The organism is Pseudomonas parakoreensis, assembly GCF_021602155.1.
GTDB lineage: Bacteria > Pseudomonadota > Gammaproteobacteria > Pseudomonadales > Pseudomonadaceae > Aquipseudomonas > Aquipseudomonas parakoreensis.
In genome coordinates this window covers 1-57,671 of the sequence record NZ_BQHY01000004.1, presented here as the reverse complement: position 1 = coordinate 57,671, position 57,671 = coordinate 1, and the positions used below count along the sequence as shown (strand labels likewise).

Below are 57,671 nucleotides of genomic sequence, written 5' to 3'. Positions count from 1 at the left end.
TTCGGTCACGGCGAAGCCCTGATACCCGCCGTGCCGTATCGCAATTACGTGGCGCAGACCCGGTTGGGCGTCAGCGAGCAGGAGCATGAAGCGTTCTTCCGCACGATGCTCGGCGAGATCGATGAGCCGACGCTGCCGTTCGGTCTGCTGGATGTGCACGGTGACGGCCATGACATCGAAGAAGTCCGTCAGCGCGTGCCCGAAGCCTTGGCGCGGCGCCTGCGCAGCCAGGCGCGGCAGCTGGGCGTGAGCGTCGCGAGCCTGTTCCATCTGGCGTATGCCCAGGTCTTGGCGGCAACCTCCGGACATGAGCGCGTGGTGTTCGGCACCGTGCTGCTGGGGCGGATGCAGGGCGGTACCGGCGCTGATCGCGGTCTGGGAATGTTCATCAACACGCTGCCGCTGCGGGTGGATCTGGGCGATGTTTCGGTGCGTGCCGGCGTGCGTGCGACCCATGCGCAACTGACGGCATTGCTCGGCCATGAACATGCGTCACTGGCATTGGCCCAGCGTTGCAGCGGCGTGGCAGCGCCGTCGCCGCTGTTCAGCGCGATGCTCAATTACCGACACAGCGTCAGCGAGGAACAGCAGCAGGCCACGCGTCTGAGCTGGCAGGGCATCGAAAATCTTTCCAGCGAAGAGCGCACCAACTATCCGCTGAGTCTCAATGTCGATGACCTGGGCGAAGGTTTTATCCTCACCGCCATGACCCCTTCGCGCATAGGCGCGGCACGGGTGTGTGGCTTTATGCAGCAGGCGCTGGCGGGACTGCTCGAGGCACTTGAACAGACACCGCAGCAGACCTTGAACCGCCTGCCGGTGCTGGCGGATGCCGAGCGCCAACAGTTGCTGTTCGGCTTGAATGCCACAACGGTCGATTACGATTTGCAGCAGACGATTCATGAGCTGTTCGAAGCGCAAGTGGCGCGTTCGCCACAGGCTCCCGCCGTGGTTGCAGGTGAGCAGCAACTGAGCTACGCCGAACTCAACGCCCGGGCCAATCAACTGGCGCGGCATCTGCGCGGATTGGGCGTAGGGCCGGATGCGCGGGTGGCGATCTGCGTCGAACGCGGTCTGGACATGGTGGTCGGGCTGTTGGCGATTCTCAAGGCCGGCGGCGGGTATGTGCCGCTGGATCCGGCGTATCCGCTGGAGCGTCTGGCCTACATGCTGGAAGACAGCGCGCCGCTGGCGGTGCTGGTACAGGGAACCACGCGGTCGTTGCTTGGCGAAGTCGCTGTGCCGCTGATCGATCTGGATCAACCGCACTGGCAATCGCTGCCAACGGAAAACCTTTCTCTTGCAGAGTTGACCCCGCAGCACACCGCGTACGTGATCTACACCTCCGGCTCCACCGGCCAGCCGAAAGGCGTGATCAACGAGCATCGCGGGGTGGTCAACCGCTTGCTGTGGATGCAGGACGCCTATCAACTGACCGCCAGCGACACGGTGTTGCAGAAAACCCCGTTCAGCTTCGACGTCTCGGTCTGGGAATTCTTCTGGCCGTTGATGACTGGCGCTCGATTGGTCATGGCCCGGCCCGAGGGGCACAAGGATCCGCAGTACCTCAGTGAAGTGATCGAACGCGAACACATCACCACGCTGCACTTCGTGCCGTCGATGCTCGACGTGTTTCTCGCTCACGCTGACACCGCACGTTGCAGCAGTCTGCGTCAGGTGATGTGCAGCGGCGAAGCGTTGCCGGGCAGCGTGGTGCGGCGCTTCAAACAGCAACTGCCGGGCAGCGAACTGCATAACCTTTACGGTCCGACCGAAGCAGCTGTCGACGTGACCGCGTGGAGTTGCGCCGGGCCGCTGGAGCAAACCCCGGACAACACGCCGATCGGCAAACCGATCGCCAACACCCGCATGTACATCCTCGATGCCCAGCAGCAACCGGTGCCGCACGGCGTGGTGGGTGAGCTGTACATCGGCGGCGTGCAAGTGGCGCGCGGTTATCTGAATCGCCCGGAACTGAACGCCGAGCGCTTCCTCAACGATCCGTTCCAAACCAATGGGCGGATGTACCGCACCGGCGACATCGCGCGTTACCTGCCGGACGGCAATATCGAGTACCTCGGTCGCAACGACGATCAGGTGAAGATCCGTGGTTTGCGCATCGAACTCGGCGAGATTCAGGCACGCCTGACCCAGATCGATGGCGTGCAGGAAGCCGCCGTACTGGCTCGCGAAGACGTGCCGGGGGACAAGCGTCTGGTGGCGTATTACACCGGCGCACGGCTGGAAACCGACGTGCTGCGCAGCCATCTGCTGGAAAACCTGCCGGACTACATGGTGCCCGCGCTGTTCGTGCATCTCGATGCACTGCCGCTGAGCCCCAACGGCAAACTCGACCGCAAGGCGCTGCCGGCCCCCGATCAGGCGGCGCTGACCGCTCGTGCATACGAAGCCCCGGTCGGCGAAGTTGAAATCACCCTCGCACGGCTCTGGGCCGAGTTGCTCAACGTCGAGCGGGTGGGGCGCCACGATCATTTCTTTGAACTGGGTGGGCACTCGCTGCTGGCGGTCAGTCTGATCGGCCGGCTGCGTCAGGAAGGCATGGAAGCCGATGTCAGGTCGCTGTTCGAACATCCGACCCTGGCCGGCTACGCCGCAATTACCGAACGAATGGAGATCGTCCTGTGAACGTGATCGAACTGTTGGCCACATTGAAGGCCAAGGATATTCAGCTGGCGGTCGCGGACGACCAATTGCGGGTCAATGGCAACAAGCAGGCCTTGAACGACCCGGCGTTGCTGGCGCTGTTGCGCGAGCACAAACCGGCGCTGATCGAGCTGATCAAGACCGGGCAGTACTCGGCCAGCAAGCACGGGCAGGTCGAGGTGCCGGTCAACGGCATCGTTGCCGGCACCTCGCGCATCACCCCGGCGATGCTGACGCTGGTAGAGCTTGACCAGGCGACCATCGACCACCTCGTCGCACAAGTCCCCGGCGGCGCAGCCAACGTGCAGGACATCTACCCGCTGGCGCCGCTGCAGGAAGGCATCCTGTATCACCACGTCAGTGGCGGTGACGGTGATCCGTATGTCATGCAGTCGCATTTCGCCTTTGCCAGCCGCGAACGTTTTCAGGCGTTCGCGCAAGCGCTGCAAGCGGTGATCGATCGCCATGACATTCTGCGCACCGCTGTGCATTGGGCAGGACTGGACGCGCCGGTGCAGGTGGTCTGGCGTCGGGCCGAACTGCCGGTGGAAGAGGTGACGTTGCCTGATGCAAATGGCGACGTGCTGGCGTATCTGCATGAGCGTTTCGACGCCCGGCACTTCCGCCTCGACGTGACCCAGGCGCCGCTGATGCGTCTGGCCCATGCCTGGGATGAAGCCGGGCAACGGGTGATCGCTACGCTGTTGTTCCATCACATGGCGCTCGACCACTCGGCCCTCGACGTGGTGCGCCACGAAATGCGCGCCTGCCTCACCGGGCAAAGTGAGCTGCTCGGGCGCCCGGTGCCGTTTCGCAACTACGTGGCGCAGGCGCGTCTGGGCGTCAGCGAGGCCGAGCACGAGGCGTTCTTCCGCGAGATGCTCAGCGACATCGACGAACCGACGCTGCCTTACGGCCTGCAGGACGTGCAGGGTGACGGCAGCGAAATCGTCGAACTCAGCGTGCCGGTGCCAACGTTATTGGGCCAGCGTCTGCGGGCGCAGGCGCGGACCCTTGGCGTGAGTGTCGCGAGCCTGTTCCACCTCGGCTGGGCGCAGGTGCTGGCCGCGCTGACCGGCAAGCAGCAGGTGGTGTTCGGCACCGTGCTGATGGGCCGCATGCAGGGCGCCGAGGCGATTGACCGGGCGCTGGGGATTTTCATCAACACCTTGCCGTTGCGGGTAAATGTCGACGGGCAGGATGTGCGCGCGGCCGTCAACGCCACCCACGCACGGCTGACCACGCTGATGCGTCACGAACACGCACCACTGGCCCTGGCTCAGCGCTGCAGTCACGTGGTGGCGCCGACGCCGCTGTTCAGCACACTGCTCAATTATCGCCACAGCCACAACGTCGCCACCGCCAGCGCCGAAACCCTCGCGGCGTGGGACGGCATCTCCACGTTGCACTCCGAAGAGCGCAGCAACTATCCGCTGACGATGAGCGTCGATGACCTCGGTGACGCCTTCAGCCTGACGCTGCTGGCCAGCACCGAGACCGATCCGCAGCGCATCTGCGACTACCTGCTCTGCGCACTGCAGAACCTGCTGCTCGCCCTGGAGCAGGCGCCGCAGACACCGGTCAATCAATTGCCGATCCTGCCGGCGGCAGAGCTTGAACAGGTGTTGCGCGGCTTCAATGCCACTCAAGTGGATTTCCCTGCGCCACAGACCCTCCAGCAACGTTTCGAGGCGCAGGTGGCCGAGCGGCCGGACGCGTTGGCGGCAGTGTTTGCCAACGCGCAACTGACCTACGCCGAACTCAATCAGCAAGCCAACGCCTTGGCGCAGCATCTGATCGGCTTGGGCGTGAAGCCTGACGACCGCGTCGCCATCGTCGCTCGCCGTGGGTTGGACACCCTGGCCGGACTGGTGGCGATCCTCAAGGCCGGCGCCGGTTACGTGCCGATTGACCCGGCGCATCCAGCGGAGCGTTTGAACTACCTGCTCGACGACAGCGCGCCAGTCGCCGTACTGACCCAAAGCCATCTGCGCGAGCGACTGCCGGCGCTGACCGTGCCGGTGCTTGAACTCGACCGCTGCACTTGGCCGCTGACGGTCACGCAAAACCCGCAGGTTCCCGGTCTGAGCACCGCGCACCTGGCCTACGTGATCTATACCTCCGGCTCCACTGGCCTGCCCAAGGGGGTGATGGTCGAGCATCACACCTTGAGCAATCTGGTTGACTGGCACTGCGCGGCGTTCGACCTGTGTGCCGGGCGTCACACCTCAAGCCTCGCCGGGTTCGGCTTCGATGCGATGGCCTGGGAAGTCTGGCCGGCGCTGTGCGCGGGCGCGACCCTGCATCTGGCGCCGACTCACGAGGGCGGCGAAGACATCGATGCCTTGCTCGCGTGGTGGTGCGCGCAGCCGCTGGACGTAAGCTTCCTACCGACCCCGGTGGCCGAATACGCCTTCAGCCAGAACCTCGAACACCCGACCCTGCGCACGCTGCTGATCGGCGGCGACCGCTTGCGTCAGTTCAATCGCCACCAGCATTTCGACGTGGTCAACAACTACGGCCCGACCGAGGCCACGGTGGTCGCCACTTCGGGTCTGGTGCAAAGCGGCGATGCGCTGCACATCGGCAAACCGCTGAGCAATGCCACGGTGTACCTGCTTGACCAACAACAGCGCCCGGTGCCGCTTGGTGTGGCTGGCGAGTTGTACGTTGGCGGTGCCGGGGTCGCCCGCGGCTACCTGAATCGCCCGCAAATGACTGCCGAGCGCTTTCTGCGTGACCCGTTCAGCAGCGCACCCAACGCGCGGATGTACCGCACCGGTGACCTTGCGCGCTGGCGCGAGGACGGCAACCTCGAGTACCTGGGGCGCAACGACGATCAGGTGAAAATTCGCGGCGTACGCATCGAACTGGGCGAGATCGAAACCTGCCTCAACCAGTTGCCGGGGATTCAGGAGGCGGTGCTGCTGGCCCGCGAAGATCAACCCGGCCAGCCGCGACTGGTGGCCTACTTCACCGAACAGGCGCAGGTCGAAGCGCTGCCGGTGGGCGAGTTGCGCGCGCAATTGCTCAGCCGTTTGCCGGAGTACATGGTGCCGACCGCGTTCGTCAAACTCGCCGCGCTGCCGCTGACCGCCAACGGCAAGGTCGACCGCAAGGCCTTGCCGGCGCCGGATCTGGCGGCGCTGTTCACCCGCGAGTACGCAGCGCCCGAAGGTGAGGTGGAAACCGCGCTGGCGCAGATCTGGGCCGACGTGCTGCAGGTCGAGCGGGTCGGGCGTCAGGATCACTTTTTCGAACTCGGCGGGCATTCGTTGCTGGCGATGCGCATGGTTTCGCAAGTGCGCCAGCGCCTGGGTGTCGAGCTGGCGCTGAGCGACCTGTTTGCCAACGCCGAACTGGCGGCGGTCGCCTCAGTGCTGAGCGAGGCCGGACGCTGTGCGCAACCACAGATCGTGCCGGTACCGCGTGACGGCGCGTTGCCGCTGTCGTTCGCCCAGCAACGCCTGTGGTTCCTCGCGCAAATGGAAGGCGCCAACACCGCCTACAACATTCCCGTGGCCTTGCGTCTGCGTGGCCGTCTCGACGACGCGGCGCTGCAACGCGCACTGGCGCGGATCGTCGCCCGCCACGAAACCCTGCGCAGCCGCTTCGCGCAATTCAACGACGAAGCGCAGGTGCTGATCGCCCCGGTGGACACCGGTCTGCTGCTGCGAATCGAAGACCTGCGCCAGCACCCGCAACCCGAGGAAACCCTGCAGGCACTGATTCAGGGCGAAGCCTCCGGGCCGTTCGACTTGCAGGACGATCCGCTGATTCGCGGGCGACTGGTGCGGTTGGCCGACGATCACCATGTACTGTTGCTGACCCTGCACCACATCATCTCTGACGGTTGGTCGATGGGGGTTTTGACCCGGGAGCTGATGGCGCTGTATCAGGCGTTCAGTCATGGCCAGCCGGATCCGTTGCCGCCGCTGGCGCTGCAATACACCGACTACGCGGTGTGGCAGCGGCGCTGGCTCAGCGGCGAGGTGCTGCAACGCCAGAGCGAGTACTGGCAACAGACCCTGGCCGGCGCCCCGGCGCTGTTGATGCTGCCGACCGATCGGCCGCGCCCGGCGCAGCAGGACTATGCCGGCAGCAGCGTTGCGGTGGTGCTCGACGAGCGTCTGAGCGCGGGGCTCAAGGCTTTGGGCCAGCGCCATGGCGTGACCCTGTACATGACGCTGATGAGTGCCTGGGCGATGCTGCTCAGCCGCTTGTCCGGGCAGGCTGAAGTGGTGATCGGTTCACCAGTGGCCAACCGCACCCGCGCCGAGATCGAAGGCCTGATCGGCATGTTCGTCAACACCCTGGCGCTGCGCATCGACACCTCGGGCGAGCTGAGCGTCGAAGCACTGCTGGCGCGGGTCAAGGCGCAAACCCTGCAAGCGCAGGCGCATCAGGATCTGCCGTTCGAGCAAGTGGTGGAAATCACCCGGCCCGTGCGCAGTCTGGCGCACAGCCCGTTGTTCCAGACCTTGCTCAGTTGGGATGGCCTCGAAAGCCCGGCGCTGGCCCTCGGCGAACTGACGCTGGAAGGCGTGGCCGAGCCGAGCCACTTCGCCAAGTTCGACCTGTCACTGAGCCTCAGTGAGTCCAACGGCATCATTCGCGGATCGCTGGAATACGCCACGGCATTGTTTGACCAGAGCACGGTCGAGCGCTTCGTCGGTTATTTCCAGCGCCTGTTGCAGGCGATGGTCGGCAACGATCAGGCGCTGCTGGAAAGGGCGCCGCTGCTGGCGGAGGAGGAACAGCAGCGTTTGTTGGTCGAGTTCAATGCCACGGCGGTCGATTACGACCTTGAGCAGACCATTCACGGCTTGTTCGAGGCGCAAGTGGCGCGCTCGCCGCAGGCAACGGCGATGGTTGCTGATGAACAACCACTGACGTATGCCGCACTCAATGCCCGGGCCAATCAACTGGCGCGGCACCTGCGTGAATTGGGCGTAGGCCCGGATGCGCGGGTGGCGATCTGCGTCGAACGCGGTCTGGACATGGTGGTCGGGCTGTTGGCGATCCTCAAGGCCGGCGGCGGTTACGTGCCGCTGGACCCGGCGTATCCGCTGGAGCGTCTGGCCTACATGCTGGAAGACAGTGCGCCGCTGGCGGTGCTTGTGCAGGGAACCACGCGTTCGTTGCTTGGCGAAGTCGCTGTGCCGGTGATCGATCTGGATCAGCCGCACTGGCATTCGCTGCCGACGGACAATCTTTTGGTAACCGAACTGACCCCGCAGCACACCGCGTACGTGATCTACACCTCCGGCTCTACTGGCCAGCCGAAAGGCGTGATCAACGAGCATCGCGGGGTGGTCAACCGCTTGCTGTGGATGCAGGACGCCTATCAAGTGACCGCCAGCGACACGGTGTTGCAAAAGACCCCGTTCAGCTTCGACGTCTCGGTGTGGGAGTTCTTCTGGCCGCTGATGACCGGCGCCCGATTGGTCATGGCCCGACCTGAAGGGCACAAGGATCCGCTGTATCTCAGCGACATCATCGAGCGCGAACACATCACCACGCTGCACTTCGTGCCGTCGATGCTCGATGTATTCCTCGCTCATGCTGATACCGCACGTTGCAGCAGTCTGCGTCAGGTGATGTGCAGCGGCGAAGCGTTGCCGGGCAGCGTGGTACGGCGTTTCAAACAGCAACTGCCGGGCAGCCAATTGCACAACCTCTACGGCCCGACCGAAGCGGCAGTGGACGTGACCGCGTGGAACTGCGCCGGGCCGCTGGAACAAACGCCAGACAACACACCCATCGGCAAACCGATTGCCAATACCCGCATGTACATCCTCGATGCCCAGCAGCAACCGGTGCCGCACGGCGTGGTCGGTGAGCTGTACATCGGTGGCGTACAGGTGGCGCGCGGTTATCTGAATCGCCCGGAACTGAACGCCGAACGCTTCCTCAACGACCCGTTCCAGAGTAATGGGCGGATGTACCGCACCGGCGACATCGCCCGTTATCTGGCGGACGGCAATATCGAGTACCTCGGTCGCAACGACGATCAGGTGAAGATCCGTGGTTTGCGCATCGAGCTCGGCGAGATTCAGGCGCGTTTGACCCAGATCGACGGCATTCAGGAAGCCGCCGTATTGGCCCGTGAGGACGTGCCGGGCGAGAAACGTCTGGTCGCGTACTACACCGGGGCACCGCTGGAAATCGAAACACTGCGCAGCCATCTGCTGGAAAACCTGCCGGACTACATGGTGCCTGTCGTATTCGTGCATCTTGATACATTGCCGCTGAGCCCCAACGGCAAACTCGACCGCAAGGCAATGCCGGCGCCGGATCTGGCGGCGCTGACCACCCGTGAATATGAAGCGCCGGTCGGCGAAGTGGAAATCGCCCTCGCGCAGCTTTGGGCTGAACTGCTCAAGGTTGAGCGGGTAGGGCGCCACGACCATTTCTTCGAACTGGGTGGCCACTCTCTGTTGGCGGTAAATCTGGTGGCGCGCATGCGTCGCGCCGGTCTGACGGCCGACATCCGCGTGCTGTTCAACCAGCCGACCCTCGCCGCACTGGCCGCTGCGGTGGGCGGTGAACCGGAGGCCGAAGTCGCGGCCAACCTCATCACCACGGACTGCACTCGCATCACTCCCGAGCTGCTGCCACTGGTGGCGCTCGACCAGCCGAGCATTGACCGCATCGTCGCCAGCATCCCCGGCGGCGTGGCCAATGTGCAGGACATTTACCCGCTGGCGCCGTTGCAGACCGGCATCCTCTTTCATCACTTGTCCGCCGCCCAGGGCGATCCGTATGTGTTGCAGGCGCAGTTTGCCTTTGCCGACGAGCAGCGCCTGAACAGCTTCACCCAAGCCTTGCAGAAGGTGATCCAGCGTCACGACATCCTGCGCACCTCGCTGTTCTGGGACGGCCTGCAAGACCCGGTGCAAGTGGTCTGGCGTGAGGCGCCGCTGGCGTGCGAAGCGCTGGAACTGAATGGCGCGGACGGCGATGTACTCGAGCAATTGCGCCGGCGTTTCGACGCTGCGCAGTACCGCATGGCCGTCAATCAGGCGCCGCTGATGCGCGTGGTGCACGCCTGGGATTCAGCCAATCAGCGGGTGGTGGCGTTGTTGCTGTTCCATCACCTGGTCATGGACCACGTGGCGCTGGAGGTGCTGCAACACGAGATGCAGGCGTTCCTGATCGGTCAGCCGCAGCGTCTGGCTGAGCCGGTGCCGTATCGCATTTACGTGGCGCACACCCTGTCGGGGCTGAGCGACCAGCAGCACGAAGCGTTCTTCCGCGAGATGCTCGGCGACGTCGACGAACCCACCTTGCCTTACGGGCAGAACCCGGCGCAGGAAGGGCTGGCCACGCAGGCCCGGTTGAGCCTCGACGCCACGCTGAGCCGCAACCTGCGCAGTCAGGCGCGGCGCCTGGGTGTCAGCGCTGCAAGTCTGATGCACCTGGCATGGGCGCAGGTACTGGAGCAATTGTCCGGTCGTGACGATGTGGTGTTCGGTACGGTATTGCTCGGTCGCTTGCAGGGCGGCGAGGGCGCCGAACGGGCGCTCGGGGTGTTCATCAATACCTTGCCGCTGCGCATTGATCTGCGCGCGCACAGCGTCAAGGGCGCAGCACTGGCGACGCATCAATTACTCAGCCAGTTGCTGCAGCACGAACACGCACAACTGGCGCGCATCCAGCATTGCAGCGCCATGGCGCCGAGCACGCCGCTGTTCAGCACGTTGTTCAATTACCGTCATGGTGCCTCGGCAGGTGGCGGTTCTGCCGAGGCCCGGGCGGCCTGGCAGGGCATGCAATTGCTTGAGGCCGAGGAGCACAGCAACTACCGCCTGACCCTCAGCGTCGACGACCTCGGCGAAGGCTTCAGCCTGACCGCACTGGCGGGCGCCGGCATCGACGCGCGGCGCACTTGCGCTTATTTGCAATGCGCCTTGCACGCGCTGGTGGAGGCGCTGGAGCACTCGCCGCATCAAGGCTTTGAACGGCTGTCGATCTTGCCGGGCGCCGAGCGCGAGCAGGTGTTGCACACCTTCAACGCGACCCGCGCCGATTACCCGCAGGGGCTGACGATCGCCCAGCGTTTCGAGCAGCAAGCCATTGAACGGCCGCAGGCGCTGGCAGCGGTGTTTGCCGGTGCCTCGCTGAGCTATGCCGAGTTGAACCGCCAGGCCAACATGCTGGCGCATCATCTGATTGCATCGGGTGTACAGCCTGACGACCGCGTGGCCATCGTCGCCCGGCGCGGTCTCGATACGCTGGTCGGGCTGGTGGCGATTCTCAAGGCCGGCGCCGGTTATGTGCCGGTGGATCCGGCGCACCCGGTGGAGCGCCTGAGCTATCTGCTGCAAGACAGTGCGCCCGTCGCGGTGCTGAGCCAAAGCGCTCTGCGTGAACGCCTGCCGGCATTGTCGGTGCCGCTGATCGACCTTGATCTGCGCCAATGGCCAAACGAGCCCATCGACAACCCGTCGCTGCCGGCCCTGACCCCGCAGCACCTGGCCTATGTGATCTACACCTCCGGCTCCACTGGCCTGCCGAAGGGCGTGATGGTCGAGCATCAGACCTTGAGCAACCTGGTGGACTGGCACTGCGCGGCCTTCGATCTGCACGCTGGCAGCCATACTTCAAGCCTGGCCGGGTTCGGTTTCGACGCCATGGCCTGGGAAGTCTGGCCGGCCTTGTGCGTTGGCGCGACCGTGCATCTGGCGCCAAACCATGACGGCAACGAAGACATCGACGCGCTGCTGACCTGGTGGCGTGCGCAGCCGCTGGACGTGAGCTTCCTGCCGACCCCGGTGGCCGAATACGCCTTCAGTCAGGAGCCGGCGCATCCGACCCTGAAAACCCTGTTGATCGGCGGCGATCGTCTGCGCCAGTTCAACCGCAACCAGCCGTTCCGGGTGATCAATAACTATGGCCCGACCGAGGCCACGGTGGTGGCGACCTCCGGCCTGATCGAGGCGGGCGACGTCTTGCACATTGGTAAACCGGTGAGCAATGCCACGGTGTATCTGCTCGACGCGCAACAACGCCCGGTGCCGCTGGGCGTGATGGGCGAGTTGTATGTCGGCGGTGCCGGCGTGGCCCGGGGTTACCTGAACCGTCCGCAGATGACCGCCGAACGCTTTCTGCGCGATCCGTTCAGCAGCGTGCCAAATGCACGTCTGTACCGCACCGGCGACCTGGCGCGCTGGCGCGAGGACGGCACGCTTGAATACCTCGGGCGCAACGACGATCAGGTGAAAATCCGTGGCGTGCGTATCGAGTTGGGTGAGATCGAAACCCGCCTCAATCAGCTCGACGGCGTTCAAGACGCGGTGCTGCTGGCCCGAGAGGATGAACCCGGCCAGCCACGTCTGGTGGCGTATTTCACCGAACAGGGCGACGCGCTTAGCATTGGCGATCTGCGCGCCCGGCTGTTGGCGCAACTGCCGGAATACATGGTGCCGGCGGCGTTCGTCAGGCTCGACGGATTGCCACTGACCGCCAACGGCAAGGTCGACCGCAAGGCGCTGCCGAAACCGCAGCTGTCCGCGCTGTTCACCCGCGAATACGTGGCGCCGCAAGGTGAGCTGGAAACCGCTCTGGCGCAGATCTGGGCCGAGGTGCTGCAGGTCGAGCGGGTTGGCCGCCATGATCACTTCTTCGAACTTGGCGGGCATTCACTGCTGGCCATGCGCATGGTCGCGCAGGTGCGTCAGCAACTGGGGCTGGAGCTGGTGCTGGCCGATCTGTTCGCCAACCCTGAACTGGCGGCGGTCGCCGAGTGCCTGTGCGTCGCGCAGGTCAGTAGCCAACCGCCGATCGTAGCGGTGCCGCGTGACGGCACGCTGTCCTTCGCCCAGCAGCGCCTGTGGTTTCTCGCGCAAATGGACGGCGGCAATTCGGCGTACAACATTCCGCTTGGCCTGCGCCTGCACGGGCGGCTTGATGTTGAAGCCTTGCAGCGCGCGCTGACGCAGATCGTTGCGCGCCACGACACCCTGCGCAGCCGTTTCGTCAGCGTCGACGATCAGGCTCAGGTGACGATTGCACCGGTCGACAGCGGCCTGCTGCTGCAGGTGGAAGATCTGCGCCAGGATCCACAGGCCGAAGCCACGGTGCAGGCACTGCTCGCGCAGGAAGCCGCGACGGCCTTCGATCTGCAGCACGATCCGCTGATTCGCGGACGCCTGATACGTCTGGCCGACAAGCAGCATGTGCTGTTGCTGACCATGCATCACATCGTCGCCGATGGCTGGTCGATGGGCGTGCTGATCCGTGAGCTGATGGCGCTGTATCAGGCCTTCAGTCACGGGCAACCGGATCCATTGCCGCCACTGGCGCTGCAATACGGCGACTATGCGGTATGGCAGCGGCGCTGGCTCAGCGGTGACGTGCTGCAGCGGCAAAGCGATTACTGGCAGCAGGCCCTCGACGGCGCGCCGGCGTTGCTGACCCTGCCTACTGACCGTCCGCGTCCGCCACAGCAGGACTTCGCCGGCAGCAGCGTCGAAGTACGGCTCGACGAGCGTCTGAGTGCCGGGCTCAAAGCCTTGAGTCAACGGCACGGCGTGACCCTGTTCATGACCCTGATGAGTGCCTGGTCGCTACTGTTGAGTCGTTTGTCCGGGCAGTCCGACGTGGTGATCGGCTCGCCGGTGGCCAACCGCACCCGGGCCGAGATCGAAGGCCTGATCGGCATGTTCGTCAACACCCTGGCCCTGCGTATCGACACTTCGGGCGAGCCGAGCGTTGCTGCGCTGCTGGCACGGGTCAAGGCGCGCACGCTGGAGGCGCAGGCGCATCAGGATCTGCCGTTCGAGCAAGTGGTGGACATCGCCCGGCCGGCGCGCAGTCTGGCGCACAGCCCGCTGTTCCAGACCACGCTGAGTTGGGACAGCAGCGTCGGCCCGCACCTGGCGCTGGGCGATCTGAGTCTTGAAGCTGTGGCTGCGCCGGGCCGGGTAGCCAAGTTCGACCTGACCCTGACCCTGGGTGAGGTCAACGGGGTGATTCGCGGTTCGCTGGAATACGCCACGGCGTTGTTCGATCAAGCGACCGTCGAGCGTTATGTCGGTTACTTGCAGCGCCTGCTGGCGGCGATGGTCAACGATGAGCAGACAGTGCTGGAGCGGGTGCCGTTACTCGCCGAGTCTGAGCGGCAGCGCTTGCTCTGCGACTTCAACGCCACCGCACGCGAATACCCGCAGGCCCTGACCGTGCACGGGATTTTCCAGCAGCAGGCAGCGGCGCATCCCAAGGCGGTGGCGGCGGTGCACGGCGAGCATTCGCTGAGCTACTTCGAGCTGAACGCCCAGGCCAACCGTCTGGCGCATCATTTGATCAGCCAAGGCGTACAGCCGGGCGATCACGTGGCGATCCTGCTGCCGCGTTCGCTGGAACTGCTGGTGGCGCAACTGGCGATTGCCAAGTGCGCGGCGGCCTATGTGCCGCTGGATATCAATGCCCCGAGCGAGCGGCAGGCGTTCATGGTCGAGGACTGTCAGGCAGCGGCGTTGCTGACCCTCAGCCGTGAAGTCATCGACTACGCTGCGCCACGCATCGACCTCGACCGCTTGACCCTCAGCGGCCAACCGACGCATAACCCGAATCTGGCGCAGTCCTCGGAGTCGCTGGCGTACATCATGTACACCTCCGGCTCCACCGGCACGCCGAAAGGCGTGATGGTGCCGCACCGCGCCATCGGCCGCCTGGTGCTGAACAACGGTTACGCCGATTTCAATGCGCAGGATCGCGTGGTGTTCGCCTCCAACCCGGCCTTCGACGCCAGCACCATGGACATCTGGGGGCCATTGCTCAACGGTGGGCGCGTGGTGGTGATTGATCACCAGACCTTGCTTGATCCGAACGCCTTTGGCCGCGCGTTGAGCGCAACCGGGGCGACGGTGCTGTTCGTCACCACTGCGCTGTTCAACCAGTACGTGCAACTGATTCCGCAGGCGCTCAAAGGCCTGCGCATTCTGTTGTGTGGTGGTGAGCGTGGCGATCCGGCGGCGTTCCGTCGACTGCTGGCCGAGGCGCCGGCGCTGCGTATCGTGCATTGCTACGGCCCGACCGAAACCACCACTTACGCGACGACGTTTGGAGTGCGTGAAGTGGCGGAAAACGCCGAGAGCGTGCCGATTGGCGGGCCGATCTCCAACACCCAGGTGTACGTGCTCGACGCGCACCAGCAACCGGTGCCGATGGGCGTGACTGGCGAGTTGTACATCGGCGGGCAGGGCGTGGCGCTGGGTTACCTGAATCGCCCGGATCTGACCGCCGAAAAGTTTCTGCGTGATCCGTTCAGCGAGCAGCCGGGCGCGTTGCTGTATCGCACCGGCGACCTCGCACGCTGGCTGGCCCCGGGGCAGCTCGATTGCATCGGGCGCAATGACGATCAAGTGAAGATCCGTGGTTTCCGCATCGAGCTTGGGGAAATCGAAAACCGCCTGCTCAACTGCCAAGGGATCAAGGAAGCCGTGGTGCTCGCGCGCCGCGATGGCCAGGACATCACCCGTCTGGTGGCGTACTACACCGCGCACGCCGGCCGCCTGGACAGCGCGGATCTGCACGCGCAGTTGCTGGCGCGACTGCCGGAATACATGGTGCCGAGCGCGTGGGTGCAATTGGAGGTCCTGCCGTTGAACAACAACGGCAAGGTCGACCGCAAGGCGCTGCCGGCGCCGACGCAGGCAGCGATGCTCAGCCGGGTGTATGTCGCGCCGATCTCGGCGCTGGAACACCATCTGGCACGGATCTGGGCTGGCTTGCTGCGGGTTGAACAGGTCGGTCGTCACGACAACTTCTTCGAACTGGGCGGGCATTCGTTGCTGGCGATGCGCATGCTGTCGCAGGTGCGCCAGCAGTTGGGCGTCGAGCTGACCCTCGCCGAGCTGTTCGCCAACCCCGAGCTGGCCGCTGTCGCCGAGGTGCTGAGCCGGGCAGGGCGCAGCACCTTGCCGGAGATTTTGCCGGCACCGCGTGATCAGCGATTGCCGCTGTCCTTCGCCCAGCAACGCCTGTGGTTCCTGGCGCAGATGGACGGCGGCCACAGCGCCTACAACATCCCGGTCGGTCTGCGCCTGCGCGGTCGACTGGATGAAGACGCACTGCAACGGGCACTGGCACGCATCGTTGCGCGTCACGAAACCCTGCGCAGCCGCTTCAGCCAGATCGACGATCAGCCGCAGGTGCTGATCCTGCCGGCCGAGAGCGGTCTGTTGCTGGCGGTAGAAGACCTGCGCCAGCACCCACAGGATGAGAATGCCTTGCGCGGTCTGATTGAGGAGCAGGCCTGCGCCTCCTTCAATCTGCAGCACGATGCGCTGCTGCGCGGACGTCTGGTGCGTCTGGCGGATGATCATCATGTGCTGTTGCTGACGCTGCACCACATCATCGCCGATGGCTGGTCGATGGGCGTACTGACCCGTGAGCTGGCGGCGTTGTATCAGGCGTTCAGCCGTGGCGAAGACGATCCGCTGCCGCCGCTGGCGCTGCAATACACCGACTATGCGGTGTGGCAACGGCGCTGGCTCAGTGGCGAGGTGCTGCAGCGCCAGAGCGATTACTGGCAGCAGACCCTGGCTGGTGCGCCGGCCTTGCTGAGCCTGCCCACTGACCGTCCGCGTCCGCCGCAGCAGGACTATGCCGGCAGCCGCGTCGACATACTGCTCGATCAACACTTGAGCACCGGTTTGAAAGCCTTGTGTCAGCGTCGTGCGGTGACGCCGTACATGGTGATCATGAGCGCCTGGGCGATGCTGCTCAGCCGTTTGTCCGGGCAGAGCGACGTGGTGATCGGCTCGCCGGTAGCCAACCGCACCCGCGCGGAGATCGAAGGCCTGATCGGCATGTTCGTCAACACCCTGGCGATGCGCATCGACACCTCGGGCGAGCCGAGCGGCGAGGCGCTGTTGGCGCGGGTCAAGGCGCAAACCCTGGCGGCTCAGGCGCATCAGGATCTGCCGTTCGAGCAAGTGGTGGACATCAGCAAACCGGTCCGCAGTCTGTCGCACAGCGCGTTGTTCCAGACCATGCTCAGTTGGGACAACAACGACGATCCGAGCCTGACCCTCGGCGACCTGACCCTGGAAGGCGTGGCCGGCGACAGCCATTTTGTGAAATTCGACCTGTCGCTGAGCCTTGGCGATTCCCACGACGGCATTCGCGGTTCGTTGCGCTATGCCACGGCGCTGTTCGATGAGTCGACGGTGCAGCGTTTCGTCGGCTACTTCCAGCGGCTGCTGGCGGCGCTGGTCAACGATGATCAGGCCGTGCTCGCGCAAGTGCCGTTGCTGGCGCCGCAGGAGCAGAAGCGTTTGCTGGTCGACTTCAATGCCAGCGCCGTTGATTGCCCGCTGGAGCAGCCGCTGCATGGCTTGTTCGAAGCCCAAGTGCGGCGCAAACCGGACGCTGTCGCGCTGCAGTCCGCGCAAGGAACCCTGACCTACCGCGAGCTCAATCAGCGTGCTAACCGTTTGGCCCAGCATCTGCGCGAACTCGGTGTGCAGCCGGATGCGCGGGTGGCGATCTGCGTCGAGCGCGGGCTGGATCTGATCGTTGGTTTGCTCGGCATCCTCAAGGCCGGTGGTGCCTATGTGCCGCTGGACCCGAGTTACCCGGCGGAACGTCTGGCGTACATGCTCAAGGACAGCGCGCCGACCGCGGTGCTGGTGCAGACCGCTACTCGCGGGTTGTTCGATGAAGCGGCCGCCACGGTGATCGACCTTGACCGCAGTACCTGGCAGCACCTGCCGGATCACGATTCGCCAGTACCGGGCCTCAGTGCTTCGAATCTTGCGTACATGATCTACACCTCGGGTTCTACCGGGCTGCCGAAGGGCGTGATGATCGAGCACCGCAGCGCCTGCAACATGGTGCATTGGGGTTCGCAGCTCAGTCCGCCGACCGAGCACGGCGCGCTGCTGCAAAAGGCGCCGTTCAGTTTCGACAGTTCGGTGTGGGAGATTTTCTGGCCGCTGTGTTCGGGGATGCGTCTGGTATTGGCGCGACCGGATGGCAACCGCGATTCGGCCTATGTGGTGCAGACCATTCGCGAGCAGCAGGTGACGGTGGTCAAGTTCGTCCCTGCGTTGCTGCAGCAGTTCATCGAACAGGACGATGTCGAGCAATGCACCAGCCTGACCGATGTGCTCAACGGTGGCGGCGAACTCAGCGCAGCGCTGGCGCGGCAGGTGCGTGATCGCCTGCCGTGGGTGCGTCTGCACAACGTTTATGGCCCGACCGAAACCACCGTGGACAGTACGGGCTGGACGCTGGAACCGGACATGCCGGTGCCGGAAAACGTGGTGCCGATCGGTACAGCCTTGAGCAACACCCGTTTGTACGTGCTCGATGCCTACGGTCAACCGGTACCACAAGGCGTCAGTGGCGAGTTGCACATCGGCGGCGTTGGCGTGGCGCGCGGTTATCACCGACTGCCGGAGATGCAGGCCGAGCGTTTCATCGACAGCCCGTTTGTGCCGGGGGATCGCCTGTACCGCACGGGAGATCTGGCGCGCTACAACAATCACGGCGAGCTGGAGTTTCTCGGCCGCAACGACTTCCAGATCAAGCTGCGGGGTTTGCGTCTGGAACCGGGAGAAATCGAGGCGCGGTTGATCGAGCATCCGGCAATTCGCGAGGCGGTGGTGATGGTGCGTGATGAGCGTCTGGTGGCCTGGTACACCGTGCACTCGGGCGTAGAAGCACCCAGTCTGGAGGCTTTGCGGGCGCATGTGCTGGAGCGTTTGCCCGAGTACATGGTGCCCGGTGCGTTCGTATTGCTCGACGCGTTGCCGCTGACACCGAACGACAAGATCGATCGCAAAGCCTTGCCGGAACCGGGGGCAGATGCGGTGATCAACCGCCCATACGTGGCACCCCAGGGTGAAGTCGAAACCGCGCTGGCGCGGATCTGGGGCGAGGTGCTTGGCGTCGAACAGGTCGGACGGCACGACAACTTCTTTGAACTGGGTGGGCATTCGTTGCTGGCGGTGAAACTGGTCAATCTGCTGCAACGGGCCGGGCTGCCACTGTCGCTGGCCGAGCTGTTCCAGCACCCGAGCATCGAGTCTGCCGCCGCGCTGCTCAATCAGGGCGAGGCACTCAGTCAGCCTGACGGGCTGGTCGTGGTGCGCGCCGGGGAACACGGTACGCCGCTGTTCCTGATGCATGAGTTCAGCGGCCGCGACGTGTATTTCCCGACGCTGGCCCAGCACATCGGTGGCGAGTTCCCGATTTACGGCCTGCCCGGTGTGCCGCTGGGGCAAGCGCCATTGCGCACGCTGGAGTGCATGGCGCAGCGCATGGTCGGCATCATCCGTGCGGTGCAGCCACATGGGCCGTATCGTCTGGCGGGCTGGTCGTTCGGTGGGGTGCTGGCGCATGAGGTCGCCCAGCAATTGCTTGGCCTCGATGAACCGGTGGAGTTTATCGGCATGCTCGACAGCTATGCGCCAAATCCACTCGCTCAGGATAAAACGCTGTGGAGCGGCGAGGGCCTGGACAAGCGCCAGTTGCTCGGCCATTGCCGTGGCCGTTCGCTGATGCTCGGTGCTGAAAGCGAGGCAGCGCTGGCAACGGTGCAAACGCTGGAAGCGCAAGTCGAACAACTGGATTTCCCCGAGCTGTTCAAGCGCTGTCAGGCGCAGCAACTGACCGATCCGGAACTGGCGACGGTCAGCGCGGCGGACGCCTGGCATTACTTTGATCGCGAAGCCGCGCATCGCCTGGCGCTGGCGCATTACCGGGTCAGCCCGGCGAGCCAGCCGATCCACTTGTTCCGTGCTCAGGAGCGGATGGACGGCCAGTCATTGCCGAGCCCGACGCGCGGCTGGGAAGAGCGCTTCGACACTCGCTTGCTGCGCTGCATCGACATCCCCGGCGATCACCGGACCATGATGAAGCATCCGCACATTCAGGCACTCGGTCAGGCCATTACCGAAGTGCTGGAAACCCTGGTGACGCCGCAGCCGACGCCGTATCAACCGCTGCTGACGATTCAGACCGGGCACGCCGGGCATGCGCCGATTTTCTGCGTGCCGGGGGCGGGTGACAGTGTCACCGGGTTCATTCACCTGACCGAGGCTATTGGCCCGGAGTGGCCGATCATCGGCCTGCAACCCCGCGGGCTGGACGGCGTCAGTGTGCCGCACAGCGCAGTGGAAGCGGCTGCGGCGTTCTACCTGCAGGCCATCGAGCAGATCCACCCGCAAGGGCCGCTGCACCTGATCGGGCACTCGTTCGGCGGCTGGGTCGCGCATGCCATGGCGGCGCAGTTGCAGGCGGCCGGGCGCGAGGTGGCGTCGTTGACCTTGATCGACAGCGAGGCGCCGGGCGCTGACGGCACGGCGGGCAAGCCGTACACCGCGACTGCGGTGCTGCAACGGCTGATCGACACCTTGCAGTTGTCCTGTGGCAAGTCGCTGGGCATCGATCCGGCGACCTTCGCCAACGCCGATGACAGCACACAACTGCGCCTGCTGCATGAAGGCATGGTGCGCGCCGGGGTGTTGTCGGAGCGCGCGGCGCCGGACGCGATGCACGGCCCGGTCCGCACGTTCGCCAGCGCCTTGCGCACGGTCTATCAGCCGCGTCTGGCCTACAGCGGGCCGGTGCGGCTGGTGCTGGTCGATGACCTGACGCTGGACGAGTGGGGCAATCAGCGCGAACAGGCGGCGATGCTCGAAGGCTGGCAGCGGCAGGTCAGTGATCTGGCAGTGTGGTACGGGCCGGGCAACCACTTCACGATTCTCAAGGCGCCCAACGTCTTCAGTTTCGCCGCGTGGTGGCATGACGGTCTGGCGCTGGCGGTCGGCGAAGCGCTGTCCTGAGTGTGGTTTTTCTATCAAGACCCGGCCGCTGGCCGGGTCCATCCCTGAACGGACTTGTGGTTATTTATGGAAAAGTCGAAGTTGCGCAAAGTCGGTATGGGGTTGGCGTTGGCGGCGGTGGCCGGGTTGGTGCTGTTCACGGTGCAGGCCCCCGCCGAAGCGCCGAAATACCAGACAGCGCCGGTCGAACGCACGGACATCGAAAACACCGTGCTCGCCACCGGTTTGCTGGAAGGCGTCAAGCAAGTGGATGTCGGCGCGCAAGTGTCGGGGCAGTTGAAGTCGCTCAAGGTCAAGGTTGGCGACAAGGTGAAGAAGGGCCAATGGCTGGCGGAGATCGACCCCTTGGTGCTGCAAAACACCCTGCGTCAGGCGCAGGTCGATGAAGAAAACCTGCAAGCGCAGAAGCGCGCCACGCAAGCCCAGCTCAAGCAGACCAAAGCGATATACCAGCGCTATCAGAACCTGCAGGAAGACGCTTCGATCTCGCGTCAGGATTTTGAAACCGCGCAATCGAACTACGAGGTGCAGCAGGCCAATCTGTTGTCGCTGGACGCGCAGATCAAAAGTGCGCACATCCAGATCGATACCGCCAAGGTCAACCTCGCGTACACGCGGATCGTCGCGCCGATCGATGGCGACGTGGTCGGCATCGTCACCCAGGAAGGCCAGACCGTGATCGCCAACCAGTTGGCGCCGATCCTGCTGAAACTGGCGGATCTGGACACCATGACCATCAAGGCCCAAGTGTCGGAAGCCGACGTGATTCATATCGCGCCGGGGCAGCAGGTGTATTTCACCATTCTCGGCGAAGACAAACGTTATTACGGCAAGCTGCGCGGCACTGAGCCGGCGCCGCAGAACTTCCTCGAAACGCCGCCGGCCGGTACGCCGAAACAAAACACCGCGGTGTTCTATAACGCGCTGTTCGAGGTGCCCAATCCCGACCATCGCTTGCGCATCTCGATGACCGCGCAAGTGCGCATCGTCCTCGATACCGCGCAATCGGTGCTGACCGTGCCGGTGGCCGCGCTTGGGCCACGCAACGCCGATGGCAGCTTTCCGGTGCGGGTGCTCGATGCCAAGGGCCAGGCGCAGTCGCGCAACGTGCAGACCGGGATCAATAACAACGTCAAAGTGCAGATCAACCAGGGCCTGAATGAAGGCGAGCGGGTGGTGATCGGCGATCCGCTGCCCGCCGTGGCGGGGGCTTGAGCATGACGCAGCCGTTACTGCAACTGACCGGCATCACCCGCAGTTTCACTGCCGGCGACCGCGAGTTTCTCGCGCTGAAGGACATCAACCTGACGATCAATGCCGGAGAAATGGTGGCGATCATCGGCGCCTCCGGCTCCGGCAAATCAACCCTGATGAACATCCTCGGCTGTCTCGATTACGCCACCGCCGGCAGCTACAGGATCAACGGTCAGGAGACCCGCGACCTCGACGATCAGGCGCTGGCCGAACTGCGCCGCGATTACTTCGGTTTCATCTTCCAGCGCTATCACTTGCTGCCGCACCTGAGCGCGATGCACAACGTCGAGATGCCGGCCATCTACGCTGGCATTCCGGCGCCGCAACGCCACGCCCGCGCCCGTGAGTTGCTGGCGCGGCTAGGCCTCGACGGGCACCTGACGCATCGCCCGAGCCAGCTCTCCGGCGGTCAGCAGCAGCGGGTGAGTATCGCCCGGGCCTTGATGAATGGCGGTGAAGTGATCCTTGCCGACGAACCCACCGGCGCCCTCGACACCGCCAGCGGCAAGGAGGTGATGCGCATTCTGCTGGAGCTGCACGCAGCCGGGCACACGGTGATTCTGGTGACCCACGACCCGAAAGTCGCGGCCAACGCCGAACGCATCATCGAAGTCAGCGACGGCGAAATCCTCAGCGACCGGCGCAACCAGCGCGACACCGGGCAACTCTCGGACGAAGAGCAGGTGCCGCCCAAACCACCGGCGACCCGCCGCCTGGTCGCCAGCCTCGGGCTGTTCAAGGAAGCCTTCAACATGGCCTGGGTGGCGCTGATTTCGCACCGCATGCGCACCTTGCTGACCATGCTCGGGATTGTCATCGGCATCACCTCGGTGGTGTCGATTTCGGCGATCGGTGAGGGTGCGAAAAACTACGTGCTCAAGGACATTTCGGCGATTGGCAGCAACACCATCGATATCTATTCCGGCAGCAGTTTCGGCGACAAGCGCGCCGCGTCAATCGAGACACTGGTGCCGGCCGACGTTACCGCGCTGAATCAGCTGTATTACGTCGACAGTGCCACCCCGGTGGTCGGCCGCAGCATGCTCCTGCGTTACCGCAACATCGACCTCGACGCGCAGATCAACGGCGTCAGCGACCAGTACTTTCAGGTGCGCGGGATCAAACTGGAGGCGGGCATTACCTTCAGCGAAAGCGATGCGCGGCGCCAGGCGCAGGTGGTGGTGATCGATTACAACACCCGGCATCGGTTGTTCGGCGAGGGTGTCGATCCGCTGGGCCAGGTGATCCTGATCGGTAACCTGCCATGCACGGTGATCGGCGTGGCCGCCGAGAACAAGAACCTGTTTGCCTCGGGCAAAACCCTCAACGTCTGGGTGCCCTACGAAACCGCCGCCGGCCGGATCCTGGGCCAACGCTTCCTCGACAGCATCAGCGTACGGATCAAGGACGGCCAGTCGAGCAAAGTGGTGGAAAATCATGTCACCCAATTGCTGCTGCAACGCCACGGCATCAAGGATTTCTACACCAACAACCTCGACAGCGTGATGCAGACCGTACAGAAAACCAGCCGCTCGCTGGCCTTGCTGCTGTCGCTGATCGCGGTGATTTCGCTGGTGGTCGGCGGCATCGGGGTGATGAACATCATGCTGGTGTCGGTCACCGAGCGTACCCGCGAGATTGGCATTCGCATGGCGGTCGGCGCACGGCAGTCGGACATTCGTCAGCAGTTTCTGGTGGAGGCGGTGATGGTCTGCCTGCTCGGCGGGGCCATCGGCATTTCCCTGTCGTACGCCATCGGCCACCTGTTTTCGCTGTTCATCAAGGAATGGGAAATGGTGTTCTCCATGGCCTCGGTGTTGACGGCGGTGATCTGCTCGACGCTGATCGGCATCGTCTTCGGCTTCGTCCCCGCGCGCAATGCATCGCGCCTGGACCCGATCGAGGCGTTGGCGAGGGACTGATTGCCGGAGCTGATTGGCCGGGCTCGTGCCTGAAGCGCACAAATCGAAAGGGACGGGTCACGACCCCGTCCCTGTTTTTCGCCCTCAATCCAACTGTGGCTGGCTTGCCAGCGATGACGGCCCACAAACCGACCGACCTCTCAACTGAATGCCCTCAATCCAACTGTGGGAGCTGGCTTGCCAGCGATGACGGCCCACAAACCGACCGACCTCTCAACTGAATGCCCACAATCCAACTGTGGGAGCTGGCTTGCCAGCGATGACGGCCCACAAACCGACCGACCTCTCAACTGAATGCCCTCAATCCAACTGTGGGAGCTGGCTTGCCAGCGATGACGGCCTACAAGCCGACCAACCTCCCAACTGAATGCACTCATTCCAACTGTGGGAGCGAGCCTGCTCGCGAAAGCGTCCTGCCAGACAAAATCAAAACAACAGAGCAAACGCCGCACATAAACATAACCCCGCAACCACGTTTAAAGTACACGAACCGTTACGCCATACCGGCTACAACGCCTTGCGCCGTTACCTACGCGTACGCCAGAATCCGCCGGCTTACACGGCTATGGGGCGGGCTATATCGTTTCCCGGTCACTGAAAATCAGTGATCGGGTTTGGTAGCCCGTCTGTAATAGCTGTATGGCAACACCTATGCAGTCCCTTTGCGGGGCTCGGTTTTATGGTGGTCATGCGTGGGGCTCACTCGTGAGCGCCGGGTTCCTATTGCAGCCGGTCTACCAACCCGCGTATGGCCACCACCCCTCGTTTGGTAGCGAGAGTGATGGCTCCTGAATAACTGCAATAGGAGTACATCCATGTTCAAAGCCACACCCAACCCCCCAGACACCTCAATCCCGTACGACCCAGCCCTCGACCCGCAGAAGATAAAAGCGGCCACCGCCCGCGCCATCAACTTCTACCTCAACCCCGGCGCCCTGAAGATCTCGATCCCTTCAACACCCTCAAGCAAATCCAACAGAATCTTCCTCATCGACCCCACCGTGGACGAGGAAACCTTGCTCGTCGAAGCCTGCGAATCGTTAGCCGCCGCCAGCGATATGGCCCGCGATATTGGCGACGTCGTCGACCACCCACAGCGCCGGGCGATGCTGATGCTGCATCAGGTGATCATGCTCAGTGAACTGATGGTCAACCGAGTACTGGACGGCCGCCGCGTGCCGAACTAACTGCCCGGTCCTCTGTAGGAGCTGCCGCAGGCTGCGATCTTTTGATTTTGTTTTTCAAGATCAAGATCAAAAGATCGCAGCCTGCGGCAGCTCCTACAGAAAGTCATTCTTTCAATGTGCCTCGATCGGAGTTCCAACTGATGTCCGAAACCCCACCCAATCCGCCGATCACAGAATCGGTATCGCCGTATGAATCCCACAACTCCAGAAAACTCCACGAAGCCGCCGAACGCGCCCTCGACCATTACCTCGCGCCCGCGCACATCATGGCAACGCCGTACAGCCCCAGCAGCATGTTCCTGGTCAACCCGCAAACCGATACCGAATCGCTGCTGGCCAACGCCTGCGAATCCCTGGCCTCGGCCACGGTCATGCTCGGTGATTTCGCCGGCACGCTGGAAGGGCCGGGTCGCAATACGGCGCTCGGCATTGCGCAAGTGGTGATGCTGGGGGAGTTGGCGGTGAATCAAGCGCTGGATAGAGTCATGCCGAAGGATTAAGCCGCCAATGTAAAAAAAACCGCCACCCGGTGAGGGCGGCGGTTTTTTTCTTCAGTGGCGGACTCAGGCCGCGCTGGTGGCGGAGGACGTGTCCTCCGGCGAGTACATCCAGCGCATCAACGAATGCCGGCCGCTGATTCCCAGCTTGATCGCGGCGCGCTTGAGATAGCTTTCCACCGTGTTGACCTTCAACTGCAATTGCTCGGCCAGCTCCGGCGCGGTACGCCCGGCGAGCAGGCCAATGCACACTTCGGTTTCGCGATTGGACAGGCTCAGGCCCAGTTGCTGCAAACGTTCGTTGAAGCGCAGTCGCAGGTTGTCCAGGCCCGGTTGCGCGCCGTCAGTGCCGGGCGACGGCTCCTCAGTGCCGGTTTGCAAGGGTTGCAGGGCGTGTATGTGTTTTTCCACCATCGGCAACAGCACCGGAGAGATGTCCTGCAACAAACTCTGCTCCTGAGCCGAGAACCGTTGCGACTGGTCGTTGCGATACACCGAAATCACGTAGCGGTAGCCGTCCTTGCGTCGGGTCAGGTGCAATTGTGAGGCGTCGGCGCTGGCGGAGGCGGGCGGGTCTATTGGCGCGCTCGAGCGTGCGGCAATGTGTTCGCAGAATACCGTTTCAGCCTGCTGGGCCGGGTCTTTGCCGGTTTCCGGCGGATTGCGATGGGCGGGGCGGCCCACCGGCTCAACGCGCATTTGCCGAATGTGCGTGGCGTCCACCGCCAGTTGCGTCTGGATCAGGTCATGCAGCATTCGCGGAAAGTGCCGGCTACCGGTGCTCGCAATGACTTTGCCGATATGGGGAAACAGGTGTGAGTTCATAAACATCATCCATGAGTTGCAGGTGAAACAGTCCCATTCCTGACCTGCGTCGAGCGTGTTCCCTGGTCGACGCAATGTCAGGATGTGGATCCTATCCTAGTACAACGTTTGAAAGACGGTTTAATGAAGGCGTTATCAGCTTATAACTTCACTCGATTTTTTCCGGCGCCACCACCCACACGCTGCATGGCATCTTGTACAGCAGGTGTTCGACGGTGCTGCCGATCAGACGGCCCACACCCCGGTGGGCGATGCGGCCCATGACGATCATGTCGATGTCATAAGCATCGGCGTAGCTGGCCAGTACCTTGGCCGGGTCGCCCAGGATCATGTGCTGGTTTTCTGCCGGAATATCGTTGCGTTCGGCCAGCTCACGGAACGCTTCGCCCTGGGCATCGAACAGCGCCTTGGCGGCACTGGAGGAAAAGAACGCGGAGGCGTGATCGAAACCGAATTCGGCGGCGCTGAGCGAGGTCAGGTCATGAGCGTAAATCACGTCGAGCTGCGCGTTACACAGCGTCGCCAGTTTATCGGCCTCGTACAGGATCCGGTCGTTCAGACCTTGGTACTGACCATCGCGATGGAACGGGTCGACCGCCGCGACAATCCGCCGTGGCAGCGCGTGTTGCACATGGCTGACGAAATGCAGCGGCACCGGGCATTCGCGCAGCAGGTGCACATCCAGCGGGGTGAACATCAGGCGCGACAGCAGCGATTCGTGTTCCAGTGCCTTGATCAGCGCCGTCATCGGTTGTTCGTGCAGGTGAATGAGGATTTCCTGCAGCGGCCTTTCGACCCAGACCACCTCGGTGGTGACGTGCACCCCGAGTTTGCGCAATGGCCGGGCCTGATCCTCGAGCCATTGATGATGGCGTTCGATGTAGCCCAGGCGCATCTGTTCCAGCGCTTGTTCGTTGACCAGTCCGGCGGTCGCCAGGCCTTCCAGATAATCGAAGGCGACGATGTGCAACGCCGCGTCGGAGGCCTTGGCCAGCGCGGCGGCGCGCTCGAAAGCCGGGCTGTTTTTCATCAGGGGCGAAACCACCAGCATGAAACGCGATTGCTCAGACATGACAAATCTCCCGTGGTTGATCGCACACACGACGCGAAAGGGCGGCGTTGTGTTCGGGCCGTGAGCCTTGAGTCCATCGTGGCCCGGGCGTGGCGGGCGGGATTGATATTTGTCAACGGGGCGATTCACCCACACAGTCCATCGGACGTGCGGTAGGGGGTGGCTGTCCGGGATCCCGAGTGGGAGCGGGCTTGCTCGCGAAAGCGGTGGGCTGATCCGCAGATTGTTTGACCATTATCAACGTTGGCGCTGTGACGACGGCGCAGTCTTGAAGACATCTCAAGCTGCGACCCGCTCAGAGGATTTGATCATGACCATGATGAAAGCAGCGATCTTCGTCGAAAAGAACCGCATCGTGCTCGACGACAAGCCGATTCCGCAAGTCGGGCCACTGGATGCGCTGGTGCGCGTCACCACCACGACAATCTGCGGCACCGACGTGCATATCCTGCGCGGCGAATACCCGGTGGCCAAAGGGCTGACCATCGGTCATGAGCCGGTGGGCGTCATCGAGCGGCTGGGTTCGCAGGTGCGTGGTTTCGTCGAGGGTCAACGGGTGATCGCCGGGGCTATCACGCCCAGCGGCCAAAGTTACGCCTGCCTGTGCGGTTGCGGCTCGCAGGACGGCCCGGACACCCGTCACGGCTTCAAGGCGATTGGCGGCTGGAAGTTCGGCAACACCATTGACGGCTGCCAGGCCGAATACGTGCTGGTGCCGGACGCCCTGGCCAATCTGTGCCCGATCCCCGACGGCTTGAGCGACGAACAGGTGCTGATGTGCCCGGACATCATGTCCACCGGTTTTTCCGGGGCGGAGCGCGGGGAGATCAACATCGGCGACAGCGTCGCTGTCTTTGCCCTCGGGCCGATCGGCTTGTGTGCGGTAGCGGGGGCGCGCCTCAAGGGCGCCACCACGATCATCGGCGTCGATGCCGTGCCCGAACGTATGAGCGTCGCCCGCCGACTGGGCGCGACCCATGTGGTCAACTTCAAGGATGGCGACGTGGTCGAGCAGATCATGGCGTTGACCGATGGCCGTGGTGTCGACGTGTCCATCGAAGCGCTGGGCACCCAAGGTACGTTCGAATCGGCCTTGCGGGTGCTGCGTCCCGGTGGTCGCTTGTCGAGCCTGGGAGTGTACTCCAGCGACCTGCACATTCCGCTCAATGCCTTTGCCGCCGGGCTGGGTGATTACAGCATCGTCTCGACCCTGTGCCCCGGTGGCAAGGAACGCATGCGCCGCTTGATGGCGGTGGTGCAAAGCGGCGCGGTGGATCTGTCGCCGCTGGTGACCCATCGCTTCAAACTCGATGACATCGAGGCGGCGTATGAGCTGTTTGCGCATCAGCGCGACGGGGTCATGAAGGTGGCGATTACCCCTTGAACAAGGGCCTTTTCCGATTCGACGGAGGCTTTTCGATGAACATTGATATCAGTGCAACGGCGGCGCCGCATGGCTGGGTGGTGTCGCTGGATGATTGTCGCGTGTACTTCAATCAATTGCAGGAGGCGCAGGCTTTTGTCAGCCGGCTCCAGGCCCGTATCGACGCGCCGCATCCCTGGCCACACGCAACTGAGCATCAAATATTTACCCCACCCGCGCCGGCCAGAACCGTGAAGGCTGTTGCGGGCTGAATTCGATCCGCGCAGGGGTAAGGCAGGGCAAATCGACGATGAATGAATCCCTGGGCATGACGGGGGCGGCGGCTGCCTTGGGCATCGGCATGCTCATCGGTCTTGAGCGCGAACGGCACAAGGGCACTGGTGAGCGTCGAGGCAGCGCTGGTTTGCGTACTTTCGCGATCAGCGCGTTGCTGGGCTACGCCGCGATGGTGGTGGGGGCGGCGCTGTTGGTGGGGATTGTCGCTATCGGTTTGACCTTGCTGATCACCGTCGCCTATTGGCGCGGGCGCGATGACGACCCCGGCGTGACCAGCGAAGTGGCGCTGATCATCGTGCTCATATTGGGCGCGTTGTGCACACGCTCACCCGAACTGGCGGTGGCGATTGGCGTGGTGGTGGCGGGTTTGCTGACGTATCGGGAAAAGCTGCATGACTTCGCGATCACGCAGTTGAGCGAAACCGAAATGCGTGATGGCCTGATCTTGCTGATAACCGCGCTGGTGGTGTTGCCGTTGACACCGGATCGCTACATCGGGCCGTACGCCGCGCTCAATCTGCGCACCATTTGCACCTTGACGGTATTACTGATGCTGGTGGGCGCCGGCGGGCACATTGCCGTTCGTACGCTGGGCATTCGTTACGGCTACGTCCTCAGCGCCATCGCCTCCGGCTTCGCCTCCAGCACCGTGACCATTGCGACGATGGGCCATCGGCTCGCCCGGGAGCCGGCGAATCTGCGAATCCTCAGCGCGGCAGCGCTGCTGTCCAATCTGGCGACCATGGTTCAGACCGGGCTGATTCTCGCCACCGTCGATCCAGCCTTGTTGCGCAACATGTGGCTGCCGTTAGTCTGCGGCAGCGTGGCGACGCTGATCTACAGTGCTTGTCTGATGCTTCCCCGACCCGCCAGAGGAACTGAAAAGACGCTGTCGATAGGCGGTGCATTCAATTTGAAACTGGCCTTGATCGTTGCGTTGACCATGACCGCGATCACCCTTGTGTCATCGGCCATGCTCAGTCAATTCGGCCAAATGGGCGTGATGCTCACCGCCACCTTCAGCGGTTTCGCCGATGCGCACGCGTCTACCGCCTCGATCGCCGGGTTGGCCAAGGCCGGTCTGTTACCGGTGGAGGCGATTGTCGCTCCGGCGCTGATCGCGATCAGCAGCAACTCGTTAAGCAAATGCGTGGTGGCCTGGGTCAGCGGCGGCAGGCGTTTCGCGGCGATTGTCATCCCCGGACAGGTGCTGCTGACACTGGCGATGTGGGCCGGCACCTTGTGGCACTGAAACGCGGCGGCGCGGGTTTGAGGCAGATCTGATCAAGATCAACTCGTCGGCAGCAGGAGCGGGCAATCTGGAGATCTGTTCACTCGATCCCGATGGCCGCCGTGCCGAGGTGCCCCATGTCGCAGACCCAACGCTTGTTGTTGATTGCTCCCCCTACCATGAGCCACACCCCGGCGTTCGAACGTGCCGCCGCGTTGGCGGTCGCCATGCAGTTGCCGTTGCACATCGTCGCCTTCGATTACCTGCAGGCGCTGGCGGTGGCGGGCCTGTTCGCTCCTGAGCAAATCCGTCTGGCCCGGGACGGTTATTTGCGCACGCATCGCCAGTGGCTGGCCGAGCAGGGCAAATTGCTCGAACGGCATGGCATCCAGGTCACCAGTGAGGTGGTCTGGGTGCAACATCCTTACGAAGAAGTCCTGCAGTTCGTCAACGAAATGCCGTTGGCGCTGATCATCAAGGATGCGCAGCAGGAGTCGGCGTTGAAGCGGGTGTTTTACACCCCGCTGGATTGGCAACTGCTGCGCGACTGCCCAGTGCCGGTGCATCTCGTCACCGATGACGTGCATCCAAGGCCACGCAGTGTGCTGGCGATCATTGATGTACTGCGCAGTGAAGATCAGGACCTGCTGTTCAACGATCAGATTGTCGACGCCGCGGTGCGCCTGGCCGAGCAGTGTGATGCCAGCCTTGAGTTGCTGCATGTCTACGACTGGGCGGCGGTGTATGCCACGGACATGGGCTACGGCGCCTTGCCGCTGGCCACCGGCATCTATGAGTCACTGGGCAGTGCGCAACAGGAGGCATTTGCCGCCCTGGCCGAACGCCACAGTGTACCGCCGACCTGCCGACATTTTGTCGAGGGACCACCGGTGCCGAGCATTTGCGAGTTTGCCGCCGAACATCACATTGAGGTGATCGTGTTGGGCACGGTGCAGCACCACGGTTTGAACAAGTTGTTGGGCACCACCGCCGAACAGATCCTGCATCGCGCGCCGTGCAGTGTGCTGGCGATCAAACCGGGACATACCTTGCAATCGTGAAGAATCGCCCGGTGCCGAGTCGTTTTGCAGACTCGGCACCGGGCGATTTTTTACAGGTGAAGACGGTGTATGACCTGACGGCTGTCTTCAGGATCGTGGTGGGTTTCGAACTTCAGCGCCCGCGCCAGTTCGCGCATCGGTTCGTTGCTGGCAACGTCGACCGAATACATCTGGCGGAAGCCGTTCTGGCGTGCAGCCTTGATCAGATGCTCCATCAACAGCGTCCCCAGGCCCAGGTGTTGCCATTCATCGGCAACGGTGACGGCGCATTCGCATTCATGCTCGCCGGTGGCGGCATAACGGCTGATGCCGATTTCGATCAACTGGCCGTTTTCATGCACCAGCGCGATGAACGCCGTGCGCTGCCGGTTATCGGTGTCCATCAGTTGGTCGAGCATTGCCGGGCCGGGCTCGCTGATCTGCGCCAGAAAACGCATGTGCCGGGACTCGGGCGACAGGCGTTTGATGAACGCGTATTCACGCTCGCGATCCTTTTCCGCCAGCGGACGGATCAACACATGACGCCCATCCTTGACGGCCTCGATCCAGTGTTGCCCGGAGACTGCGGCGTAGGCCGCCACGGCTCGATCGTTGTGGTCTTTGACTGTAAGCATGGGGTAATCCTCCATCCGGTTTGAAAGGCTGACACGGGTTGAGCAACGGTTGTTTTTGATGGTTTTACGCCGTCGCCGAGGCCAGCATCTGATCTGGATCAGACACACGCGAACGCGTCACTCAATGGCCGTTGGTTGATGTAAATCAACGTCGGGCAGTGGGCCGCGAGCGCAGGCTGGAACCTTGCCGGTCGTTCAACGCCGGTGCCGAGCGGAGGTGTGTGATGGGGCAATATCAACGTTTGCTGCTGGTCGCCGACCAGACCCTGCATCAGTCACCCGCCATGCTGCGCGCCATGGCGCTGGCCAAGGCGAGCGGGGCGGCGCTGGACGTACGGGCCTTTGTCGAACCGGTGCCGGTTGCGCATCTGTGGGAAGAAAGAATCGACGAAGTCGACGCTCAGCGCTATTTGCGGCGCTACCGCCGCTGGATCGCCGATGAGGTCGAACGGCTCAACGGCCATGGCCTGAAGGTCACCGTCGACGTGGTGTTCACCACGCACCCGTTGCTGGAAATTCTCAGGACCGTGCAGGCACTCAAGCCCGATCTGCTGATCAAGGATGTGGCGCTGGAGCCAGTGCTGAAACGGGTGTTTATCACGCCACTTGATTGTCACTTGCTGCGTGAATGCCCGGTGCCGGTGCACCTGGTCAATCAGATTCGCTACGCATTACCGCATCGAGTGGTCGCGGCGGTGGATCCGTTCGATCCGGCCACGCAGATCAACGGCTTGAACGACACCATCATCCGGACGGCCAACGCCCTGGCCTTGCAATGTGACGCGCCGTTGCACTTGTTGTACGCCTATGACTTGTCGGCGGCATTCAACGGTGACGCACCGCTGGTGACCGGTGGCTGGAACGGCAACTTTGTCGAAGAACTGCGTGAATCGCTGCATCAGGCTTTTGTGACCCTGGCCGATCGTCATGGCGTACCCCCGGAACGTCGGCATTTCGCCATGGGCTTGCCGGTGCCGGTGATCAGTGAATTTGTCGAGCAGTACCTGGCTGACGTGGTGGTGATGGGCACGGTGCATCGGGTCGGCGTTGACCGGTTGATCGGCAGCAACACCGAGCGGGCACTGTACTCGGTGCCCGGCAGCATTCTGGCGGTCAGGCAACGTAGCCCCAGCGATTGACCGGCCGGGGCCGGCCTCAGCGCGGCGAGCGGTGGCAGCCGGCAACCAATTGCTTGAGGCCGTCCATGTTCTGGATTCGCACGTCGCGGCCGCTGATTTCCACCAGCCCCTGATCCCGCAGGTGAGCGATGCCCCGGCAGATGGTTTCCAGACGCATCCCGAGAAAGGAGCCGATTTCCTCACGGCGCATTTTCAGCACGAAATCCTTCGCCGAGTAACCGCGCAGGCTCAAGCGTTGTGACAGGTTGAGCAGAAACGCCGCCAGCCGCTCATCCGAGTTCATGTTGCCCATGAGCATCAACATGCTGTGGTCGCGAACGATTTCACGGCTCAGCAACCGATTGAGGTTGTGCTGCAGTGACGGCAGGTTCTGCGCCAGTTTTTCCAGCTGCGCAAAGTGGATCGGACAGACCTCGCTGTCCTCCAGGGCAAAGGCATTGCAGGCATGCTCGTCGGCGCTGATGGCGTCCAGCCCGAGCATCTCGCCGGGGATGTGGAAACCGGTGACCTGTTCACGGCCGTCCACCGACAGCATGCTGGTCTTGAACGAGCCGATTCGCACGGCATACAACGAGCGCAGCGGATCGCCCGTGCGGTACAGCGCGGCCCCCTTTTTGACCTTGACCCGTTGCACGATCAGCGTGTCCAGGCGCTCGACTTCTGCACCGCTCATGCCGATCGGCAGACACAACTCCAGCACACTGCAGTTGGAGCACGCGGTTTTGAGGTGGTGCACCGGCAAAGCAAGTTTTTCGGACATGGGAGGGTTCACGCGGTTGGGGGTGGGTTAAGCATAGGTGCCCCGCATACGGACATCGATTTCATTTAACAACCGCCTGCGCCAGCTGACGAACGGACGAAAGCGCAGTGCGGGGAACGCAGCTGCGCCATTGCTTGATAAAAATCAGAACCCTCGCAAGGCACCGTCGGATACTGGCCGGGCAAATGGTCACTACTCGATCGACAGGGATGTCAGGCTGGCCCTCAGGCCAGTACCGCACTGCCAGGATGAGGTTCGTATGCTCAGATTCAAGCGAATGCTGTTGATCGCGCCTGCCGAAATGGTTCGCACCCCGGCCTTCGATCGCGCGATGGCTCTGGCTCAGGCAACCGGTGCGGCGCTGCACATCGTGGCGTTCGATTATGTGCAGGCGCTGGCGGTGGCCGGTCTGTTTGATCACGATGCGATGGCCCAGGCACGCGAGGGTTATTTGCAAGTGCACCGGCACTGGCTGGAGCAACAGGCCCGGTTCCACACCGGCTGCGGCGTGCAGGTCAGCAGCGAAGTGGTCTGGGCCAGGGCCACGCCGGCGCATCTGCTGGAGTACATCAATGACTATCGAGCCGATCTGGTGATCAAGGATACCCATCATGTTCCGGCGCTGAATCGGGCATTCCATCGACCGCTGGACTGGCTGTTGCTGCGCGACTGTCCGGCCCCGGTGCATCTGGTCACCGAAGCCCGTCATCCTTTGCCGCTGAAAATGCTCGCCGCCGTCGATCTGTCGCATCTGGAGGCTCTGACCCAAGGCCTCAACGACCGCATCCTCGATCTGGCCGCCACGCTGGCAAGCGCTTGCGACGCCGAGTTGCACCTGCTCAACGTCAGCAACTGGTCGGTGCTGGGCGATGCGGCGATGAGCGTGCCGACCCTGAGTCTGGATCACAGCCTGTGCGAGGCGATCAACGACACCCAGCAAGAGGCGTTTGATGCGCTGGCCGAGCGTTACGCAATCGAGACTCAACGCCGACACCAGATGACCGGGATCCCGCACAAAGTGATCGAACAGTTCGCTCGCCAGAACGCGTTCGACCTGCTGGTGCTCGGTACCGCCTACCAGCAGGGCCTCAACGGCTTTATCGGCGCGACAGTCGAGAGTGTCCTCAACCGGGCGCCGTGCAGCTTGATGATCGCCAAACCCTTACCCGATGCGGATTGAGGAGCAACCAGACAAAGCCGATCCGGGCCATTAGATTGTCCGTTATGAGTTGACAGTGAAACGCTTTTCAACCGATTTATCGGTTTCGGTGGTGTCAGTAATCTGTGCCCATGTTCAACGCAACGCCAACCACCACAACCAAGAAAAGGGAATCAAACATGAGCACTGCAACCTACAACCGCCTGAACAAAGACGACGCCGTAGTCCTGCTGGTCGACCACCAGACCGGTCTGATTTCTCTGGTTCAGGATTTCTCGCCAAACGAATTCAAGAACAACGTGCTGGCGCTGGCCGACCTGGCGAAATTCTTCAACCTGCCGACCATCCTCACCACCAGTTTCGAACAAGGCCCCAACGGCCCGCTGGTTCCGGAACTGAAGGAAATGTTCCCGGACGCGCCATACATCGCCCGTCCAGGCCAGATCAACGCCTGGGATAACGAAGACTTCGTCAAGGCGATCAAGGCCACCGGTCGCAAGCAGATCATCATTGCCGGTGTCGTGACCGACGTCTGTGTCGCATTCCCGACCCTGTCGGCACTGGCCGAAGGCTTCGACGTATTCGTCGTCACCGACGCCTCCGGCACCTTCAACACCACCGTCCAGCAAGCCGCCTGGAACCGCATGACCCAGGCCGGCGCTCAAATGATGAACTGGTTCTCGGTCGCCTGTGAGCTGCACCGCGACTGGCGCAACGACATCGAAGGACTGGGCAATCTGCTGTCGCAGCGGATTCCGAACTACCGGAACCTGATGAACAGTTACTCGGCGTTGACCGCGCAGCAAAAGTGACTGCAGCGTTGTGAATGTGAAAGCCTGCCCTGAAAAGCAGGCTTTCTTTGTTGGCGCCGCTGCATCAGCGTTGCTACCCGTTGCGTTGACCGAACGCGCACACCAGCAGTTTTTTGATCACCACCACCGGGTATTCCCAGTCGTTTACGGCTAATCTGCGCACTCGCTGACGACAACAAGACAACAACAGGAGTCACTGATGCAACCGATCCGTCTCGGTCTGGTGGGCTACGGCAAGATTGCCCAGGATCAACATGTTCCGGCGATCAACGCCGATCCCGGATTTCGTCTGGTGGCGGTCGCCACGCAAGGTAAACCCTGTGCCGGGGTGGAGAACTTTCACTCGTTGAGCGAGTTGCTGGAACACGGCCCCGAGGTGGATGCGATTGCGTTTTGTACGCCGCCGCAAGGTCGATTCGCACTGGTGCAGCAGGCGCTGGCCGCCGGCAAACATGTGTTGGTGGAAAAACCGCCGTGCGCCACGCTGGGCGAGGCGATGGCTTTGGTCAATCAAGCCCGGCAGCAGGACGTCAGTGCGCTGTTCGCCTGGCATTCGCGCTACGCCCCCGGTATTGAAGCCGCCCGCGACTGGCTCGCCAGCCGCACGCTGCAAAGCGTGCGGATCGACTGGAAGGAAGACGTGCGCAAATGGCATCCCGGTCAGACGTGGATCTGGCAACCCGGTGGTCTGGGCGTTTTCGATCCGGGCATCAACGCCCTGTCGATCGTCACCCGTTTGCTCGCGCAGCCACTGTTTGTCGAGTCCGCCGAACTGCGTGTACCGGACAACTGCCAGTCGCCGATTGCCGCGTCGATCAAAATGTCCGATGCCAGCAGACTCGACGTGCAGGCCGAGTTCGATTTCGACCACGGTCACGACGAACTCTGGAGTATCGAGATTCGCTGCGCCGAAGGTGTGCTGCGTCTGGACAACGGCGGAGCGCTGCTGAGCATCGACGGCGTGCGCCAAGTGGTGTCGGAAGAGGGCGAGTACACGGCGGTGTATCGACACTTCCGGCAACTGATTGGTGATCGGGCCAGCGACGTCGATCTGCAGCCACTGCGGCTGGTGGCGGACAGTTTCTTTGTCGGCAGCCGGGTGGCAGTCGAGCCTTTTTATGACCCGGCACGCTGATCGGTTGAAGCGGGATAGCGGTTGCGCGATGTCAGCGAACCTGAGCGTCAGGCCTAAGCTAATGCAAAAAGGGTATTTGTGTCCTGCGAGATGCTCGGGGTCAGCGCCGGGTTGGGCTACTTCATCCTCGATACGCGTGATCGTCTGGCGTATTCGGAACTGATGGCGATGGTGCTGCTGATCGGCGTACTGGGTTTTGCGCTGGATGCGTTCGCGCGCTGGCTACATCGACGCTGGGCGCCGGCCTGAGCCTCTTCACCAGCAGGCTCGCCCCTGCCCGCAATCCTGCAATCACCACAAAGCCCTGTGGGAGCTGGCTTGCCAGCGATGGGTCCGTGTCAGCCACCACCCGTGCAGACTGACGCACCGCCATCGCTGGCAAGCCAGCTCCCACAATAATCTCGGCCAGTAACCAAGTCCGTGTACACCGCAAAACCTTTTAGGGGTCACGGGCTCGACGCCGGTTTCGCCAGCGCAATCCCCTCATCCCCCAACCGCTTGAGAATCTCGAACAGCAGATCACTCTTGGTCCCGCCGACGATCCGTGGGCTGCCGACATAGCCCGTCACCGTCAAGGTGATGCCATCGGGCGAGAGCTTGCTGAAGCGTACGTACGACGCTGGTTTGTCGAGGATGTTTTCGTTTTCGCGGTAGGTGTTCAGCAGCAGTTCCTTGACCTTTTCCGGGTCGATGTCCAGCGGGAACATCAGCTCCAGGCTCGCCACCCCCTGGGCGCTGCCGCCAAGGGTGACGTTGCGCAGGTTCTGCGAGATCAGTTGTGAGTTGGGCACGATCACGATGGAGCGGTCGCTGAGCTGGATTTCCGTGGCGCGCACGTTGATCCGGCGGATATCGCCTTCGACGCCGCTGATGCTGATCAGGTCGCCGACCTTCACCGGGCGCTCGGTGAGCAGGATCAGCCCGGAGACGAAGTTCTTGACGATCTCCTGCAAACCGAAACCGATCCCCACCGACAACGCACTGACGATCCACGCCAGATTGGTCCAGCGCACGCCCAGTGACGACAGCGTCAGGAGGATGACCGTGGCATATCCGATGTTGGAAAACAGCGTGCTCAACGACGCGCACATGCCCGGATCCATGTCGGTCTTGGGCAGGAATTCGTTGTCGAGCCAGCGGCGCAGGGCGCGGATCAGGTAGATACCGATCAGCAGCGCCAGCACGGCATTGATCAGGTGCGCAGGGACGATGTTCAGCTTGCGCAAGCCGGCGCCACCGAGAATGCCCAGGACATTGCTGGTCAGTTGCCCGAACGTGGTGCCGATGCCGCCGACGAACAGCGTGATGACCGCCAGCAGCAACAGCCCGGCGCGGCTGGCACCGGACAGCACAATCGAGATCTGTTCCAGCCGTCGGTCGCCCAGGCCCAAAGTCTGCTTGAGCGTCTTGCCCGCCGAGTAGCGCGGCGAGAACAGGTACTCGCAGGCGTCCTTGACCACCTGCACCAGTAAATAGAACCCGGCCAGCACGATATAGGCCCATACCAGCTCAAAAGTGATGAAGCGGGCCAGCGACACGTAGCCGGTGAGCAAGGCCAGCGCCGACACGCCCATGCACACCGTGGCGATGCTGTAGATCGCTCCGGCAAACGTGCTGGCGGCCTCCGGTTCATTGGCGCTGATCAACGCCTTGCGCACTTTGCCGACGCGCAACAGCAACGGCACCAGAATCACGATCACCACGATGGCAATCACCCCGCGCTGGGCGATCACGATCTGGCTGCTCATGCCGGTGGCGTTGCTGACTTGCACCAGCGTCACCAGCACCAGCAGGGTGGCGGCGAGAATCCTCGGATAGGGGCGCAACGCCAGCGCCACCGAATCGGCCATCGACGGCAGCCGCCATGAAGGATGCTGGGTCGACAGCAGTGCGCGGCTCAACGCGGTGATCAGGACGCAGGCGTAAACGGCTTTTTCGAATTCTTCGGAAAAAGTCTGCAGCACTGGCGTCAACGGCTCGTGACGGGTGCAGGCATAGAACAGCAGGTGCAGGGCGATGGCTGTGGTGCCCAGGGTCGCCAGCGCCGAGGCGAAGGCCAGCGCGCTGCGACGCAGGCGACCTTCCGGCATGCGGTGGATGCACAGCCAGGTCAGGCCACGTTCGGCGAGTCGGCGGCCGACCGTCCAGAAAGCCAACGCCAACAGCACCAGCACACAGGTGAAAAACCGTTCCCCCGGGGCCCAGACGGTGGCCCAGGTGAGGTTCACCTGATCGATGAAAAACTTCAGGCGCTGACGATCATCCGGTTCCGGCACCACCAGCGGCGACCAGAAGGCCGGGCTCAGAATGCTGTCGGTGCGCAGCGTCAGTTCGCTTTCGAGCAATGTGCGGCGAATCCCGGCAATTTGCGTGATCAGCTCGGCTGCGCTCTGCTTGAGCGCGGCAAGGCTTTTGAGCGTGGCATCGACCTTGTTTTTTTGCTCGTTGAGCTGCGCCCGTTGTGCGGCGATTTCCGCCTGTTCGGCGGCAATCTGCGTATCCGGTGCGGCGCCGAGCACCCCCAGTTGCACCGCCAGTTGCGCCTGCTGCGGCAACAACGATGCGGACAACCGATCGACATCCAGAATGAACGTCTGCACCCGGTCCTGCGGGCCTTCGAGCTGGTTGTAATTGTTGGCGGCGGAAATCTGCTGCTTCAGTCCGTCGAGACGCAATTGCAAGGCTTGCAGATCACTTTGCGAGACCTCCACCAGCGGCGCCGCAGTGGTCGCCGAGGGCGCCGGCAAATCCGCCGCGCACAGCAGCGAACTGCCCGCAGCGAGCACGGTCAGCGCGACAAAAAACAATGCCTTCAATGTGTTGCGCATCGGAGGGGCCGGTTCTCGTTGATCACACAATCTATGAGGTTAGGTGATCGAACCGGGCACGGCGGAAAATTTCCGGTTAGCAGGGCGGGGGCGCCGTAGGGCGTGCGTGTTTTGCTGTAGTTGTCCTCATAATGCCGCAGCCTGGCATCCATGGCTCATCAAAACACCACCCGGCCGGAAATGCAGTGCTGAACGGCACCGCCGACCCAGACGGTGCCGTCCACGTTCTGGATGTGCAATCGGCCGCGGCGGCCGATGGCGGTGCCTTGGCTCACGGTGTAGCGGTCGCCAAGGATGCCTGAGTCGATCAGCCACTGAGCCAGGCTTGCATTGAGGCTGCCGGTGACGGCGTCCTCGGCGCATTCCTCGCCCATGAAGGCTCTGACTTCCACGTCCGTTTCAGCGTCTGGACCCGCCCACGGCGCAATAACCCCGACATTCAGCCCCCGCAGCGCCGCGTAATCAGGCTTGATCGCCAACACGTCTTCGCGACTCGCCAACAACACGCCTGCCCAACCCGGGCCGTTATCGACCCATTGGCTCGCGCGGATCTGCCCGGTGGAGAGGCCGAGTCCTTGTTCGATCAGGTTGAGCGTCGTTGCCTCCAGCGGCCCGCTGCGCACCAATGGTGGCGCGGAGAACGCCAGTTGCGCACCTTGTTTGCGTACCCGAATCAAGCCCGCCGGGCACTCCTGAATAATCTCGACCTGCTCATGGTCGTTGTTCTGCGCGAGCCACACTTTGCAGCTGCCCAGGGTCGGATGCCCAGCGAAGGGCAACTCTCGCAACGGTGTAAAGATGCGGACACGGTAGTGCGCGTCCGGCGCCTCGGGCTTCAACAGAAAAGTGGTCTCACTGAGTTGCGTCCAGCGGGCGAACGCCTGCATCTGCTCGGTCGTCAGCCCATCTGCATCCACCACCACGGCCAGCGCATTACCTTCGTAGGGGTGATCGGCGAATACGTCGACTTGTTCGAACTGCAGCGAGCGTGTCATTGAATGTCCTTGCAGGTTGAGTCAGGGAAGGTCTTTTACGCCGAAGGATTCGGATCACGGCTGCTGACTGTCAGGCGCCGGTCCATGACATTTCGATATGCGTGTCGGTTGCGCCAGTCCGGCGAAAGCCCAGTCGTTCATAGAGCTTCTGCGCCAATGTGTTCGTGCGAAAAGCGCCCAACTGCAAAGGCACCTTGCGGGCAGCAGCTTGCAGCTGGAGGTTCCTCAGAATGCGCGAGCCAATGCCTTTGCCTTGGTACGCCTGCGAAATAGCGATGTTCTGAACATGGATTCGATCTTCTTTGTCCAGAATCTGCACGTATCCAACAATCCGGCCATCTTGTTCAATAATCGAAGTGGCTGCGCAGGCGAATTCCGCTGTGAAATTTGCCCGTTGCCACTTCTCATCCCAGCCCCATATTTTTTCGATGTGCTCGCGAAAGACTGCTCGATGCAAGTCAAAGAGGGTTGTCTGGTCACCATCGGTGGCGGGGCGTAGCGTCATGCGGGTCTCTGATTTGTGCTTTTGGCTGTTGCCGAGGCTAGCGGCTGCAACAATAAACGGCAATTCGGATTGATCATGGCCGCAGCATCTGACTGCCCCCGGACAATCACAACGCCACCCGCTCCACAAGCCTGCTGAACTCCAGCGGATGACCGGGGAATTTCGCCGGTTATAAGCTACAGCCGATCCCTATTCCCGGCAGGAATGTGGCCCATGAAAACATTCGATTTTTCTCGTCTCGTTTCCCGGCGTAGCGTGCCCCAACGACAAGGAGAATCATCGTGGCCTCATCCTCGACCAACCCTGCAGCAAAATTCGACACCTCGCGCGCCAGCGAGTACGCCAGACAGAGCCGTATCGCACTGGCCGGTTACGACGCCTGTCACGATCTGGCGGCTTGCATGTTGGCGGCCACGCTCGGCCCGGCGCGGGCGGCAAACGTGCTGGTGGTGGGCGCGGGGGGTACGGCGCAGGAAATCATCGCAATGGCCGCGCTGGAGCCGGACTGGCGTTTCACCGCTGTCGATCCTTCGGCACCCATGCTGGACGCCGCGACGCAGCAATTGCAGGCCCATGAATTACTGCACAGAACGCAGCTGCATCTCGGGCATGTCGATGACTTGCCGGCCGCCCCATCCTTCGATGCGGCAACATTGATCGGTGTGCTTCATCACCTCAAGGGTGATGAACCCAAACAACACATCCTGTGCTCGGTCCAGGCGCGGCTGAAACCGGGCGCACCGCTGATTGTGGCGGGCAATCACTACGCCTATGCCAGCCAACCGTTATTGCTGCAGGCGTGGGGGCAGAGATGGCGGCAGCAAGGCGCGAGTGCTGAGGAGGTGGCCGCCAAGCTCGGGAAAATCCTGCAGGGCGCGGATCCGCCGCATTCCGAAGCAGCGGTTCAGGCGTTGTTGCATAAGGCGGGATTTGGCCAGGCGACGCGCTTTTTCAGCAGTCTGTTCTGGGGCGCGTGGCTGGCGTGCCGACTGCCTGTCTCAGCCGACTGAGTGTGATCGAAACCTGAATTGCAGAATCAGCTCTCGCCGCTCTCAACCGGTTCGGCCGCCGCTTCGGCAGCCATCTTTGCGCGCTCGGCCTTGCTGATGTATTTGGGCTTTTTCGGCGCCAGTTTGGCGCTGGCCTTTTTGGCCTTTTCCTTGAACAACTGCTGCAGTTTCTTTTGGCGGTTCATGTTTCTACTCGGTGAAGTGGAGCCGGGCATGTGCCCATCAAGCGCGCATTAAATCCGGGTCGCAGCCATTTGGCGAGCCTGTTGCAGCAATGCGGGATCAAACTGCTCACGGGTGTCCATTCGCACACCGCGCAAGCCCGCTGTTTCCAGCTGCGTCCTATACAGCGCCTGCGCGCAATAGTTGATCAGAATAGAGCGCCGACGTGCGCCATTCACATTGCGACTGCCCGCGTGGAGCAGATCGACGTCAAACAGCAAAATGTCCCCCGCAGTCCCTGAAAGCTGCACGACAGCAGTCTCGTCGTTGGGGTCGAATGGTGGCTGTTGTGGTGAAGGTCGGTGACTGCCCGGGACGATGCGCGTGGCGCCGTTGTCGGGGCCGTAGTCGTCGAAAAAGGCGATGGCGTTGACCATGTCGCCGGGCCGCTGGATCGACAAGTCGCGGTGCAGTTGCTGATGGCCTCCGCCGGCAAGCGGTTCGCGACCCTCGACCTGGGACAGGAAGAAGCGTTCGCCGATCAACTCGCCTGCCACCGTCAGAACCTGCGGCAGGCGACACACCGCTTGCACCGTTGCATCCAGGTCCAGCAGCGAATGGCGCCAGTCCATGCCGCGCGGTACCGGCCAGTGTTCCGATGCTTGCACATTCGCATCGAATATCGCGCGCAGGTCGGCGAGCCAATTCCCCGGGATCGCATCGCGCAGCAGCGCGTAACCTTGCCGGTGAAGCTGCTCGCGCTCGATCAAGGCTTCGGTAACGTCAGGAAATCGCTGGTCAGCAGCGCGCCGAGGGCTGTGTTCAAGATTGATCTTTTCCAAGAGTGCATGGGTTGTTTTGAGACAGGGCTGCGCGCAGATTCGTAGACCGGTTGCCATGAGGATAGCCGACGCATGCGCCTCTGCATCGAGGCTACGTCGGAACACCGGCGCGCGCGTCCGGATTTGAAATACCCGCCACCGCCCGCTAGAGTCGCGCCCCTTGTCCGGCCAGCAGCGCCGGCGATGGCTGGGGAAGAGGGCGGCAGTTGAACGAACACACATTGTCCATGCGACTGGAGCGGGTGGCGGCGCATGTACCGGCTGGCGCGCGGTTGGCGGATATCGGCTCGGATCACGGCTATCTGCCGGTGGCCCTGTTGCGCCGTGGCGCCATCGTTGCGGCGGTGGCCGGCGAGGTAGCGCAGACACCGTTCCATGCCGCGGTGCGCACGGTGCGCGACAACGATCTTCAGCCGTTCATCACTGTGCGTCTGGCCAGTGGCCTGGCGGCGATCGAGCCGTCCGACGGGATTACCGCGATCAGCCTGTGCGGCATGGGCGGCGAGACGATTCGTGACATTCTCGACAGCGGCAAGGCGCGTTTGCGCGGCCACGAACGGCTGATCCTGCAACCCAACGGCGGCGAGCAACCCCTGCGCCGGTGGCTGATGGATAACGGTTACCGCATCCTCGATGAGGAAGTGCTGCAGGAAAACCGTTTCTTCTACGAAATCATCGTCGCCGAGCGCGGTGCCCCGGTGAGCTACAGCGCCCGACAGTTGTACTTCGGCCCATTGCAGATGCAGGCGCGCAGTCCGGCATTCCTCGCCAAATGGCAGCGTCTCTTACGGCAGAGACAGAAAACGCTGGCCAGTTTCAAACAGGCGCGCCAGGAAGTGCCCGGGGAGAAACTGGAAGAAATTTCGCTACAGATTCAGTGGATCACTGAGTTGCTGGCTTGATCTGCCGAGTTGGCGCTTGCGCTCCTTCAGGTTTAAAGTCAGCTTCAAGGTTAACGTGCTTGCGGAGTCGGACATGAGAATCGGTGAACTGGCAAAAATCAGCGGACTGGCGCCGTCGCGCATCCGCTTCTACGAAGCGAGCGGGTTGATCACTTCGGTCGCGCGCAAAGCCAATGGCTATCGCGATTACGCCCCCGACACACAGTGGGTGTTGCATATCATCACCGGCGCGCAGGCGGCAGGTTTTTCCCTGGAGGAAATCCGTCAGTTAATGCCGATGAATGCCAACGGTTGGCAGCACGACCAATTGCTCAGTGGCTTGAAGCAAAAGGTCGATGAAATCGAGGTGCTGCAGCAACGGCTGGCGCAGAACAAGGAACAACTGCTGCTGGTCATCAAAGGGATCGAGGGCAAACCTGCGGGGATGGCGTGTGCGGACAATGCGCAGAGGCTGATCCAACGGCTGTGCGAAGAAGGCGTGGCTTCTGCGCCCGACAAGCAGCCAGCAGCTGCGGCAAGAAAAACCAACGCCCGTCAGGCATCCAGAGCCTGACGGGCGTTACCGCTTTCAGCGCTTGCCAACCAGCGTGGCAAGCGGTTTTGGCGCATAGAGCGCACTCTGGAACTCAGGGACATATTCGTACTTGAGCATTTTCCCCAGCTTCAAATCGCGCAGATAATTAGAAAGGCTGCCATCGCCCAGCGTCAGCGTGGCGGCATCCGCGTCCCGGCTGGAACCGTGGCTGAGCTGGCGCGACACCGCGTAGCCATAGGCCAGTTGGCCCTGGTGATCGAGGTTGGTGAAACTGCTGGTGACGATATCCTCATCGCGCGACAGTTTGTCGAGCTTCTTCGCGGTGAAGGACACGTCCGGTTTGCCGGTCTGGCTGTCACTGATCTCATAGATCACGGATTGCCCGTTTTCTTTGCGATCAATGCCGGTCAGCCACTTCGGCAGGTTGTAACCGACCACTCCGCGCACCCGTGCCAGCTCGGTATTGACCGGCAACTTGAGCACATAACCCCAGAAATCTTCTGACATCGACTGGCCAATCAACGTGAGCGGTCCCAGGTTGGTTTTGCCGGGTTTGTTGGTAATGATCGACACGGCTACTTCGTTATAGGCATCGTTATCGCAATGCTCGTAGGTGTACGCAGTAAACGCGATCAAGCCACGTCCTGGCCAGACTTGCAACGGCTGCACGGTGGCCAGTATTTCCGGCGGCATCAACGCCCGGAGCCGGTCGAGGTCGGCTGTGTAGATCGCCGTGACACGACTGTTCTGGTAGTAAAAGTTTGGCGAAAACGACTCGAAGCCGATGTCGACCTTGTTCTTCGCCATGCCCTTGAACCAGCTCAAATCAACGCCCGGGACTTCGGCCGCAATCACCGACAACGGCGGATTGGAGCGAAAGCGGTCATACAGGCCACCCTTGACGACGGGGACTGAATGGCCGGCAATGTCGATGGTGGTGGTCTCGGTCAGATCGGGCATTTCAGGTGTCTCCGCCAACGCAGCGTTGGCAAAAGTGGTGATCAGCAATCCTGTTAAAACGGCGCTCGCGACTTTCAATCGGACTTTCTCCGGTGGGTAGGCACTACAAAAAGATTCAGCGCGTTCGTTCGCCGGCGCTGAGCACCGCCATCACGGCTTCAGCCACGGCCTTGGGCGATTGAGGGTTCTGGCCGGTCACCAGTCTTCCATCGGTAATGGCAAACGAAGTGAACGGCAGCCAGCCCTTGCGGTAGCGCGCGCCCTGGCTCACCAGGCGGTCCTCAAGAAAGAACGGCACCTGATTTTTCATGCCCGAGAGCAGCTCTTCGCGGTCGGAGAACCCGGTGATGTTTCGACCCTTGATGATCAACTGGCCTTGGCTGTCTTTCAGATCCAGCAGACCCGCCACGCCATGGCACACGGCCGACACGATGCCGCCCTGGTTGTAGATGGTTTCGGCGACACGGCGCAGGTCAGGATTGTCGGGAAAGTCCCACATGACGCCATGGCCCCCGGTGAAGTAGATGACGCCGAAGCGGGACGGATCGACCTCGGCGATCGGCAGCGTATTGGCCAGGCGCGCGCGGAAGGCCGGAGACTGCAGATGCTCCCGCGCAGCCTTGTCCATGTACAACCAGCCCAGACTGCGTTCGTCCAGAGGCACCGCGCCACCCTTGGGGCTGGCAAACACGGTGGTGTAGCCGGCGGCTTCCACCACATCGGTGAAGTGGGTCAACTCGGTCAGCCACAAGCCGGTGGTATCGGATCGCGAGGGATAGCTGGCGTGATTGGTCATGATCACCAGGATCTGGCGATCCTTGATCGCCGCCGACTCAGCATTTGCAAACGTCATGAAAGCACCACCTATCAATAGCAGGGCAGAGGAAACAAGGGTCTTGAGCATCATCCGGGCTCCATCGAGCAAGCAGGTCAGCGCATGCTCACCTTAAACCTCACTTTAAGGTCAACCCCGCTGCTGCGAATAATTTGTGCTGATGCCATCGGACTTTTGCTTGACCCTCAACCTGACTTTAACGCTAGCGTCTGAAGCTGATTGGGCAAGGCAATAACGCCGGTCATCAATCCACTCAGGAGCCAGGCATGAGTCAGCAAGACCAACCGGATACACCGATGAAATGGATGATTTATGGCGCCAACGGCTATACCGGCGAACTGATCGCTCGCGATGCCGTCAGGCGTGGACTCAGGCCGGTGTTGGCCGGACGTAGCCGCGACAAGGTCGAAGCGTTGGCCCGGGAACTGGGTCTCGAAGCCCGGGTGTTCGGTCTGGACGACCCTGCGCGGTTGCTGGCGCAGATCAAGGGCCACGGTTTGATTCTGCATTGCGCGGGGCCGTTTTCCGCGACCGCCGCGCCGATGATCGAGGCCTGCCTGCGGGCCGGCGCGCACTATCTGGACATCACTGGCGAGATTGCCGTATTCGAACATGCGCAGTCCCTGAATGAGCGGGCGCGGGCAGCAGGGTCAGTCATTTGTCCCGGCGTCGGCTTCGATGTAGTCCCGACCGACTGCGTTGCCGCCGCCCTGAAAGACGCGCTGCCGGATGCGACGCATCTGGCGCTGGGCTTCGATTCACGTTCGAGCTTTTCACCCGGCACTGCCAAGACTTCAATCGAAGGCCTGGCGCAGGGCGGCAAGGTCCGACGTGACGGCAAGATTGTTTCCGTGCCTCTGGCCTATCGGGTACGGCGTATCGATTTCGGTGTCGGGGAGAAGCTGGCGATGACCATCCCCTGGGGCGATGTGTCCACCGCCTGGCACACCACCGGCATCGCCAATATCGAGGTGTTCATACCGGGATCGGCGGGGATGATTCGCGGCGCCAGGCTCGCCAACTGGATTCGTCCGTTGCTGGGACTGTCGTTTGTGCAGCGGCTGCTCAAGGCGCGCATCGGCAAGACAGTGACCGGTCCGGATCAGGCAAAACGTGCTGACCAAGGCACCTATGTGTGGGGCGAGGCCCGCAATGCGCGCGGTGAAAGCAAAGTCGCTCGCGTGCACACCGCGAACGTTTACAGCCTGACGATCGACGCTGCGTTGGCGGTGGTCGGCTATCTGTTGCGGACAACACCACCCGGCGGTGCCTACACACCTGCGCGGTTGTTGGGCGCGGATCTAGTGACGCACTTGCCAGGGTCGAGCGAAATCAACATTGAATGATCTTGAAAAAAGTAATTGACCTTAAAGTTGACTTCAATCTTATGGTGGCCTCATCTCCAGTTGAGGACTGCACCATGAATGTGTTCGACCCCCTGACCCTACCCAACGGTTCAACCATCAAAAACCGCATCGCCAAAGCCGCCATGGAAGAAAACATGGCGGACGCCGACCAGGCGCCCTCCGCAGAGCTGATGCGTCTGTATCAGGCGTGGGCCGATGGCGGTGCCGGGCTGATCATCACCGGCAACGTGATGGTCGACGGCCGCGCGATGACCGGGCCGGGCGGTGTGGTGCTGCAAGATGATCAGCAACTCGACAAGTTCAAGCGCTGGGCGCGGATCGGCCGTTCTGCCGGTGCCCAGTTCTGGTTGCAGATCAATCACCCGGGGCGCCAGATGCAGTCCAACCTCGGGCAGAAAACCTAGGCGCCATCAGCGGTACCGCTGGACCTGGGCAAACTGTCCAAGCGTTTCGCCACGCCCCACGCCATGACCGCCAGTGTGATTGAGGACGTCATTCAGCGTTTTGCGCACACCGCACGCCTCGGTGAACAGGCCGGCTTCACTGGGGTGGAAATCCACGCCGCCCACGGCTATCTGTTGAGCCAGTTTCTCTCGCCACTGACCAATCAAAGGACGGACGAGTGGGGCGGCTCTCTGCAGAACCGCGCGCGGTTGTTGGTCGAGATCGTCAAGGCAGTCAGGGCCGTGGTTTCTGCAGAGTTTGCCGTAGCGGTGAAACTGAATTCTGCCGATTTCCAGCGCGGTGGATTCACCGCTGACGACGCGAAAAAGGTCGTTGAGCTGCTCAACGATCTGGGCGTGGATCTGGTGGAACTGTCCGGTGGCAGCTACGAAGTTCCGGCCATGCAAGGTGAGGCGCGCGATGGTCGAACTCTGGCTCGCGAGGCCTATTTCGTCGAATTTGCCCGGGACCTTCAGACCGTTGCCAAAATGCCAGTGATGGTCACCGGCGGCATCCGCCGTCGTCCGGTGGCCGAAAGCGTCGTGCACAGTGGTGTGGACATGGTCGGCATCGGTACCGCGTTGGCCATCGATCCGTACCTGCCGCGCGACTGGCAGCAGGGCAAGGACAACGCCCCGCAATTGCCGCCGATCACTTGGAAAAACAAGGCCGTTGCCGCCCTGGCGAACATGGCGGTGGTGAAGTTTCAGCTGGGCAAACTCAGTCGGGAAAAAAAGCCTGAGCCGAACGTGTCACCGTTGCGCGCGCTGATACTGCAGCAGATCGGTATGGCGTTTCGCACTCGGCAATATCGGCGCTGGGTGGAAAAGCGTTCGGCGTGAGTCGCAAGGCACTTCAATCGTGACGTTGGCGGACGTTCTGACGAGAGCCCGCCCACGTCAACCAACGACAACGGGTAGTCGATTCGCGATCGAAATAATCGCGACATCACACTTTGTGCAGGAGCCTTCCCACGCGAGTTGCCGTAGGTTCAATGATTGGCAGCGTCGCTCAACTGTTGAAGCTCAAGTTGCCTGGCAGCACTCGCTTCGAGGGCCGCACGCTCTACATCCAGGTACCGATGAATGCTTTGGAGGTTGGCGATTTTCTGTTTGATTTCGGCCATCTTCTTTTCAATCAGCTTCGCGCCGTCAGCACAATCGATCAGCTTGTTGCGCTGCGCATCCAGAATCTCGCCTATTTCCCCCAGGGAAAATCCCATGCTTTGCGCGCGCTGGATAAAGTCCAGATCCTGTAGGGTTCGCTCGGTATAGACACGATAATTGTTGGTTTGCCGCAGCGGTGAGATCAGGCCGATCTGCTCGTAGTAACGCAAGGTATGACGGCTGGCGCCGCTGCGAGCCTCGAGTTCGCCGATTTTCATGAAAACACCGCTTGACTGTAGAGTTGGGTCGATACTTTACGCTGGATTTCTCACCTTCAACAAGGAGTAGGGAAATGAGCGTGGAGTGCTTTGTCACGGGGGGTACCGGCTTTATCGGTCAACATTTGCTGGCGAACCTGAGTGCAAAAGGTCACACCCTTCGGGTGTTGATGCGTCGCCCGGAGCGGCTGGCTGCGTTGCGCGAGCAAGTTGATAATTTGGGCGGGTGCGCGGCACGGGTATTTGCCGTAGCTGGCAATCTGGAACAGGACAATCTCGGGTTGAGTCTGGCTGATCAGGAAGTGCTGAGGCGCGCCAGTGTCATTTTCCACCTGGGCGCCCACTTCGCATGGGGGCTTTCGGTGGAGCAGTCTCGTGCGGTGAATGTGGAGGGAGCAAAGCGCGTGGCGCTGTTGGCGGCTGAGCAAAAAAGCCGTTTAGTGATGATCGGCGGCTACATGCTGAACAATCATGAACATTTGCAACGCATCGGCATTGATCCTTGTCAGCCGGAGTTGACGAACTGGCCCGCCGTCTACCGGCGTGTCGGTGGTTACGAGGCAAGCAAGCTGGAGGCGCATTTTGCGACCCAGCAGGTCATGTCCGCCAAGGGCGGGGAGATGACCGTTGTCCACCCTGCGACGGTCTGTGGCCACAGCCGCACCGGGCATATCCTTGACGGTCAGCCGCTGGTGGCGCTGATACGCAACCTGGTGCAGGGCAAGATGACTGCAGTGCCCGGTACCGCCGAGCACTGGCTGCCACTGGTCACCGTGGATTATCTGGTCGAACTGGTGGCTGTTTGTGCTTTTGATCCTGCCATGGTGGGCGAGGAACTGCTGGCGCTTGATGATCAAACGCCAAACTTGCGAGAACTCCTGGCACAGGTGGCTAAACCTTTGGGCTTGAAGTCTCCCAAACATCACATTTCACTTCGACTGCTGAAGTGGCTACTGAGTATTCCTCCGGTCGCGTGGTTTTTGAATACAAAACCCGAAGCCTTGGACTTTATCCAGACCACTCGTTTCAACACAGCGGCGGTCGAGCGGTTTGCCAACAGGCATGGAATAGTTAAACCGGACATACGTCAGGCCTTGCAGCATACGGCAACGTTCGTCAACGCGTATTGCTTAGCCAAGGACAGGGCGCTCTGACGTTCACCGCTCTCTCGGTCAACGACAAGCGGTCAGCATGGCAGGCAGTTATAGCTGACGCGTAACGATTAAAATCGAACACCTTTGCTTCACCTTGCCGATTGATGGCCAGGTTGACGCTGCCCGCGGTAAAGCGGGCACCGCTTCCAATATGAAAAAAAGGCTTACACGCCGGCTTACCAGTTGTAACTGACTTTGGCGGTAATCTCCCGACCCGGGTTGTAGTAGTTCGCTGTGCCGGAACCGACCACGTGCTGCTCATCCAGCAGGTTGCTGACATTCACTGCAAGGTCGGTACCCTTGGCGATCTTGTAGTTGAAGGCGGCGTCGAACAGTGTGGTGCCATCGCTTTTGCCGGAGTTGGCTGCATCGAAGTAATAAGAGCCGACGTAGCGCGCACCCAAGCCAACGCTGACATCAGTGCCGGGTACGTCGTAATAACTCCAGAGCGAAGCGGAGTGCTTGGGTGCCGTGGAGAACTCATTACCCTTCAGAGAACTCCCGTCGTACAACGAACCGCGCAATACCTCGGACTCCATATAGGAATAGCCACCGATCAGGCTCAGGTTCTGCGTCACCTGCGCCTTGGCCTCCAGGTCGAGGCCGCGCGCCCGCGACTCGCCCACCGTTTGTTGCTCAATGATGCCGCTCGGCAGCACCACGGCGATGGTGACGTTTTCCTGGGTCAGGTCGTAAACGGCTGCGGAGAACAGTGCGTCCATCCCCATCGGCGCATACTTCACGCCTACTTCGTACTGCCTGCCCGTCTGCGGTGTCACCCCAACCTGCGGCGGCGAGACGGATTCCACCATGCTCACATAGGTGGACACCTCGTCGTTGACGATGTAGGTCAACGCACCTCGGTAGGAGGTTTCGGAGAAGTTGTCTTTCTCAGTGGATTGCAAGCCTTTGCTGGTCAGATCCATCGAGTCGTTGCGCACACCGCCGGTGACGATGAAACGCTCGTAGAACGACAGGTTCTGCTGAAGGAATACGGCTTTGGTGGTCGCGTCTCGCTTGTTGACGGCGTATGGCGTGATTGCGCGTGAAACGCCAGTAAACACGGGATTGGCAATGTCAATCGAGGTCGTCGGGGCGTAGACCGAGCTTTCCCTGGTTGTCGAATCGAGGTACTCCACGCCCACCAGGCTGCTGCTGTCGATGTTCTCGAAGCGGGCATCGTATTGCAGCATCAGATTGCCGTTGAACTGGTCGGCTTCGGTGTCCGTGCCAAACTGATACCGGTCAACGGTAGTGCCGACACGTGCAGCGCTGTCGCTGAGGTAAACGTAGCCGAAATCATCGGTCAACTTGCTGTAACGCAGGTTGCTGCGCAGCACGAAGCCGTTGTCGAAGTCGTGGGTGATGTTACCGCTGAGGCTGGTGCGCTCGACATCGTGAAAGTTATAGCTGGGTTCGCCATAGAACTTGCTGCGGTCGTATTCCTTGTCCAGCGGATAGCCACCGCTGTTTGGCGAACTTTCGGTCTTGAGGTAATCCAGAATCATCGTCGCCGACGTGTAATCCGTCGGTGCCCAGGTGAGGCCACCCATAAACAACTGGTTGTCGTCCTGCGAGTGATCGTACTCGCGGTCGCTGTTTTGGCCTTTGGCGGTAAAGCGGCCAGCGAGGGTTTTCTCGTCGTTCAGCGCGTCCCCGACATCGATGCCTGTCTCGACATGGTCAAACGAACCGTAGGTCACATAGCCTTGGCCAAACTGCTCGAAGCGCGGCTGTTTGGTCACAAAATTCACCGAACCACCCGGGTCCGCGGGGCCAAACAGCGTGGAGTTGGCGCCACGCAGAATCTCGATACGCTCATAAGCGAATGGATCTTCGCGTACGCCGCGCATCGAACTCAGGGTCAAGCCGTCACGGTAGGTGGTGGCCTGGAAGCCGCGGATCTGGAAATAGTCGTTGCGGTCATCCGTACCGTAGAAGTCACTGATCACGCCCGGCGTGTATTGCAGCGCCTCTTCCGTGGTGCTGACGCTGCGTTGCTCCATTTCCTTGTTGGTAACAACCGACACCGATGCCGGTGTGTTGAGAATGCTGGTTGCCACCTTGCCGCCAACCCAGAGTTCCTTGGCGACCACCGAGTTGGCGTCGTCGTCGGCACTGACCCTGACCTTGGCATTGATGATCAGGGGGGCAAGGCGGTAGTCCTCGACGTCCGTTGCGTCGAGCTCCAGCGGGCCGGCAGTCTTTGCTTGAGGGACCAGCAGGTAAGCATTCGGGCCTTGCCGTTCGACTTGCAACTCGCTTCCCTGCAGCAACAATGACAGCGCTGCCGACGTATCGAGCGTGCCATTCACGCCAGCAGTGGTGCGGTTCGCGACACTCGACGCGTCGAAGGAAAGACTGATGCCAGCTTCGCGCGCAAAGCGGTCAAGCGCCGGCGCCAGTGGGCCCGCAGCGACGTTCCACTGTTTGACTTGATTGCGCGGGGCAGCGCTCGATGTTTGCGCCAGCGACGGCAATGCGTAGATGCTGACGATCACACCCAAAATCGCACCGTGCAAGGCTCGATTTAATGGATGGCGCTGTGACACCGGGGACGAACTCATTTTCTCGCTCCAAGAAAGGACATCGGCAGACTGGCCTGTATTCCGGCCTTCCTTAGAGGTCGAACGAGAATGAGAAACCACCTCATTAATTTTCAGGTAGTAAAAGGTTTTGATTTACTCAGGTGGCAGCGGTCACGGTGACCCAAAAACGGGTCCGGTAATCTATGTGCAAGTGCAGTGACTGCGCGATCAATGCCAGAACCTGATCGTTATCGGCGAGCTGGAAGGTGCCGGAAACGCGACGATCAGCGACCTCTTCGGCGCAACGCAATACCCCGGGGCGATAACGCGACAACTCCACGATAAAATCATTGAGGCGCATATTGCGCGCACTGATCACCCCGTCCCCCCAGCTCCATAGATCAAGCCCCTGGTCACTGACCTTTCGCACGCCACTGGTTGTGAGCAATAGCTGATTTCCTGCCTCGACGCTGCGGCTTGCAGGCGTTTGACTGGAGCCGGGAAACAGCGTGACCGATCCTTCCTGAGCCGCGACCAGCGTGCCATCGTCACGTTCGCGCGCCAGAAAGCGGGAACTCTGAGCGCGCATGATCCCGTCACGTGATTGCACCCAGAACGGCCGTGCTTGAGGCGAGTGTTGATCCGCGCCGACATTTACGATGATTTCACCACGTCGCAGGATGATCAGGCGTCGCCGGGCGTCGAAATCGCTGTCGACCGCGCTATCGCTATTGAGCTGGATAAGGCTGCCATCATCGAGCTGGAACCTTCGTTGCTCGCCGGTGCTGCTGCGCTGCTGCGCAAGCATGGCTGGTACGGGTGTGTAGTCTCGGCCGAGCCAGGCTGCAGCGCCAACGGTAGCCAATATGCCCAGTAGCTTCAGGCTTTCCCGCCGCCGGATTCCATGGTTGGTGCCATTGAGGGTTTGTCGGGCCAGTTGAGGTGGCACGCCGGCGAACTCATCCCCAAGCGTTTCCACACGCTGCCACGCCAATACATGCTCTGGGCGCTGCTGCAGCCAATGCTCAAACGTATGCTGCGTTTGTTCATCGGCTTGATTGAAGCGAAGGCGCACCAGCCATTGAATCGCCTGCTCAACAATGGCCGGATCCAGCGCCTGCGGCTCACGCCTGGACATAACGCAAGCGATAGCAGTGTTGCAGAGCGGTGGCAAGGTCGCGTTCTACGGTCGCGCGGGAAACACCCAGCTTTTCGGCTATTTGCGCGCACGTCAGACCGTCGAGTCGGGCAAATAAAAAGGCCTGGCGAACTCTCGGTTTAAGCATGCCGAGCATGCGGTCTATGCGCTCAAGCGCATCAAGAATCATCAGCCGGCTTTCCTCTGAGGGAACCTCGTGTTGAGGCAGCAACATGACGCTTTCCAGGTAGGCGCGTTCGAGTTCACGACGACGATACTGATCAATCATCAGTCCGCGGGCGATACTGCTCAAATAGGCGCGTGGTTCGCGTAAGGGGCTGGACTGACGGGATTTGAGCAGTCGCACGAAGGTGTCCTGCGCCAGATCTGCTGCGTTATCGCGACATCCAGTGCGTCGGATCAGCCAGCCGTGTAACCACGAGTGGTGGGTGCGATAGAGCAGCCCTAGATCTGCAGTGCCTAGTGTTTCATCGCTGCGCATCGGAATCCCGGCAAGTATACAATTGATAATTAATCGCATTCTACTCAGGGGATAGGCCTTAGGCAAATACGGGCAAACGTCGTCATTCTGTAGAGGCTGCGGGTGGACGCGCACAATGAATGGGCTTGACTGCCGCGCAGCCTCGGATGCGCGGCAGGAGCTTGTTTCGATACTCACGGAACAATCGCGATACCAGCGTCGTTTTTACAACGCAAACGTAGTCCCACGCGTATTTACAAACAACGAGTAGATCGAGTGACTACTGGCCATGAACAGTCTATTGCCTTCGCGTCCGCCGAAGCACAAGTTCGGGCAGCGCTCTGGCAGCGAAATGTGCCCGATGGCCTTGCCCTGCGAATTGAAAACGCGCACGCCGTCGAGTTTTTCAAGGTCGGCCTTGGGATCACCATTGCCGCCCCAGCCACACCACAGGTTGCCCGCTTCGTCGCATTTGATGCCGTCAATCGCGGCATAGTCCAAGCCTTCGATGTGCTTGCGGCGTTCGCCCAGGGTGCCGTCGTCTTTCACCGCAATCGCCCAGATCAGGCGATTGGGCTTGGCGCGACCTTCGACGACATACAGGGTCTTTTCATCGGGAGAAAAGCACAGGCCGTTGGGACCGTTGAGGTCGTCGATTACCCGAGTGACTTTTTGGCTCTCGCCGTCGATGCGGTACACGGCATGGGGTTGGCTCGGGGTGACTTTGTGGCCTTCGTAGTTATTGCCGGTCTGGAATGGCGGGTCAGTGAACCAGATTGAGCCGTCACTTTTGCAGACGATGTCGTTGGGCGAGTTGAAGGGCTTGCCGTCGAAACTGTCAGCCAGCACGATGCTCGTGCCATTGTGTTCGGTGCGCGTGATGCGGCGCCCTTCGCGAGTGGTGGTGGAGCCTTCGCAAACGATCAGTCGCCCTTGGCGATCCCGGCACATGCCGTTGGAGAAGTTTGAATGTTCGCGGTACACGGTGAAGGTGTCGGTGATTTCGTCCCAGCGCATGATGCGATTATTGGGGATGTCACTGACCAACAGATACCGGCCATCACCTACCCACACCGGTCCTTCGGCCCAGCGCATGCCGGTGGCGAGTTTTTCAACACTGGCGTTGAAAATACGCAGATCCAGGAAGCTGTCGTCGAGGATGTGAATCAGTGGATCAGGGTAGCGCTGACTCAAAGGTTCGGCGGCATCGGAGAAGCGGGGCAGTGCGGCGCTGCCGACGGTGGCGAGCGTGGCGGAAACAGCGAGCGACTTTTTCAGGAAACTGCGGCGGGTATTGCCTTTCGTTTGATCAAGGCTTTCAGGCTTGGCGGACAGGAATGAGTCCATGTAGCGATCTCCGTGGTTTTATTTTTGTTGAGGAGACGTAGTAATACCCTGTGATAAGACATCGTACAAGTTGATGTGCCACCGGCAGCGCTGCATGTTATCCCAGTGACTGGAATCAATCTGGCCGATACGGCGCTGACTCTACCGACGCTGTCTTGCCTGGCCCGGTGATATCAGGGAAGCTGCGCCGAGCCCGGTTGCGGGGCAGTTGTTGAATTGTTCAGGGAAGCGTTGATCGCATTCAGGATGTTGGTGGTTGGCGGGTATGGAAACTTTGCAATCCTATGCGGTGGCCGAAAGCTGCATCGAGGCGGGCGTCAACTATTGCGATCTGGCGGACTGCCGGACGTTCGTCAATGGCATCAGCGTACTCGATGCCCGACCGAGAGAGGCCGGTGTCGCCATCCTTAGCGGTTGCAATTCGGTGCCGACGCTGTCGTCGGCGATCATCGATGAGCAGCGCCATCACTTCAAACGCATCGACTCGATCGAGCACGGCATTTCCTCGTCAGCGAAAACGCCGGGGTTGTCGACGATCGAGGGGGGGGGGCTGGCGTATGCGGGCAAGCCGATCCGCCAACTGCGCAATGGTCAACTGCATGAGGTAAATGGGTTGGTGCGTGACCACAGGGTCTGGGCCGCCGGGTTGCGTCGCTGGGGGACATGGTTTGAGCGTTTCGGTGATGGCAAAAGTGCTACGTATACGAAGATGACGCCGGGGCAGTGGCTGCAGTTGATGCTGTAGCGGAGCATTCACATTGGCGACTTGAGAAAGCGACGTTCGTGATCGGGGTCGGGCAACAGGCAGGTGTCGTACTTGCCAAAGATCCGATAACGATTCAATGCCACGCGGTCGTAGGCCCAATCTCTGAGTGCTCGTGGGAAAACTCGCAGAAGCCTGACCGGCGACCAACGAGCCGGCAGTTGTGCAATGACTTCGAAGAACGCATCCGATCGTACCCAGTAATGTTGGTCGCGGATCACCGCCATAGTGTCGAACTGATCCACCGGCAGATCGGCCCATGCCAGCAATGCCTGACCTTCTGGCGATTGCACTGCCGCCAGGCGTACCCGCTGTTTGTTGTCGTGACGAATCAGAAAACGCGCCCAGCCGTTGCATAGCTTGCAGACGCCGTCGAACAGCACCACGGTCTCGCCTGGATTAAGCAAGGGGGCGGGGGTAGGGCGGATTCGGGAGCCAGGAAGATGGGCTGTCATTGTGAGGCGTCATCCGAAGGCGGTGTCTTGGGCGATGGACTATATGCTGCGCATCCGTGGCGGTTGCGTCTATATATAGAAGAAATTTTTTGGGGGACACAGAAAACTGAAATTAACGGTTGACGGCAGATTCTGGAGGTCTATAATTCGCCCCACTTCCGGCGCAGTCGAAACGGAAAACTCCTTGAGATTCAACGAGTTACGCAGTTTTCGACGGCAGATCGCTTCAGTTCATCGAAGCCT

The 57,671-nt window shown here is 61.7% G+C and carries 36 protein-coding genes and 3 pseudogenes (1 of these 39 running past the window's edge); 22 read left to right on the top strand and 17 right to left on the bottom strand.

Annotation, left to right across the window (positions count from 1 at the left end):
• From L6D63_RS07165 to L6D63_RS07140, 6 genes are all read left to right on the top strand, one after another.
• A protein-coding gene (locus tag L6D63_RS07165; protein ID WP_131671359.1) for a non-ribosomal peptide synthetase crosses the window boundary here: on the top strand, nucleotides 1-2,646 show its end. 10,368 nt of this gene lie to the left of the window's left edge; 2,646 of the gene's 13,014 nt are visible here — the last part of the coding sequence; the start codon falls outside the window, past its left edge; the stop codon is at nucleotides 2,644-2,646.
• Nucleotides 2,643-20,465, top strand: coding sequence for a non-ribosomal peptide synthase/polyketide synthase (locus tag L6D63_RS07160; RefSeq protein ID WP_131671360.1), 17,823 nt, complete (start codon nucleotides 2,643-2,645; stop codon nucleotides 20,463-20,465). The genes L6D63_RS07165 and L6D63_RS07160 overlap by 4 nt, the downstream gene beginning before the upstream one ends.
• Before the next feature lie 66 nt (nucleotides 20,466-20,531).
• Nucleotides 20,532-21,680 (top strand): macrolide transporter subunit MacA, encoded by a 1,149-nt coding sequence (gene macA / locus L6D63_RS07155; RefSeq protein WP_131671361.1) that lies wholly within the window; start codon nucleotides 20,532-20,534, stop codon nucleotides 21,678-21,680.
• A gap of 2 nt (nucleotides 21,681-21,682) precedes the next feature.
• Entirely contained in the window at nucleotides 21,683-23,641 is a 1,959-nt protein-coding gene (locus tag L6D63_RS07150; protein ID WP_131671362.1) for a MacB family efflux pump subunit, read from the top strand.
• 815 nt (nucleotides 23,642-24,456) lie between these two features.
• Nucleotides 24,457-24,828: a DUF6124 family protein gene (locus tag L6D63_RS07145; protein WP_131671363.1), complete on the top strand. Its 372-nt coding sequence runs from the start codon at nucleotides 24,457-24,459 to the stop codon at nucleotides 24,826-24,828.
• A 140-nt stretch (nucleotides 24,829-24,968) separates the two neighbouring features.
• On the top strand, nucleotides 24,969-25,328 hold the full coding sequence (locus L6D63_RS07140) for a DUF6124 family protein (RefSeq protein WP_131671364.1): 360 nt from the start codon (nucleotides 24,969-24,971) through the stop codon (nucleotides 25,326-25,328).
• 63 nt (nucleotides 25,329-25,391) lie between these two features.
• Here L6D63_RS07140 and L6D63_RS07135 read toward each other — a convergent pair whose 3' ends face one another.
• Both L6D63_RS07135 and L6D63_RS07130 read right to left on the bottom strand, forming a co-directional pair.
• Entirely contained in the window at nucleotides 25,392-26,150 is a 759-nt protein-coding gene (locus L6D63_RS07135; protein ID WP_131671365.1) for a helix-turn-helix transcriptional regulator, read from the bottom strand.
• 148 nt (nucleotides 26,151-26,298) lie between these two features.
• Nucleotides 26,299-27,222: a universal stress protein gene (locus L6D63_RS07130; RefSeq protein WP_095668998.1), complete on the bottom strand. Its 924-nt coding sequence runs from the start codon at nucleotides 27,220-27,222 to the stop codon at nucleotides 26,299-26,301.
• A gap of 310 nt (nucleotides 27,223-27,532) precedes the next feature.
• Between L6D63_RS07130 and L6D63_RS07125 the strand changes: the two genes are divergently transcribed.
• The 4 genes from L6D63_RS07125 (at nucleotide 27,533) to L6D63_RS07110 (ending at nucleotide 31,174) form a co-directional block, all read left to right on the top strand.
• Entirely contained in the window at nucleotides 27,533-28,606 is a 1,074-nt protein-coding gene (locus L6D63_RS07125; RefSeq protein ID WP_095668999.1) for an NAD(P)-dependent alcohol dehydrogenase, read from the top strand.
• 35 nt (nucleotides 28,607-28,641) lie between these two features.
• Complete coding sequence (locus L6D63_RS07120) at nucleotides 28,642-28,857, top strand: hypothetical protein (protein ID WP_095669000.1); 216 nt, start codon at nucleotides 28,642-28,644, stop codon at nucleotides 28,855-28,857.
• Between the two features lie 38 nt (nucleotides 28,858-28,895).
• On the top strand, nucleotides 28,896-30,134 hold the full coding sequence (locus tag L6D63_RS07115; RefSeq protein ID WP_047293758.1) for an MgtC/SapB family protein: 1,239 nt from the start codon (nucleotides 28,896-28,898) through the stop codon (nucleotides 30,132-30,134).
• Nucleotides 30,135-30,250: 116 nt separating this feature from the next.
• Nucleotides 30,251-31,174 carry a universal stress protein gene (locus L6D63_RS07110; RefSeq protein WP_131671366.1) on the top strand — a complete coding sequence of 308 codons (924 nt, stop codon included), beginning with the start codon at nucleotides 30,251-30,253 and terminating at the stop codon, nucleotides 31,172-31,174.
• Between the two features lie 50 nt (nucleotides 31,175-31,224).
• Here the strand turns inward: L6D63_RS07110 and L6D63_RS07105 are convergent, their stop codons facing one another.
• Complete coding sequence (locus L6D63_RS07105; RefSeq protein WP_041074987.1) at nucleotides 31,225-31,788, bottom strand: GNAT family N-acetyltransferase; 564 nt, start codon at nucleotides 31,786-31,788, stop codon at nucleotides 31,225-31,227.
• A gap of 224 nt (nucleotides 31,789-32,012) precedes the next feature.
• Here L6D63_RS07105 and L6D63_RS07100 point away from each other — a divergent pair, with 224 nt between their 5' ends.
• Entirely contained in the window at nucleotides 32,013-32,927 is a 915-nt protein-coding gene (locus L6D63_RS07100) for a universal stress protein (RefSeq protein WP_131671367.1), read from the top strand.
• Nucleotides 32,928-32,943: 16 nt separating this feature from the next.
• Here L6D63_RS07100 and fnr read toward each other — a convergent pair whose 3' ends face one another.
• Complete coding sequence (gene fnr / locus L6D63_RS07095; protein ID WP_047293765.1) at nucleotides 32,944-33,687, bottom strand: fumarate/nitrate reduction transcriptional regulator Fnr; 744 nt, start codon at nucleotides 33,685-33,687, stop codon at nucleotides 32,944-32,946.
• A 259-nt stretch (nucleotides 33,688-33,946) separates the two neighbouring features.
• Between fnr and L6D63_RS07090 the strand changes: the two genes are divergently transcribed.
• The 4 genes and pseudogenes from L6D63_RS07090 to L6D63_RS07075 form a co-directional block, all read left to right on the top strand.
• The gene (locus tag L6D63_RS07090) at nucleotides 33,947-34,867 is read left to right on the top strand and encodes a universal stress protein (RefSeq protein WP_047293767.1); all 921 of its coding nucleotides are present in this window, start codon (nucleotides 33,947-33,949) and stop codon (nucleotides 34,865-34,867) included.
• A gap of 158 nt (nucleotides 34,868-35,025) precedes the next feature.
• The gene (ycaC, locus tag L6D63_RS07085; RefSeq protein WP_041074995.1) at nucleotides 35,026-35,658 is read left to right on the top strand and encodes an isochorismate family cysteine hydrolase YcaC; all 633 of its coding nucleotides are present in this window, start codon (nucleotides 35,026-35,028) and stop codon (nucleotides 35,656-35,658) included.
• Nucleotides 35,659-35,857: 199 nt separating this feature from the next.
• The gene (locus L6D63_RS07080; RefSeq protein WP_131671368.1) at nucleotides 35,858-36,793 is read left to right on the top strand and encodes a Gfo/Idh/MocA family protein; all 936 of its coding nucleotides are present in this window, start codon (nucleotides 35,858-35,860) and stop codon (nucleotides 36,791-36,793) included.
• A gap of 72 nt (nucleotides 36,794-36,865) precedes the next feature.
• Nucleotides 36,866-37,042, top strand: a pseudogene (locus tag L6D63_RS07075) (ABC transporter permease); the annotation flags it as partial.
• A 197-nt stretch (nucleotides 37,043-37,239) separates the two neighbouring features.
• Here L6D63_RS07075 and L6D63_RS07070 read toward each other — a convergent pair.
• The 3 genes from L6D63_RS07070 to L6D63_RS07060 form a co-directional block, all read right to left on the bottom strand.
• The gene (locus L6D63_RS07070) at nucleotides 37,240-39,621 is read right to left on the bottom strand and encodes a DUF3772 domain-containing protein (protein ID WP_131671369.1); all 2,382 of its coding nucleotides are present in this window, start codon (nucleotides 39,619-39,621) and stop codon (nucleotides 37,240-37,242) included.
• Nucleotides 39,622-39,779: 158 nt separating this feature from the next.
• Nucleotides 39,780-40,616, bottom strand: coding sequence for a PhzF family phenazine biosynthesis protein (locus tag L6D63_RS07065; RefSeq protein WP_131671370.1), 837 nt, complete (start codon nucleotides 40,614-40,616; stop codon nucleotides 39,780-39,782).
• A gap of 70 nt (nucleotides 40,617-40,686) precedes the next feature.
• A complete protein-coding gene (locus tag L6D63_RS07060) occupies nucleotides 40,687-41,184 on the bottom strand; it encodes a GNAT family N-acetyltransferase (RefSeq protein WP_236170296.1) in 498 nt (165 codons plus the stop codon).
• A gap of 218 nt (nucleotides 41,185-41,402) precedes the next feature.
• Between L6D63_RS07060 and L6D63_RS07055 the strand changes: the two genes are divergently transcribed.
• Nucleotides 41,403-42,131 carry a class I SAM-dependent methyltransferase gene (locus L6D63_RS07055; RefSeq protein ID WP_047293777.1) on the top strand — a complete coding sequence of 243 codons (729 nt, stop codon included), beginning with the start codon at nucleotides 41,403-41,405 and terminating at the stop codon, nucleotides 42,129-42,131.
• 26 nt (nucleotides 42,132-42,157) lie between these two features.
• Here L6D63_RS07055 and L6D63_RS07050 read toward each other — a convergent pair whose 3' ends face one another.
• Both L6D63_RS07050 and L6D63_RS07045 read right to left on the bottom strand, forming a co-directional pair.
• Nucleotides 42,158-42,316 carry a DUF2986 domain-containing protein gene (locus L6D63_RS07050; RefSeq protein WP_131671371.1) on the bottom strand — a complete coding sequence of 53 codons (159 nt, stop codon included), beginning with the start codon at nucleotides 42,314-42,316 and terminating at the stop codon, nucleotides 42,158-42,160.
• A gap of 48 nt (nucleotides 42,317-42,364) precedes the next feature.
• Nucleotides 42,365-43,063, bottom strand: coding sequence for a phytanoyl-CoA dioxygenase family protein (locus L6D63_RS07045; protein ID WP_047293778.1), 699 nt, complete (start codon nucleotides 43,061-43,063; stop codon nucleotides 42,365-42,367).
• 278 nt (nucleotides 43,064-43,341) lie between these two features.
• On the opposite strand from L6D63_RS07045, the gene L6D63_RS07040 reads away from it, so the two are divergent.
• Entirely contained in the window at nucleotides 43,342-44,037 is a 696-nt protein-coding gene (locus tag L6D63_RS07040; protein ID WP_095669010.1) for a tRNA (adenine(22)-N(1))-methyltransferase, read from the top strand.
• Nucleotides 44,038-44,110: 73 nt separating this feature from the next.
• Nucleotides 44,111-44,590 carry a MerR family transcriptional regulator gene (locus L6D63_RS07035; protein WP_047293783.1) on the top strand — a complete coding sequence of 160 codons (480 nt, stop codon included), beginning with the start codon at nucleotides 44,111-44,113 and terminating at the stop codon, nucleotides 44,588-44,590.
• 15 nt (nucleotides 44,591-44,605) lie between these two features.
• Here the strand turns inward: L6D63_RS07035 and L6D63_RS07030 are convergent, their stop codons facing one another.
• Together L6D63_RS07030 and L6D63_RS07025 are read right to left on the bottom strand one after the other, a co-directional pair.
• Complete coding sequence (locus L6D63_RS07030; protein ID WP_131671372.1) at nucleotides 44,606-45,610, bottom strand: acetoacetate decarboxylase (ADC); 1,005 nt, start codon at nucleotides 45,608-45,610, stop codon at nucleotides 44,606-44,608.
• 37 nt (nucleotides 45,611-45,647) lie between these two features.
• Complete coding sequence (locus tag L6D63_RS07025) at nucleotides 45,648-46,439, bottom strand: type 1 glutamine amidotransferase domain-containing protein (protein ID WP_095669013.1); 792 nt, start codon at nucleotides 46,437-46,439, stop codon at nucleotides 45,648-45,650.
• A 194-nt stretch (nucleotides 46,440-46,633) separates the two neighbouring features.
• On the opposite strand from L6D63_RS07025, the gene L6D63_RS07020 reads away from it, so the two are divergent.
• Together L6D63_RS07020 and L6D63_RS07015 are read left to right on the top strand one after the other, a co-directional pair.
• The gene (locus L6D63_RS07020) at nucleotides 46,634-47,713 is read left to right on the top strand and encodes a saccharopine dehydrogenase family protein (RefSeq protein WP_131671373.1); all 1,080 of its coding nucleotides are present in this window, start codon (nucleotides 46,634-46,636) and stop codon (nucleotides 47,711-47,713) included.
• A gap of 74 nt (nucleotides 47,714-47,787) precedes the next feature.
• Nucleotides 47,788-49,020, top strand: a pseudogene (locus L6D63_RS07015) (NADH:flavin oxidoreductase/NADH oxidase family protein).
• Between the two features lie 149 nt (nucleotides 49,021-49,169).
• On the opposite strand, the gene L6D63_RS07010 reads toward L6D63_RS07015, so the two are convergent.
• On the bottom strand, nucleotides 49,170-49,562 hold the full coding sequence (locus tag L6D63_RS07010; RefSeq protein WP_131671375.1) for a MerR family transcriptional regulator: 393 nt from the start codon (nucleotides 49,560-49,562) through the stop codon (nucleotides 49,170-49,172).
• A 74-nt stretch (nucleotides 49,563-49,636) separates the two neighbouring features.
• Between L6D63_RS07010 and L6D63_RS07005 the strand changes: the two genes are divergently transcribed.
• Nucleotides 49,637-50,716 (top strand): SDR family oxidoreductase, encoded by a 1,080-nt coding sequence (locus L6D63_RS07005; protein ID WP_131671376.1) that lies wholly within the window; start codon nucleotides 49,637-49,639, stop codon nucleotides 50,714-50,716.
• Nucleotides 50,717-50,892: 176 nt separating this feature from the next.
• Here L6D63_RS07005 and L6D63_RS07000 read toward each other — a convergent pair whose 3' ends face one another.
• The 4 genes from L6D63_RS07000 to L6D63_RS06985 form a co-directional block, all read right to left on the bottom strand.
• Nucleotides 50,893-53,283 carry a TonB-dependent siderophore receptor gene (locus tag L6D63_RS07000; RefSeq protein ID WP_095669017.1) on the bottom strand — a complete coding sequence of 797 codons (2,391 nt, stop codon included), beginning with the start codon at nucleotides 53,281-53,283 and terminating at the stop codon, nucleotides 50,893-50,895.
• Nucleotides 53,284-53,401: 118 nt separating this feature from the next.
• A complete protein-coding gene (locus L6D63_RS06995) occupies nucleotides 53,402-54,382 on the bottom strand; it encodes a FecR domain-containing protein (protein WP_095669018.1) in 981 nt (326 codons plus the stop codon).
• On the bottom strand, nucleotides 54,369-54,884 hold the full coding sequence (locus L6D63_RS06990; protein WP_095669019.1) for a sigma-70 family RNA polymerase sigma factor: 516 nt from the start codon (nucleotides 54,882-54,884) through the stop codon (nucleotides 54,369-54,371). Before L6D63_RS06990 ends, L6D63_RS06995 begins: the two co-directional genes overlap by 14 nt.
• 204 nt (nucleotides 54,885-55,088) lie before the next feature.
• Nucleotides 55,089-56,210, bottom strand: coding sequence for an SMP-30/gluconolactonase/LRE family protein (locus L6D63_RS06985; RefSeq protein ID WP_131671377.1), 1,122 nt, complete (start codon nucleotides 56,208-56,210; stop codon nucleotides 55,089-55,091).
• Between the two features lie 277 nt (nucleotides 56,211-56,487).
• Between L6D63_RS06985 and L6D63_RS06980 the strand changes: the two are divergent.
• Nucleotides 56,488-56,913 (top strand): annotated as a pseudogene (locus tag L6D63_RS06980) (saccharopine dehydrogenase); the annotation flags it as partial.
• 50 nt (nucleotides 56,914-56,963) lie between these two features.
• Here the strand turns inward: L6D63_RS06980 and L6D63_RS06975 are convergent.
• Nucleotides 56,964-57,428, bottom strand: a complete 465-nt coding sequence (locus L6D63_RS06975; RefSeq protein WP_095669021.1) for a thiol-disulfide oxidoreductase DCC family protein — start codon at nucleotides 57,426-57,428, stop codon at nucleotides 56,964-56,966.
• Between the last annotated feature and the right edge of the window lie 243 nt (nucleotides 57,429-57,671).

Bases quoted from the DNA above. Each gene is read 5' to 3' on its own strand.
- macA (WP_131671361.1), top strand. From the start codon at position 20,532: ATGGAAAAGTCGAAGTTGCGCAAAGTCGGTATGGGGTTGGCGTTGGCG.
- L6D63_RS07150 (WP_131671362.1), top strand. From the start codon at position 21,683: ATGACGCAGCCGTTACTGCAACTGACCGGCATCACCCGCAGTTTCACT.
- L6D63_RS07145 (WP_131671363.1), top strand. From the start codon at position 24,457: ATGTTCAAAGCCACACCCAACCCCCCAGACACCTCAATCCCGTACGAC.
- L6D63_RS07140 (WP_131671364.1), top strand. From the start codon at position 24,969: ATGTCCGAAACCCCACCCAATCCGCCGATCACAGAATCGGTATCGCCG.
- L6D63_RS07135 (WP_131671365.1), bottom strand. From the start codon at position 26,150: ATGAACTCACACCTGTTTCCCCATATCGGCAAAGTCATTGCGAGCACC.
- L6D63_RS07130 (WP_095668998.1), bottom strand. From the start codon at position 27,222: ATGTCTGAGCAATCGCGTTTCATGCTGGTGGTTTCGCCCCTGATGAAA.
- L6D63_RS07125 (WP_095668999.1), top strand. From the start codon at position 27,533: ATGACCATGATGAAAGCAGCGATCTTCGTCGAAAAGAACCGCATCGTG.
- L6D63_RS07120 (WP_095669000.1), top strand. From the start codon at position 28,642: ATGAACATTGATATCAGTGCAACGGCGGCGCCGCATGGCTGGGTGGTG.
- L6D63_RS07115 (WP_047293758.1), top strand. From the start codon at position 28,896: ATGAATGAATCCCTGGGCATGACGGGGGCGGCGGCTGCCTTGGGCATC.
- L6D63_RS07110 (WP_131671366.1), top strand. From the start codon at position 30,251: ATGTCGCAGACCCAACGCTTGTTGTTGATTGCTCCCCCTACCATGAGC.
- L6D63_RS07105 (WP_041074987.1), bottom strand. From the start codon at position 31,788: ATGCTTACAGTCAAAGACCACAACGATCGAGCCGTGGCGGCCTACGCC.
- L6D63_RS07100 (WP_131671367.1), top strand. From the start codon at position 32,013: ATGGGGCAATATCAACGTTTGCTGCTGGTCGCCGACCAGACCCTGCAT.
- fnr (WP_047293765.1), bottom strand. From the start codon at position 33,687: ATGTCCGAAAAACTTGCTTTGCCGGTGCACCACCTCAAAACCGCGTGC.
- L6D63_RS07090 (WP_047293767.1), top strand. From the start codon at position 33,947: ATGCTCAGATTCAAGCGAATGCTGTTGATCGCGCCTGCCGAAATGGTT.
- ycaC (WP_041074995.1), top strand. From the start codon at position 35,026: ATGAGCACTGCAACCTACAACCGCCTGAACAAAGACGACGCCGTAGTC.
- L6D63_RS07080 (WP_131671368.1), top strand. From the start codon at position 35,858: ATGCAACCGATCCGTCTCGGTCTGGTGGGCTACGGCAAGATTGCCCAG.
- L6D63_RS07070 (WP_131671369.1), bottom strand. From the start codon at position 39,621: ATGCGCAACACATTGAAGGCATTGTTTTTTGTCGCGCTGACCGTGCTC.
- L6D63_RS07065 (WP_131671370.1), bottom strand. From the start codon at position 40,616: ATGACACGCTCGCTGCAGTTCGAACAAGTCGACGTATTCGCCGATCAC.
- L6D63_RS07050 (WP_131671371.1), bottom strand. From the start codon at position 42,316: ATGAACCGCCAAAAGAAACTGCAGCAGTTGTTCAAGGAAAAGGCCAAA.
- L6D63_RS07035 (WP_047293783.1), top strand. From the start codon at position 44,111: ATGAGAATCGGTGAACTGGCAAAAATCAGCGGACTGGCGCCGTCGCGC.
- L6D63_RS07025 (WP_095669013.1), bottom strand. From the start codon at position 46,439: ATGATGCTCAAGACCCTTGTTTCCTCTGCCCTGCTATTGATAGGTGGT.
- L6D63_RS07020 (WP_131671373.1), top strand. From the start codon at position 46,634: ATGAGTCAGCAAGACCAACCGGATACACCGATGAAATGGATGATTTAT.
- L6D63_RS07010 (WP_131671375.1), bottom strand. From the start codon at position 49,562: ATGAAAATCGGCGAACTCGAGGCTCGCAGCGGCGCCAGCCGTCATACC.
- L6D63_RS07005 (WP_131671376.1), top strand. From the start codon at position 49,637: ATGAGCGTGGAGTGCTTTGTCACGGGGGGTACCGGCTTTATCGGTCAA.
- L6D63_RS07000 (WP_095669017.1), bottom strand. From the start codon at position 53,283: ATGAGTTCGTCCCCGGTGTCACAGCGCCATCCATTAAATCGAGCCTTG.
- L6D63_RS06995 (WP_095669018.1), bottom strand. From the start codon at position 54,382: ATGTCCAGGCGTGAGCCGCAGGCGCTGGATCCGGCCATTGTTGAGCAG.
- L6D63_RS06990 (WP_095669019.1), bottom strand. From the start codon at position 54,884: ATGCGCAGCGATGAAACACTAGGCACTGCAGATCTAGGGCTGCTCTAT.
- L6D63_RS06985 (WP_131671377.1), bottom strand. From the start codon at position 56,210: ATGGACTCATTCCTGTCCGCCAAGCCTGAAAGCCTTGATCAAACGAAA.
- L6D63_RS06975 (WP_095669021.1), bottom strand. From the start codon at position 57,428: ATGACAGCCCATCTTCCTGGCTCCCGAATCCGCCCTACCCCCGCCCCC.